The sequence below is a fragment of the Burkholderia territorii genome (genome assembly GCF_902833055.1).
Classification (GTDB): domain Bacteria; phylum Pseudomonadota; class Gammaproteobacteria; order Burkholderiales; family Burkholderiaceae; genus Burkholderia; species Burkholderia territorii.
Genome location: NZ_CADFEJ010000025.1, coordinates 1 through 57671, shown reverse-complemented (window position 1 = coordinate 57671; position 57671 = coordinate 1). Strand labels below are relative to the sequence as shown.

Here is a 57671-nt window from a genome sequence, read left to right as displayed (position 1 = left end):
CGCGCAAGCCACGCGCCCGACCGCCCTCTTCTGCAGCAACGACCTGCTCGCGATGGTCGTGATGCGCGGCCTGCGTCGAGCAGGCTTCTCGATTCCCGACGACCTGTCGGTGCTCGGCTTCGACGGCATCGCGATCGGCGAGCTGCTCGCGCCGCCGCTTGCGAGCGTCGCGACGCCGAACCAGGACATCGGCCGCCATGCATGGCGGCGTCTCGTCGAATGCATTGGCGGTGCGACGATCGAGCGCACGTCGCTGATCCTGCCGCATACGGTACGCGACGGCGCGACGGTCGCGTCGCCGGCCGCCGACCTTCAGCTGCACCAAGCCTGAACACGCGCCGCGCCACCGCGCGCGGCGCGGCGACATACCCTCACCCCGCCCGGAGACCCACCGTGTCCTTTCGCCTGACCTCGCTGCTGCGCGTGCTCGCCGCACCCGTCGCCTGCGCCGCGCTCGTCGCGCTCGCCCCCGCTGCCCACGCCGACGAAACCGCGATCTGCTACAACTGCCCGCCCGAATGGGCGGACTGGGCCGCGCAGATCGCGGCAATCAAGCAGAAGACCGGCATCCGCGTGCCGTTCGACAACAAGAACTCCGGCCAGGCGATCGCGCAGCTGATCGCGGAGCAGAAGAGCCCGGTCGCCGACGTCGTCTATCTCGGCGTGTCGTCGGCATTCCAGGCAAAGGACAAGGACGTGATCGCGCCGTACAAGCCCACGCACTGGAACGACATCCCGGCGAACCTGAAGGATCCGCAAGGCTACTGGTTCGCGATCCACTCGGGCACGCTCGGCTTCTTCGTGAACAAGGATGCGCTCGACGGCAAGCCCGTCCCGCGTTCGTGGGCGGACCTGCTGAAGCCCGAATACAAGGGCATGGTCGGCTATCTCGATCCGTCCAGCGCGTTCGTCGGCTACGCGGGCGCGGTCGCCGTCAACCAGGCGCTCGGCGGCAGCCTCGACAACTTCAAGCCGGCGCTCGACTGGTTCCGCAAGCTGAAGGCGAACGCGCCGATCGTGCCGAAGCAGACCGCGTATGCACGCGTGCTGTCCGGCGAGATTCCGATTCTGCTCGACTACGACTTCGATGCGTATCGCGCGAAGTACAAGGATCACGCGAACGTCGAGTTCGTGATTCCGAAGGAAGGCACGATCGCGGTGCCGTACGTGATGAGCCTCGTCAAGGGCGCGCCGCACGATGCGAACGGCCGGAAGGTGCTCGACTTCGTGCTGTCCGACGAAGGCCAGAAGCTGTGGGCCAACGCATACCTGCGCCCGGTGCGTGCGCAGACGCTCGGCGCGGACGTCGCCGCGAAGTTCCTGCCGGCGAGCGAATATGCGCGCGCGAAATCGGTCGACTTCGGCAAGATGGCGGCCGGTCAGCAGGCGTTCGGCCAACAATACCTGCAGGTGATGCAGTAAGCGCCGGACTCACGCCATGCTCGACCTGACTTTCCCGCTGCGCTGGCGCGTCGCGCTCGTCGCGCCGGCGCTGGCGGTGTTCGCCGCGTTCTGGCTGCTGCCGATGGCGGCACTCGTGCACGTATCGGCCGACGGCGCGTTCTTCACGCAGTACGCGGCACTGCTCGGCAACGCGCGCTACATGAAGAGCCTCGGCGAAACGGTCGCGTTGTCGGCCGGCGTCACGCTCGCGACGCTCGCGCTGTCGACGATCTCGGGCCTGCTGCTCGCACGTCGCGAATTCGCCGGCAAGCGCGTGCTGCTCGCGCTGCTCACCTTTCCGCTCGCGTTCCCGGGCGTCGTGGTCGGCTTCATGGTGATCATGCTCGCCGGCCGGCAAGGGCTGATCGGAATGCTGTCCGCGAAGCTGACCGGCGACAAGTGGGTGTTCGCGTATTCGGTTGCCGGGCTGTTCGTCGGCTACCTGTACTTCTCGATCCCGCGCGTGATCGTCACGGTGATCGCGGCCGCGTCGAAGCTCGACGCGTCGCTCGAGGAAGCGGCGCGCTCGCTCGGCGCGTCGCCGTGGCGCATCTTCGCCGACATCGTGCTGCCGGCGCTCGCGCCGGGCCTGATCGCCGCCGGCGCGATCTGCTTCGCGACCGCGATGGGCGCGTTCGGCACCGCCTTCACGCTCGCCACCGACCTGAACGTGCTGCCGATGACGATCTACACCGAATTCACGCTGAACGCGAACATCGCGACGGCCGCCGGCCTGTCGATCGTGCTCGGCATCGTCACGTGGGCCGTGCTCGCGCTCGCGCGCCGGTTCACCGGCCACACCGCCGCCGCCGCGGCCTGAGGATTCCTTCATGCAATCGCTTTCCGGTTCGTCCGCGCCGTCGCCGGCGCCTGCCCCATCGCACGCGACCGGCGCCGCGCGCCGCGCACCGCGCGTGTCGGGCGCGCGTGCGATCGCCGCGCTGCAATGGGGCGTCACCCTGCTGCTGTGCGCGTTCCTGATCGTGCCCGTCGTGATGTCGGTGCTCGCGGGCCTCACCGTCAACTATTTCCGCGGACTGTCGAGCGGCCTCACGCTGCGCTGGCTCGAACAGGTGTGGCAGCAATACCAGGGATCGGTCGTGCTGTCGCTCGGCGTCGCGTTCGCGACGCTCGCGATCGTGCTCGTCGTCGGCGTGCCGGCCGGCTATGCGCTCGCGCGCAGCAAGAATCGCGTCGCCCGTGTGATCGAGGAAGCGCTCGTGCTGCCGGTCGCGCTGCCGGGCCTCGCGTCCGCGCTCGCGCTGCTGGTGGTGTACGGCGGCTTCACCGCGTTCCGGATGAGCCTCTGGTTCATCGTCGTCGGCCACGTCGTGTTCACGCTGCCGTTCATGGTGCGCGCGGTCGCGGCCGTCGCCGCGGGTGCCGACCTGCGCACGCTCGAGGAAGGCGCGGCGAGCCTCGGCGCGTCGTTCGTCACGCGCTTCGTCACGATCGTGCTGCCGAACCTGCGCCCCGGCATCGTCGCGGGCGCGCTCGCGGTACTCACGCTGTCGATCGGCGAATTCAACCTCACGTGGATGCTGCACACGCCCGATACGAAGACGCTGCCCGTCGGACTCGCCGACACCTACGCATCGCTGCGCCTCGAAGTCGGCAGCGCGTACACGATCGTGTTCCTGCTGATGACGCTGCCGCTTCTCGTCGCGATGCAGTGGCTGGGCGTCGATCCGTCCGGCACGCGCGCGCTGAAGCGTCGCCCGCGCTGACCCTGCGTTGACCTTCCCGCTCCCATGAAACTCGAATCCACTTCCATCACCCTGACCCGCTGCGCGAAGACGTTCCGCGGCACGCGCGTGCTCGAGCCGCTCGACCTGTCGATCGGCGCGGGCGAGACGCTCGTGCTGCTCGGCCCGTCGGGCTGCGGCAAGACGACGACGCTGCGCCTGATCGCCGGCCTCGACACGCCGGACGCCGGCGGCACGATCCTGTTCGGCGGCGACGACGTGACCGCGCTGCCGATCGAGCGCCGCCAGGTCGGCATGGTGTTCCAGAACTACGCGCTGTTCCCGAACCTGACGGTGCGCGGCAACGTCGGCTACGGGCTGAAGATCCGCAAGACGGAGCCGCGCGCGCTGCGCGCGCGCGTCGACGAATTGCTCGCGATGATGCGGCTCGACGCGCATGCGGACAAGCCGGTCGATCAGCTGTCGGGCGGCCAGCGCCAGCGTGTCGCGCTCGCGCGCGCGCTCGCGGTGCGCCCGCGCGTGCTGCTGCTCGACGAGCCGTTGACCGCGCTCGATGCGAAGCTGCGCGACGTGCTGCGTCGCGACATGAATGCGCTGCTGCGCGAGCTCGGCGTGACGACCGTCTACGTCACGCACGACCAGGCCGAGGCGATGGAGCTCGGCGACCGGATCGTCGTGATGGGTGCGGGCCGCATCGAGCAGATCGGCACGCCGCGCGACATCTATTACCGGCCGGCGAACCGCACGGTCGCGCAGTTCATCGGCACGCTGAACCGGCTTGCGGGACAATGGCGCGATGGCGCGCTCGTGACGACGGGAGGCTCGATCGTCACGCCGCACGCCGCCGACGAGTGGTTCTTCCGCCCGGAGGATGCACAGCTCGCCGATCCCGCGCATGCGCCGCTGCGCGGCGCGATCGGCGCGTGCGCATTCCTCGGCGAGCGCACGCGGCTCACGATCGAGCACGCCGCGCCCGACGCGCTCGTGATCGACGTGCCGGGACGCATCGAGCTCGCACGCGGCACGGCGGTCGGGCTCGCGATCGCGGCGGAAGGCCTGATCGCACTCGCCGCGTGACAACGCCCCACGATAATCAGATATTCCGAGGAACAACGATGCTGCTTGCTCAAATCAGCGATCTTCACATCAAGCGTCCGGGCCAGCTCGCGTACCGGCGCGTCGACACCGCGGCCGCGCTCGCGCGCTGCATCGCGAAGCTGAACGCGCTGGTGCCGCGCCCCGACGCGGTGCTCGTCACGGGCGACCTGACCGACTTCGGTCACGACGACGAATACCGCCATTTGCGCGACCTGCTCGCGCCGCTCGAGATTCCGTATTACCTGATGGTCGGCAACCACGACGATCGTGCGGGGCTGCGCCGCGCGTTCGCCGATCGCGCCGAATTGCAGGACGGCGAATTCGTGCAGTACGCACTCGACGTCGGCGCCGTGCGCGTGCTCGCGCTCGATTCGCAGGTGCCCGGCGCGAGCCACGGCGATCTGTGCGACGCGCGACTCGCGTGGCTCGCCGCGCAGCTCGACGCCGCGCGCGACCGGCCCGTGATCGTCGCGCTGCACCATCCGCCGTTCGCATCCGGAATCGGACACATGGACGCGCTGCGCCTCGCGCCCGCCGCCGCCGCGAAACTCGATGCGCTGCTGCGCGGCCATCCGAATATCGAACGCGTGCTGTGCGGCCACGTGCACCGGACGATGTTCACGCGCTTCGGCGGCACGCTTGCGTCGGCCGTGCCGGCGCCCGCGCACCAGGTCGCGTTCGACTTGCGGCCGGACGCGCCTTCCGCGTTCCGGCTCGAGCCGCCGGCGTTCGCGATGCACGTCCATACGCCGGAAGCGGGCGTGGTGTCCCATCACGTGTACGTGGACGAAGGCGACGGGCCTTATCCGTTCTATGAACCGAGCGGCGAACTGGTGGACTAAACGCGCGCGTCGCGCGCGATGACGGGCGGGTGCGGGCGGTCGCCGCTGCAGACCGTTGGATGGCGGCGGATCGGCGGCCCGCGGCGCGCGGCCCTGCTGCCCGGTCGTGGCGGCCCGGCCGGCAGGATTCGCCGTGCTCCGGTATGATCGGCACCCTCGATCGGCACCCGGCGCCTGCGCAACCGATGCAGGGCCGCCCGCCCAACTCCGTTCCATTGCCGCCATGTCCGCCGCCTCCACCGACCGTCCGACCGACGCCGCCTCGCCCCACTACTCGCGCAGCCTGCTGTTGCTGCTCGCGACGATCGCGGGCGTGTCGGTCGCGAACATCTATTACAACCAGCCGCTGCTCGACAGCTTCCGCTCGGCCTTTCCCGACGGCGCGTCATGGATCGGCGCGGTGCCGACCGCGACGCAGCTCGGCTATGCGGCCGGCATGTTCCTGCTCGCGCCGCTGGGCGACCGTTTCGATCGTCGCGGGCTGATCCTGATGCAGATTGCGGGCCTGTCGCTCGCGCTGATCGTGGCCGCGACGGCGCCGTCGCTGGCCGTACTCGCCGGCGCGAGCCTCGCGATCGGCGTGCTCGCGACGATCGCGCAACAGGCAGTGCCGTTCGCGGCCGAAATCGCGCCGCCGGCCGAGCGCGGGCATGCGGTCGGTACCGTGATGAGCGGCCTGCTGCTCGGCATCCTGCTGGCGCGCACGGCGGCCGGCTTCGTCGCCGAATATTTCGGCTGGCGGGCGGTGTTCGGTGCCTCGGTCGCGGCGCTCGTCGCACTGGCCGCGGTGATCGTGCTGCGGCTGCCGCGCAGCTCGCCGACGTCGACGCTGTCGTACGGCAAGCTGCTCGGCTCGATGTGGCACCTCGCGGTCGAACTGCGCGGGCTGCGCGAGGCATCGCTGACGGGCGCCGCGCTCTTCGCCGCGTTCAGCGCGTTCTGGCCGGTGCTTACGCTGCTGCTTGCCGGCGCGCCGTTCCACCTCGGCCCGCAGGCCGCGGGGCTCTTCGGGATCGTCGGCGCGGCCGGTGCGCTGGCAGCGCCATACGCGGGCCGTTTCGCGGACAAGCGCGGCCCGATCGCGATCATCTCGCTCGCGATCGGGCTGCTCGCGGTGTCGTTCGTGATTTTCGCACTGTCGGGGACGAGCCTCGTCGGGCTCGTGATCGGCGTGATCGTGCTGGACGTCGGCGTGCAGGCCGCGCAGATCTCGAACCAGTCGCGCATCTACGCGTTGAAGCCCGAAGCACGCAGCCGCGTGAACACCGTCTACATGGTGTGCTACTTCATCGGCGGCGCGCTCGGCTCGTCGGCCGGCGTCGCCGCGTGGCACGCGTTCGGCTGGCTCGGCATGTGCGCGGCGGGCCTGCTGTTTACCGCGCTCGCCGGCTGGTTCCACCACCGCGGCGCACGGCACGGCTGAACGCCGGCCCTCGCGGGCATCACGCGTCGGCGCGAGACGCGGCCGGTTCGTCGGCGGGCGGAAGCGTGAATGCCGGCGCGGGATCCATGACGGCCGCCGGATCCACGACGGCGCCCGGTGCCGGCACCGCAAGCGGCACCGCGGAAGGCGTTAGGATCGGCGCCGCGTCCGGCGTCGCGGCCTGTTCCGGTGCCGGTGCCGCCGCCGCAACCGTTGATGATTCGACGGCCACGGTTGCCGCAACCGATGACGCATCGGCGGCCGCGCGCGCCGCGGGCCGGCGCGCCGGATCGAACACGAACGACAGCCCGACACTGCCGAGGATCGCGATCGTCGCGATCACGGTCGCCGTCGTCACGGGCTCGCCCAGCATCAGCGCGCCGAGCGCGACCGCGACGATCGGGTTCACGTACATGCAGCTGCTCGCGATGATCGGGCTCGTATGGCGAATCAGGTAGCCGTAGGCGACATACGCGGCCATCGTGCAGAACACCATCAGGTACAGGAACGCGAACACCGGACCGACCGCGACCTGCTCGATGCGCTCGCCCATCAGCCACGCGGCCATCGTGGACATCAGCCCGCCGAGGCCGATCTGCAGCGACGTCGACAGGAACAGGTCGGACGGCAGCTTGAGCCGCGTCGCGAGATGCGCGCCGCCAGCCCAGAACAGCGCGCCGGCAAGCACGCAGATCGTGCCGAGCGCCGAGTTCGCGGCGGCCGCGCCACCCGAATTCAGCACGACGATACCGACCATCCCGAGCGCGACGGCCGCCCACTCGCCCTTCGTCACCGGACGCCCGGCGACCGCCGCGATCACGGTCGCGAACAGCGGCACCGTCGCGACCATCACGGCGGCCGAGCCGCTGCTGACCGTGCGCATCCCGAGCGCGATCGTGCCGGACGAAAGCGCAACCAGCATCGTGCCGACGATCGCCGAGTTGCGGATTTCCAGCAGCGTCGGCCATTCGGGCTTGCGACGCAGCGCGAAGATGAACAGGCCGATCCCGCCGAGCAGGTTGCGCAGCCCGGACAGCAGCAACGGCGGGAACGACTGCAGCGCGAAATGCAGGCCGCTGTAGGTCGAACCCCAGACGAAATAGATGAATACCAGGGCCAGTGCGACACGGCCGCCGCGGCTTTGCGGCAGGCGGATCCGGATCGGCAGGCGGGCGAGGAAATCGAGAAGGCGATCGAGCGGTGTCATCGTTCAGCCCGCCTGCACGGCGTGCCGCGTGCCCCGCTGCAAGACGCCGGCGATGCCGGCAAACGCCCCTGACGGGACGAGGAAGGCGGAGACGAACGTGCGGAACGACATGGCAGTGCGAACGGCGACGAAGAGAACCGGCAAGCGGCGGCAGAGGGTCGAAAAACGTGCGCGGACCGCTTTGGCCGCGCACGCTCGGCATTATGGCATCAAGGATTCGAAAGCATCGCCAGACCTGTCTGAAAGGATATCGACTGACGTTTCGGCGCGACATTTTTCGGGATCCGGACCAACGCGATCAGGGCCGGACACGCGCAGCGCGGGCGCCGCGGACATCACCGGCGGTCCTTCCGCGCCCATCGCGATCGATCCATCGGCCTGACGGCCAGTCATGCGCTGCGAGCGTTGCTTCGCGCTTATGGTGACGGTCGGCCTGCCCGTCCGGGCGGACATTTCATTCGTTCAACCCGCGCACTGCGCATACAAAATTTTGTATAATCCCACCATCCTTCCGCCGAAGCCGGTGGTCTTCGTCGGCAGCGCACTGGACGCGCTGCGCGGCTTTCCGATGCCCGCGCGCCGCGAAGCCGGTCACCAGATCGACCAGGTGCAGCGTGGCCTGGCACCTGACGACTGGAAGCCGATGCGCACCATCGGTGCCGGCGTGCGGGAAATTCGCTTGCGCGATGCGAGCGGCGCATTCCGGATCATCTACGTCGCGACCTTCGTCGACGCGATCTACGTGCTGCACTGCTTTCGCAAGCAATCGGCGCGCCCCTGCAAGACCGATATCGAACTGGCCACCCGGCGCTATCGCGCGCTGGCGATCGAGAGGAAACGATGAGTAACGAACGCTATACGAATGTCTGGGACGCCATCGAGAGCCAGCCGGCCGAGGCCGAGAACATGAAGCTGCGCTCCGCGCTGATGATCGCGCTCAAGCAGCGCATCGCACAGCTCGAACTCAGCCAGGCCGAGGCCGCGAAGCGGCTGGGCGTCACGCAGCCGCGCGTGTCCGATCTGCTGCGCGGCAAGATCAATCTGTTCGGGCTCGACGCGCTCGTGAACATGGCGGCGGCGGTCGGCCTGCGCGTCGATCTGCAGGTAAGCGAATCCGCGTGACGCAGCCGTGAAGCACGGCGGGCGCGGGCGCACCCCGCCGCTCACGATCCGCCGAACCAGTTGTATCCCTGATCGACCCAGTAGCCGCCCGGAAAGGTATCGGTCACGAAGATTTCCATGATGTGCTTCGGATTCTTGTAGCCGAGCTTGGTCGGCATCCGCAGCTTCATCGGAAAGCCGAACTCCGGCGGCAGGCGGCGGCCGTCGTAGTCGAATGCGAGCAGCGTTTGCGGATGCAGCGCGGTCGGCATGTCGATGCTCTCGTAGTAATCGTCCGCGCATTTGAAGCCGACGTATTTCGCATGCGTATCGGCGCCGACGCGCGCCAGGAACGCGCCGAACGGCGTGCCGCCCCAGCGGCCGATCGCGCTCCACCCTTCCACGCAGATGTGCCGCGTGATCTGCTCCGCGTGCGGCAGCGCATACAGCTCGTCGAGCGTCCACACTCGCTTGCCCGTCACCCGGCCAGACAGCACGAGCCGGTACGTCGATGCGTCGACGTGCGGCACGTCGTCGATGCCGTAATACGCGTTGAACGGGAACGGCCGCGTGATGTCGGCCTCCGTATAGGTCGGCGCGAGCCGCTCGCCGCTGAACAGCCACGCCTGCACGCGATCGTTCATGCGCGACACCTTCTCGAGGAATGCGTTGACCGACGCGTCGTCCTGCAGCGTGCAGCCGGTCAGCATCGTCAGGCCGCCGAGCGTCAGCACGCGCCGGTTGAACAGGCGCCGCGACGGCATCTCGAGTTCGCGGCGCACGTCGAGCTCGAGCGACTTGCGGTCGAGCGTCCAGCCCGGCCGACCACGGTTGTTTCCGGATTCCGACATGATGAATTCCTTCGCCCGCGGCATGCGGGTCAGCGGCCGCGCAGCATCGCGAGCAGCGAGCGCGGCACCAGCAGCGCCATCGCGACGTGTACGACGAAAAACGCAACGAGCAGCGACATCGCCCAGAAGTGCACGACACGCGCGTTGTCGTAGCCGCCGAACAGCTCGCGCAGCAGCGGAAACTGCACCGATTTCCAGATCGTGAGCCCCGACAGCACCAGCACGATCAGATCGACGATCGCGGTCAGGTACGCGGCCCGCTGCACCGCGTTGTAGACGCTCAGGTCGTCGTGCGACAACCGGCCGCCCAGTGCCGCGCGCACGTCGCGCCATATCGATGCCGGCGAGACAGGCAGCATCTTGCGCGCGAGGCGCCCCGTCGCGATCGACATCGCGAGGTAGAACAGCCCGTTGCCGACCAGCAGCCACATCGCCGCGAAATGCCATTGGAGCGCGCCGCCCAGCCAGCCGCCGAGCGTGATGCCGTGCGCGAACGTGAACGGCGGATAGATCGGCGACGCATCGTAGATGCGCCAGCCGGACAGTGCCATCAGAATCGCCGCGAGCGCGTTGAGCCAGTGGCTCACGCGCACCCACAGCGGATGAATCGTGCGCGCGGGCGGCGTGGCAGCCGCGTGCCCGGCAGCGGGAACGGTTTGCATGATGAAGACTCCCGGAACGTAGCGGCGGTGCGCGACGCGCGCGCGGCCTCGTGTGCCGCCTGCGCGGGCCGCGCGCCACCGCGTGGGTCAGTTCGACGGCGCCATCTTGTCGCCCGACGTCGACTTGCCCATCGCGTCGTGCGACATCGCGTCCTTCTTCATCGCGTGCTTCTTCATCGCGTCTTTCTTCATCGCACCGTCCTTCGCCATCGCGTCGTGGCCCATTGCGTCCTTCGACATCGATGAGCCCTCCTTCGACATCGCGTCGTTCTGCGCATATGCACCCGTTGCGACCATGGCGAAACCGGCGACACAGGCTGCGATCAGTACTTTTTTCATGACATCTCTCCGAAACATGGGTTTGAGGAGCCGAATAGAAGGAGGACGTCGCGGGATATGACAGTCGTTTCGAGAATTTTTTTTCAGGGACCGTCGAAACCGCTGCATTGCTGCACCGCGCCGTCATTGTCAGCGGGGCCGCAGGGCCGCGCGGCGGTGCAATTGAGCGCGGCTTGCGCGGCGGGCGCTCGCCCCGCATTGCTGCAAGCGCACCGCGGCCACCGGTCCGCCACCGGTTGAAACCGCCGCGAAGCCAGTGTATCGTGTGCGCTGCTAACGCGGGGGTCCTGCAATGCGTTCGGTCAAACAACCGGCATTGCGGGTGAGAAATACCCTTTGAACCTGATCTGGATAATGCCAGCGCAGGGAAGCGTACGGATTTCACCGCCATCCTTCTGACGAAATCCGCCGCCTCACCAAGCCTCGTCTCCTGCTTAGCTCGAGCCCCACATTCGTCAAGGGCTCCGGGCAAGCGCCGTGGCGCCTGTCCGGCGCTCACACAGGAGATTGCATGAACGCCAATCCGAAATTTCTGTCCGCGGACGCGCACGTCGACGCCGCCGCCGTCGCCCCGCTGCCCAATTCGCGAAAGGTTTATGTAACCGGCTCGCAGCCCGACATCCGCGTGCCGATGCGCGAGATCACGCAGTCCGACACGCCGACCGGCTTCGGCGGCGAAAAGAACCCGCCGATCTACGTGTACGACACGTCGGGCCCGTACACCGATCCGGACGCGAAGATCGACATCCGCGCGGGCCTGCCGGCACTGCGCCAGCGCTGGATCGAAGCGCGCGGCGACACCGAGGTGCTCGACGGCCTGTCGAGCCTGTACGGCCGCGAGCGAGCCGCCGACCCGGCCACCGCCGACCTGCGTTTCCCGGGCCTGCACCGCAACCCGCGCCGCGCGCAGGCCGGCAAGAACGTCACGCAGATGCACTACGCGCGCCAGGGCATCATCACGCCGGAAATGGAATACATCGCGATCCGCGAGAACCAGCGCCGCGCCGAGTACATCGAGAGCCTGAAGTCGAGCGGCCCGAACGGCGCGAAGCTCGCCGCGATGATGGGCCGCCAGCATCCGGGCCAGGCATTCGGCGCCGCGGCCTTCGGCGCGAACGCACTCGCCGAGATCACGCCCGAGTTCGTGCGCGACGAAGTCGCGCGCGGCCGCGCGATCATTCCCGCGAACATCAACCACCCGGAATCCGAGCCGATGATCATCGGCCGCAACTTCCTGGTGAAGATCAACGCGAACATCGGCAACTCGGCCGTCACGTCGTCGATCGGCGAGGAAGTCGACAAGATGACGTGGGCGATCCGCTGGGGCGGCGACACGGTGATGGACCTGTCGACCGGCAAGCACATCCATGAAACGCGCGAGTGGATCATCCGCAACAGCCCGGTGCCGATCGGCACGGTGCCGATCTACCAGGCGCTCGAAAAGGTCAACGGCAAGGCCGAGGACCTCACCTGGGAAATCTTCCGCGACACGCTGATCGAGCAGGCCGAGCAAGGCGTCGACTACTTCACGATCCACGCGGGCGTGCGCCTGCAGTACGTGCCGCTCACCGCTAACCGGATGACGGGCATCGTGTCGCGCGGCGGCTCGATCATGGCGAAGTGGTGCCTCGCGCATCACAAGGAAAGCTTCCTGTACGAACACTTCGAAGAGATCTGCGAGATCATGAAGGCGTACGACGTGAGCTTCTCGCTCGGCGACGGCCTGCGTCCCGGCTCGATCTACGACGCGAACGACGAGGCGCAGCTCGGCGAACTGAAGACGCTCGGCGAGCTCACGCAGATCGCGTGGAAGCACGACGTGCAGGTGATGATCGAAGGCCCCGGCCACGTGCCGATGCAGCTGATCAAGGAGAACATGGATCTCCAGCTCGATTGGTGCAAGGAAGCGCCGTTCTACACGCTCGGGCCGCTGACCACCGACATCGCGCCCGGCTACGACCACATCACGTCGGGCATCGGCGCCGCGATGATCGGCTGGTTCGGCACCGCGATGCTGTGCTACGTGACGCCGAAGGAGCACCTCGGGCTGCCGAACAAGGACGACGTGAAGGAAGGCATCATCACGTACAAGCTCGCCGCGCATGCGGCCGACCTGGCCAAGGGCCACCCCGGCGCGCAGGTGCGCGACAACGCGCTGTCGAAGGCGCGTTTCGAGTTCCGCTGGGAAGACCAGTTCAACATCGGTCTCGACCCCGACAAGGCGCGCGAATTCCACGACGAGACGCTGCCGAAGGATTCGGCGAAGGTCGCGCACTTCTGCTCGATGTGCGGCCCGCACTTCTGCTCGATGAAGATCACGCAGGACGTGCGCGAGTTCGCGGCGCAACAGGGCGTGTCGGAAACCGAGGCGCTGAAGAAGGGAATGGAAGTGAAGGCGGTCGAGTTCGTGAAGACCGGCGCCGAGATCTATCACCGTCAGTAAGCCGGCAAGCGAACGCGGCGGCCCGCACGGGCCGCTTCGCTTCGTGGAGCACGGCACGAAGCCCGCCATCAGGCGGGCTTTTTTCTGCGCTGCGCGCTCGCATGCGGTGTACCCGCCGGCGCAAGCGAAACAATTGATTACGAAACCGCCCGAGCCTTAACAAGTCCTTACAACCGCCGCTCGGAACGCGCGTAGATTGAATTCATGCGCGGCCGTCAGGCGGTCGCGCGACCTCCGTTCACTACCACAAGGACAACGATCATGAACCATTCGATTCGGCGTTTTGGGGTATGCGCGCTGCTCGTCGCGACGGTGGCCAGTCTCTCGGCCTGCGATTCGATGACACGACGCCAGCGCGATACCGCGATCGGTGCCGGTGTCGGCGGCGTCGCCGGCGCGGCGATCGGCGGCAACGCGCTGTCGACGCTGGGCGGTGCGGCAGCAGGCGGCATCATCGGCAACCAGGTCGGCAAATAAGCCGGCCGGCTTACCCGGCTGCCGCGCGACGCGCGGCAAGCGCCGGCCTGACGGCGTTTCCGCGACGCGGAAGCGCCGTTTTTCACATCCGGCGCCGCAACATCCCGTAGCGGCCCGGAAATGATCCGTTACCGTTTAGCGCACCTTGTCATCGCCGCGCGGCCTAAGCTTAAGCATCTGCCGATTGCCGGCCCCGCCGGAGAGACATCATGAACAGGACCTTCGTCGCCGCGGCGTTCGCGTGCACGACGCTCGCCGGCTGTTACTACCCTTACGGCTACTATCCGTCCGGTTACTACGCGGCGGCGCCGGTGCAGCCTGCGCCGGTATACGTCGATCCGGGCCCCGCGTACTACTACCCGGCCCCTGCGTATGCGCCGGCCTGGGGCGGCTACTGGGGCCCGGCGGTGTCGCTCAATTTCGGCTTCGGCGGACACGGCGGCTGGCACCATCATTGAGCCGCCGGCTGCCCGGCCGGGCCACGTCGCCGACGGGCCGACTTCCCGGTTCTTGTCATTTCATCCGATCGTGAAACGACGGCGCGGGAACACATGTAAGATTCTTCGCATCCCGTCCCCTCGCCGCCACGCTCGATGTCGCCCAAAAACGCCTTTCTGCTGACCGTCCTCGCCGCCCTGTGGGGCGCGTCGTTCCTGTTCATCCGGATCGGCGTCGCCGACTTCGGTGTCGCGCCGTTGATGGCGCTGCGCGTGGGCATCGGCGCGCTGTTTCTCGCAGGCTTCGCGCTGACGCGCTTCAAGCCCGCGGAGCTCGGCGCACAGCTGCGGCGTCGCGCGTGGCCGCTGTTCGTCGTCGGCGCGCTGAACTCGGGCATCCCGTTCTGCCTGTTCGCGTTCGCCGAACTGACGCTGTCTGCCGGCGTGACGTCGGTGATCAACGCGACGACGCCGCTGTGGGGCGCGCTCGTCGCGTATCTGTGGCTGAAGGACAAGCTGTCGCTGCCGCGCGCGCTCGGCCTCGTGATCGGCTTTGCGGGCGTCCTCACGCTCGTGTGGGACCAGATCGCGAACGCGCACGGCAGCACCGGCGCCAGCGCGACCGCGCTCGCCGCCGTCGCCGCGCTCGGCGCGACGCTGCTGTACGGCATCGCGGCAAACTACACGAAACGCACGTTGAGCGGCGTCGACCCGCTCGTCAATGCGACCGGCAGCATGATAGGCTCGACCGTGCTGCTGCTGCCGTTCGCGATCGCGACGTGGCCCGCGGCAGCCGTCGGCATGCACGCCTGGGGTGCCGTGCTCGCGCTCGGCATCGCCTGCACGGGCATCGCGTATTTCATCTTCTTCCATCTGATCGCGCATGTGGGCCCGGCCCGCGCGATTACCGTGACGTTCGTGATCCCGGTATTCGGCCTGCTGTGGGGCGCGCTGTTCCTCGGCGAACACGTATCGCTCGTGATGATCGAAGGTTGCGCGATCGTGCTCGTCGGCACCGCGCTGGCGACCGGCGTGATCAAGCGGATTCCCGGGCTCCGCCCGCGCGGCGGCGAAGCGGCCTGAACGGCGGATGCGGCCGGTGCCCCGCCGGTGCGGATTTCCCGCGCCGCACCGGCCGCCGATCCTCGAGCGCCGCATGTCGCCTGTGCGCGACGGCGCGCGTCGAGTTTCGCGTGACGCAATGCAGCCGCGCGGCTTTCCGGCCCGTCCGTATTTCTTGCGCGCGATGCGCGCTGCACGCGCGGCGCTGTCGCCGCATACGCGAGCAGCGAGCCGCGCGTGTCGTGTTCCCGGCCGCACAGCCGCGTCCAGCCGTCGGTGTAGCGTTTGCGTCTGGAGTTACCCTGATACGCGCGCGGCACCATTGCCGTTACACTCGCAATATCCATCCGCAGAAGGCGGTTACGATGCACCACGATCTTTCGCGTCCACCTGCGCGTGCGACGGCTTCTGCGTGGCGCGTACGATGCTGCCCCCCGATCGCCCCCGGGCATCGCTGACATGAAGCCCTCCCGCGATCTCTCGCTCGACTCCCTGCTCGAACGCCTCACGCCGACGCCCAGCGGCTGGACCGCCACGTACCGCGAGACGACGCTGCGCAGCGTGTTTCAACCCGTGCTGTCGATCACGCACAAGCGCGTGGTCGGCTATGAAGCGTTGCTGCGCGTCGTGGACGAGAACGGCACACTGGTTTCGCCGGTCGCGCTGTTCGACAGGACACGTGCCGCTGCCGAAGCGTTGCTGCTCGACCGGCTCGCCCGCTGCCTGCATACGGCCAACTTCGTCGCGCAAGGCATCGGCGACGGCTGGCTGTTCCTGAACGTGACGCCGCGCGTGCTCGATTCGGGCCTTGTGCAGCGCGAATTCGTCGAAGCGCTGTGCCGTCATTTCGCGCTGCCGCCGAACCGCATCGTGCTGGAAGTCGTCGAGCAACCCGCGCGCGACGAAGCGGCGCTCGCCCGCACGATCGACATGATCCAGCACCGGGACTTCCTGATCGCGATCGACGATTTCGGCACCGGGTTCTCGAATTTCGACCGTGTATGGCGCACACGTCCCGATATCGTGAAGCTCGATCGGTCGCTGGTCGAACGCGCGAACGCGTCGGCCGACGACCGTCGCATCATGCACCACCTGGTATCGATGCTCCACCAGGCCGGCGCGATGGTGCTCGCCGAAGGCGTCGAAAGCGACGACGCGCTGCAGACGCTGATGGAGGCCGACATCGATTTCGTCCAGGGTTTCCAGTTCGGCCAGCCCGACGCCTCGATCGCGCACGCGAGTGCCGCGGCGCCCGCGATGCTCGACGCCGCGTGGCAACGCTTCATCGCCCGCCGGCATGCGCCGGCGATCGCCGAGCAGCCCGGCTTCGACGCGATCGAGCGGCTCGTGCTCGCCGGCGCGGCCGCATTTTCCGCGAGCGGCAATCTGCAGGACGCCGCTCAGCGCGTATTCGCGGTGCCGGCCGCGCGCCGGGTGTTCGTCACGGACGAGATCGGCGAACAGTTCCTGCCGTCGATCGGCGCGCGTCCCGAGGACGGCCAGACGAGCGGCACGCGGCTTTCGCCGCTGTTTCCGGAGACGCACAGCAACTGGTCGCGGCGCCCGTACTTCCAGCGCGCGATCGCGGCACCGGGGCGCGTCGCGCTGATGGGCCCGCACTTCTCGCTGACCGAAGGCCGCGATTGCTACACGGCAGCCGTCGCGATTCGCGCGCAAAGCCGCCTCGTCGTGTTCTGCGTCGACTTCGTGCTCGACAGCGCGGGCACCGTGATGCGTTAGCCGACGCCGCGGCACGGCTGCGCCGCGATGGCGGCCCATCGACCGGTTCCGGCGTCAGTCGATCACCTTGCCTCTTCCGGACTTCACCATGCTGCGGCGCGACTTGTGTTCGAGCCGCCGCTCCTTCGATGCGCGTGTCGGCCGTGTCGCGACCCGCGCCCGCGGCGTGAACGCGACGCTGCCGATCAACGCATCGAGCCGCGCGAGTGCCGCCTCGCGGTTTTTCTCCTGGGTGCGGTATTCCTGCGACTTGATCACGACGATGCCGTCGCGCGTGATGCGCTGGTCGGACAGCGCGAGCAGCCGTTCCTTGATGACGGGCGGCAGCGACGACGCCCGAATGTCGAAACGCAGGTGAATCGCGCTCGACACCTTGTTGACGTTCTGGCCGCCGGCGCCCTGCGCGCGCACGGCGGTCCATTCGACTTCGGCCGGATCGAGCGTGTAGCGGATCATCATCGCGACGTCTCCTTGCGGCGCCGCGCGAGCGCCTCGTCGACGCGGGCGGCAAGGCCCGAATCGCGTTGCGTACGTGTCGCGACCGCCTGGGCCAGCACACGCCGCGGGCCGATCACCTGCACGCGCGTGCGTGCGCGCGTAACGGCGGTGTAGACGAGTTCACGCGTGAGCACCCGGCCGAACGACGCCGGCAGCACGAGCGCGGCCTCGTCGAATTCGGAGCCCTGCGACTTGTGGACGGTCAGCGCGAATGCCGTTTCGTGCGGCGGCAGCGCCGCGGGCGACACCGCGCGCGCGGTGCCGTCCGCGCGGCGGAACCATACGCGCAGCACGCCGTGCGCGTCCGGCAGCGCGATGCCGATGTCGCCGTTGAACAGGCCGAGTGCATAGTCGTTGCGCGTCACCATGATCGGCCGACCGGTGAACCAGTGTGCGCCGACCGCGAGCGGCACGCGCGCGGCATGCCGCAAATGCGACGCCACCAGCGCATTGACGTGTTCGGCACCGCGCGATCCCGTGCGCGTCGCGCACAGGATCCGGAAGCGGTTGAGCGCATCGAACAAGGGCAACGGATCGGGCTCCGGCTCGGACAGCGCGGCGCGCAGCGCATCGAGGTACGCGCCGAACCGGCGCGCAAGCCGCTCGACCGTCGACGCCGCAAGCGTCTCGCCCGCATCGTCGTGAAACGACGCGGCAGCGGCATCGTCGGCCGGCAACGCATCGAGCGCGCCTTGCACGTCGCCACGGCGGATCGCGAGCGACAGGCGGCCGATCGGCGAATCGAGGCCGAAACGGTAATTGCGCTCGAGCCACACGACGCAGTCGGCGAGCGGTGCGGGCGCGGGCGGCGCGGCGGCGATGTCATCGGCTCGCGTGGCGTCGATCGGCGCGACCGCCGGAGCGGACGGATCGAGCGGCGCGAGCTCGATCGCATCGAGCCACGCGAGGTCGTCGGCCTCGATCCACGCGGGATCGGCGGCCGCGAACGCGTTATCGAGATTCGCCGGTTCAGGCGACGACGAAGCGGCCGGGGAAACCGCTTCTTCCTGCGGGCCGTCGTCAAACAGTGACGCCTGGCGTGCATCGACGTTGCGCCGCGCCGACGGCTTGCGCGCAGCACTCGCCGACAACGGCGCAGGTGCCGGGGCCGGCGCTCGAGCCGCGACGGCAACCGCCGCCTCGCCGTCCGGCACCGGCAAAGCGGCAACGAAAGCCGCTTCGTCGATCCCGAGCGCATCCGCGATGCGCTTGCGCGCGGCGGCGGTAAACGTCGGTCGCGCGCTGAGTTCGGCAAACACGGCGCCGGCTTCGACCGCGGCAAGCTGATCCTTGTCGCCGAGCAGCACGAGCCGCGCGCCCGGCGCGAGCGCGTCGAGCAGATGGGCGGCGAGCGCGACGTCGATCATCGACGCCTCGTCGACCACGATCAGGTCGTACGGCAACGGATTGTCGCGATGATGGCGAAAGCCCGCGGCACCGCCACCGCCCAGCAGGCGATGCAGCGTGTACGACGTGTCGGGCAGGCGCGCGGCAAGTTCCGGCGGCAGGTCGCCCGCCCGCGCATGCAGCGCTTCCTGCATCCGTTGCGCGGCCTTGCCCGTCGGTGCGGCCAGCGCGATGCGCAACCCCGGATGCGCGTCGAGCAGACAAGCCAGCACGCCGACGACGGTCGTCGTCTTGCCGGTGCCGGGGCCGCCGCTGACGATCGTCACGCGTCCCGTCAGCGCCACGATCGCCGCGACGCGTTGCCAGTCCACCTCGCCCGTCGCCGGCCCGAAGTAACGCGCGAGACTGTCGCGCAACCGGTCGGGCGACAGCGCGTCGCCCGGCGCGGAGACGCCTGCCTGTGCGACGAGTGCATCGGCGAGCCGTCGCTCGTAGTCGAAATAGCGCGACAGATAAAGATGGTCGTGCCGATCGACGATCAGCGGCCGCTCGTCGCCGCGCGCGAGCATGCCGAATGCCACCACACCGCTCGCGGCAAGTGCCGCGCGCACGTCGTCGACCGGTTCCTCGTAGCGCTGCGCGAGCGCGCCGAGCGACACGCACACGTGGCCGCCCGCGGTCGCCCGGCTCGTTGCGAAAGCGGCACGCGCGGCCCAGCGCGCGGCCGCGGCGGGCGCACCCGCGCGGCGCGACAGGTCGCCGATGCGTCGCGCGAACCCTTCCGCCAGCGCGATGCCGAAATCAGCCGGCTCGGGCAAGCGCGCGACGAGGCCGCCGGTGAATTCGAGCGTATCGTCGGCCACGTTCATGCGCGGCCCCCTTCCATCATCCGGTCGAGCGCGTCGACGAGTTCGCGCGCGGGCCGCCGCGCGTGCACGCCGGCCGGCTCGCCGGCGCTGCGCCAGTGCGGCCGCACGCCGCGCACGAACAGGTACAGGTAGCCCGCGACATGCGTGTCGTAGTCGTAGTCGGGCAGCCGGCCGCGCAAATAGCGATGCAGCGCGACCGTATAGAGCAGCGCCTGCAGGTGATATGCATGATCGGCCATCGCGACGTCGAGCGCGCGAGGGCCGTAGGCGTCCGGCGTATTGCCGAGATGGTTCGACTTCCAATCCACGATCCAGAAGCGGCCGTCGTGTTCGACGATCATGTCGATGAAACCCTTGATGAAACCGGCGAGCGTGCCCGCGTCCAGTGCAACGTCCGGATAGCCGTGCGCGACCAGCAGCCGGCGCAGCGCGCCGAGCTCGAGCGCAGGCGCCGGAAACAGGAAACCCATTTCGTCGAGCCGACGGGCGGGATCGAGATCCGCAAGCCGCATGCCCGGCACGAGCTCCGTGCGCACGACATCGTCGACGAGCCGCGCCATCATCGCGGGCAGGCGCTTCGCGAGTTCCGGCTCTGCCTCGACCGGCCGGTCATGCAGCGCGCCGAGTGCCGCCTGATGCCACGAATCGGGCGCGTCGAATCGGCTGAGCTCGAACAGGCGGTGCAGACACTCGCCCGCTGCCGCACCGCGCGGGAACATGAGGATGTCGTCGTCCGGCGGCTCGACCGCGACGGCGTCGCCCACGCCAGGCGCACCGTCCGGCAGCTCGGCGGCAAGCGCGTCGTGATCGGGCCGCAGCTCGTCGTCCGGCACGGCCGCGACGCCCGCCTCCTCGCGCGCCATCGATGCGGTCAGCGAACTGAAGCTCGCTATCCGCCACGCGTCGCGCAGCACGCGCGTCGCATGGCGAGCAGCGAGGGTCTGCGATGCATCGTGGCCAGCCACCAGCCGCTCGCGGCGCACCGGCATCGGCAACGGTGCGACGCTCACGGGCCCGCCCGCGAGCGCTTGCCAAGCAGCATCGAGCACCGCTTCGTCGGGCGGCTCGTCGAGCCACGCGTCGAACGACTGGCCGGCCCCGGCCACGAGCCAGTTCAGCACGCTGCGCCGCGCCTCGCGGGTCGAGCGCGACGACAGATATGGCCCTGCGACGAGATAGCACCGGTAGACCGCACGCGTGAGCGCCACGTAGACGAGCCGCGCGCGTTCCGCCGCCTGCTCGCGCAACGCCTGGCGCGCGGCATGTTCGGCAGCTTCGTCGTCGCACCCGTAATGGAGGACGGCGTCGCCTGCATCGTCGTGATATTCGCGCGCGTCGGGCAGCGCCGATGCGGGCGCCTCGCGCAGCGCGCCGTCGTTCAGGAACGGACAGAACACGACCGCGTATTCGAGGCCCTTCGACTTGTGCACGGTCACGATCTGCACGAGGTTGCGATCGGATTCGAGACGCAGTTGCGCTTCCTCGCCGCCGCCGTCGAGCCGTTGCGCGGCGAGCCAGCGCAGCGTCGGCGCGATGCCCGGCTGCGCGGACGCACGCGCCTGCGTCAGTTCGGCCAGATGGTTGATGTCGGTCACGCGCCGTTCGCCGTCCGCACCGGCCATCAGCCGCTCGGCAATCCGCAGCTCCCGCGTGAACGTACGCCACATCACCGCGAAGCCGCGCTCGCGCCACAACAGCCGATAGCGCGAGAAGCGCTCGACCCAGCTCATCGCGTCCGCAGTGTCGGCAGCTGCGCGCAACGCATCGCCGTCGCCCTGCTCCATCCGCCACAGCGCCTGCGCGTCGAGGCCGAACCAGTCGGCGGCGAGCGCCGCACGCAGGCGTCGCAGATCGCCCGGCGCATCGATCGCCGCGAGCACGCGCTCGAGCTGCTCGGCATCGCCGGTCGAAAATACGGACGCCTGCGCAAGCTCGACACTGCCGATGCCCCACGTGGCCAGCACGCGTTTCACGAGGCTCCCTTGCCGGTGCGTCTGCACCAGCACCGCGATATCGCCCGGCGACAGCGGCGTATCGCCGAGCCGCACATGGCCTTCGCGCGCACCGCGCATCAGCCGCGCGATCTCGGCCGCACACGCTTGCGCGGCCTGGGCTTGAGCATCGCGCTTGAGCAGCGTGCCGTCGCCGCCCGGTAGCGCCCAGATCCGAAAATCGCCGTCCGGCCCCTGATCGGATTCGTCGACGAACGGTGCGCGCACGCGCGTGCCGGCCCGTACCGCGTAATAGTCGAGCCCGTCGAGCACGAATGCGCGCGGGTTCGACATGAAGAAGCGGTTGCACGCATCGACGATCGCCGGCGTCGAGCGCTGGTTCACCGCGAGCGTGTAGCACGCGCTCGCGCTTGCCCGCGCGGCGAGATATGTATGCAGGTCCGCCGCGCGGAAACTGTAAATCGCCTGTTTCGGATCGCCGACGAGAAAGAGCGGCCCGCCCGGCGCGAAAATCCGGTCGAAGATCGCGAACTGCAGCGGGTCCGTGTCCTGGAATTCGTCGATCAGCGCAGCCGGATAGCGTGCGCGCAGCGTCTGGGCAAGCCACGGATGCGCATGCAGCGCGTGATGGAGATTGGCGAGCAGATCGTCGAACGACACGACGCGCCGCGTACGCTTGCGTTCGGCCAGCTCGCCCGGCGCGGTGTCGAGCCAGTCGGCGACCAGCGCGAGCCAGCGTGCGCGCTGCGTGGCCTCGACGGCGGCCACCGCTCCTTCAAGCGCGTCGGCCACATCGAAGAACGGGTGTTCCGGCGTCGCGCCGCCCTTTTTCGTCGCCTTCGCGAGCGCGGTGCGCGTGAGCTTGAGCGCCGCCTTCGGTAGCGCGGCCGCGGCGTTGCCTTGCGCGAAATGCGCGGACCACGCTTCGAGCGCGTCGGCGAGCGCGTCCGGCTTGTGCGAGCGCTGATTGAGCACGGGCTGCGCAGTGCGCAGCAACGCGTCGATCGCATCCCGCTCGTCGGCCCACATCCGCGCGGCCTCCGCGAAGCATTCGGCGGCAGCGGCCTCCGCCGCTGCGTCCGGTTCGCCGACGCCGTCCCAGCGCAGCGCGGCGAGCGGCTTCTTCAGCCGCCGTGCGAGCTGCGCGTCGAGCGCGGCCGGGCCCGCGCCCGCATCGACGAGCCACGTCGCGAAACCCGGCCAGCGCGCGGCGATCGGCTCGACGCGCGTGCGCCAGAAGTCGGCCGCGAGCTCGAAGCGCAGTGCCGCATCGTCGGCCTGCATGTCGAATGCGAACGGCATCGCGGCCGCGAACGGCGCTTCCTGCAGCGCACGCTGGCAGAACGCGTGGATCGTGTGGATCGCCGCCTGGTCGAATGCGCGCAGCGCACGCCGGATTCGCTTCGCGGCGGTGTCGGGGTCGAGCGCGCCGCCTTCGCCGAGCGTGGTCTCGAGCAGGCGCGCAACGAACGGATCGCCGCCGTCGTCACCGGTATCGAGTGCGTGTGCGAGTTGCGCGAGCCGGCCGCGGATCCGCTCGTGCAGCTCCGCCGTTGCGGCCTTCGTGAAGGTCACGACGAGGATTTCGTCCGCGCCGAGATCCTTCTCCAGCAGCAGGCGCACGTAAAGCGCGCAAATATTCCACGTCTTGCCGGTACCGGCCGACGCCTCGATCTGGTTGACGCCGTCAAGCGGGCATGCGAACACGTCGAGTTCGAACGCCGCCTGCGGCTGGGATGCGGCGCTCATGCGACCTCCTTCAGGTGTTCCAGCATCGGCTCGAACACCAGCCGCGCGAGTGTGCCGAACGGCTCGTCGAGCGACGGATGCGCGCCGCGCCACGCGATCGCGATCGCCGGATCGTCGGCTTCGCTCACCACGCGCTCGTTGATCCAGACGCTCGCGGCCTTCGCCTCGCCGTCGGAAACGCGCGCCCACGCACTGCGCGGGAAGAATCGCAGCGGCATGCGCCGCCCCGCGCGGAACAGCGCGGCGAGCGGCGCCAGGCGATCGAGCGGTGCCGCGACCGGCGTGAGTTCGAATGCGCCGCCGCTGCCGAACCAGAGCGTGCGGCGCGGGCCGTCGGGCGCCACCGCGCAGTAGACGAGGTGTGCGAGCCACGCGGACAGGTAATCGCGCGCGCTCGGCCGTGCATAGCGATAGATGATCTGGCCCGCCGGCGTCAACCGGTTCAGCGTGCCGTGCAGCTCGAGCGGCGCATGCACCGCATCGCGCGACAGCATCGCATCGTCGGCACCGAACAGCGCCTGCTCGGTGTCGGGCCATGCCGGTGCGATCGCGAGCGTAAACGCCCGCCGTTCCATGCCGTCGGTCAGCGCACGGCGCACGTTCGACGCAAGCTGCGCCATCGAGCCGAGCGCCTGGTCGCGCCAGACGGCACCCGTCGCGCCGCCCGGCAGTTCCGGGCTGGCATCCGCGATGCGCAGCGCGTGATCGTGCACGCCGCCTTCATCCGATTCGATCAGAAGCGGCAGCACGCGCTCGGCGAGCGCGTCGCTGCCCGCGAAGTCGAGCGCGAACGGCTCCGTGTCGAGCAGTTCGGCCTGCGCGTCGGCAAGCACGATGCCGAGCCGTGCGCGCAGCAACGCGCGAGCCGGATGCCGCCAGAACCGTTCGAATTCGCTGAACGCGACGGGTTCGACCGGCTCGGCCGGCAACGGCTGCGCGAAGAACGGCTGCTCGCGCGTCGCATCGCGCGCGCCGTCGGCTGCCAGCAGCGATGCGAGCGTCGCGCGCTCGGCGTCGTACGAAACCAGATCGCTGCCAGGCCGGAAATACTCGGCCGCGAACGGTTGCAGCGGGTGTTCGACGATGAAGGCGCGCCGTGCGGCATCGACCGCATCCGGCGCGGCGTCCTCGCCGGCCGTGACGAGCGCGAGATGGTCGAGCAGTTCGTCGACGAGCGCCGCCGGCGGCAATGGCGCGTTGTCGCGAATGCTGCGCCCCGTATAGGCGATCAGCAGCCGGTCGCGCGCGGCGAGCAGCAGGTCGAGGAACAGGTTGCGTTCGTCGTCGCGGCGCTGGCGGTCGCCGAGCTTCGGCAGCACGGCCATCAGGTCGAACTCGTCCGCGCGAGCCAGGCTCGGCAGCACGCCGTCGTCCATGCCGAGCAGACACACGACGCGGTATGGCAGCCCGCGCAGGCTCGTCAGCGACGAGAACGTGACGCCGCCCCACGGCACCCCGCCGCGCGCCGGATCGTCGAGCGCGGCTGCCAGGCCCGCGCGTACGACGGCCGCGGGCAAGGCCTCGTCGGGCGCGCCCTCCGTCATCGCGGCGAGCATCGCGTCGAGCGCGTCGCGCACGCCCGCGAGCGCATCGGCATACGCGGCACCGGAGTCGAAGAATCGCGCGAGCGTATCGGCGAACAGTTCGCTCCATGCGCGCGGCGTGTGCGCGTCGGCGAGCCGTCGCGAGAAGCCGTCGAGATCGTCCGTGAAGCGCGCGAGCCGGCCGAGCAGTTCCGCCTCGCTGCCGGTCGCCGCCTCGATCGGCAGCCACGCGCCGACCGGCGCGGCACCTTCGGGCATCGCATAGCCGAGGAAGAGTCGCGCGAGCGCATCGGAAAACGTATGGCGCGGCGCGGGCACCGCCGCATCGTCGCTCACCGTCGGCGACAGCCCGCGCCGCGCGCCGGCGGCCGCGAGCCAGGTCTGGACCGTCTCGAGCGCGGTTGCGTCGATGCCGTAACGGGCCGCCACCGCGTCGACGCGCAGCCATTCGACCAGCTCGGGCGCGCCGACCTGCCGTTCCGGCAACGCGAGCCATTCGAGCAGCACGCGCGCGACCGGGTTCGCCTGCGACGGCGGCAGGCCGGTGATCCGATAAGGCACGCGCGCGCCGCCGGCGCCCGCCGTGCCGAACACGGCATCGATCAATGGCCCGGCCGCCGCGAGATCGGCAACCGCCACGAGCACATCAGACGGCTGCAGCGTCGCGTCCGCATCGAACCACGCGAGCAGACGATCGTGCAGCACCTCGAGCTGGCGCGCGAGGCTATGGCACACGTGCACCTCGATCCCGCGCTCGGCCGGCGCTTCGCCGAGCTCGGCCTCCGGTTGCAGTTCGAGGATCGCGTTCTGCACACGCGCGAGCCAGGTCGGCGCAGGATTCTCGACGAAACGCGACGCATCGCCCGACGCGGCGCTTTCAGTCAGTTCGTGCAGCATGTGCAACTGCGCCTGCGTCTGCCGCCCCCACTCCGCGAGCAGCGGATGGCCGACTTCCTGATAGTCGAGCCGGCCGGCCGCGTCGAGCGCCTCGGCGTGCGCGGCGGTGACGATGTCGAACCAGAATTCCCGGCATGGGTTGAGCGCATAGACGCGCACGTCGATCCAGCGCGACAGCTCGCGCAGCAGCGCGACGTGCAGCGGCGGCATCGTCGGCAGCGCGAACACGCTCACCGATTCCGGCCAGTCGGCACGCGCGACGGTTTCGAGATCGAGGTTGCGCGCCTCCACCAGGAAGCGATGCGCGGGCGGCGGGCCGCTGTCGCTCAGTTCCGCGAGCAGCGCGCGCCACAGCGCGGCCTGCCAGTGCTCGTCGTCACGTGCGGCATCGCTGATTCCGCGCGGCGCGGCGTCGCCCGCGAGCACCGACTCGCCGGCTTGCCACGCGGCGAGCCATTCGGGTCGATAGGTCAGGTAATGATCGAGCACGGACGCGACACGCTGCGCGAGCTCGTAGCGCATCGCGTCGTCGGACGCGGACAGATACGCGGCCAGCCGCGGCGACGCGAGCCACGGCGCGCCGCTGCCGCCTTGCGCGAACAGCCGGTAGCAGCGCCACACGAGGCGATCGGGCGCGAACGGCGAGCGCGCCGGCACCGTCAGCACGCGGCCGATCTGCGCCCACAGCCACTGCGCGAGATACGTGAACTCGACGTTCGCGCACACGCCGTGGCGCGCGGCGATGTCGAGTTCCAGACGGCGGCGCAGCGCCGCGCTCGGCACGATGACCTGTTGCGGCGCCCACGGGCCGTTGCGGGCCGGGAACGCGGCCAGGTCGTCGAGCAGCGCGTCGGCCAGCGTTTCGTGACGGTTCGAATAGAAGAGATGGAGCATGCGGCGGGTGTCGGAGCCTCGCGCCGGACAGGCCGGGCGAACAGGAGCACCAAGGATAGCAAAAGGGCCGTCGCGGCGGACCTCGTCCGAATGGCCAGGTTTTGCGGACCGCGAAATACGATAGACTCGTCGCCAGTCAATACGCCGCCCCGGGCGTCTTCGTCTGTCATTCAGCTCATCGATGCGCTATTCGGTCGAAATCAGAAAGTTTTTCTACAGCCAGTACTTTTTCGGCGGCCTGCGGATCGCGGTCGGCGTATCGCTGCCGGCCGTGCTGTGCCTGATCGTGTTTCACAACCGGGAGCTCGGCTTCACGATCTCGACCGGTGCGCTCGGCGCGTGCGTCGTCGACATGCCGGGCCCGCTGAAGTACAAGCACAACGAAATGCTTGCGTGCAGCGTGATCGGTTTCCTGGCCGCGCTCGCGACCGGCCTCGCCACGCCGAACATCTTCGCGCTGTGGCTCACGATCGTGCCGCTCACGTTCGTGCTGTCGCTGATCGTCGTCTACGGCAACCGCTGGCCGCAGATCAGCTTCGCGACGCTGTTCATGATGGTAATGACGCTCGAGGAGAAGTTCACGCCGCTGCAGGCATTCGTCAATGCCGGCTGGATTCTCGCGGGCGGCCTCTGGTACACGTACTGGGCGACGCTCGTGTCGCAATGGCAGGCGCGCCGGATCGAACAGCAGGCGCTCGCCGAAAGCCTGTTCGCGTGCGCCGACTACCTGCTCGCGCGTGCGCAGTTCTACGATCTCGATGCCGATCTCGACGAGTGCTATCGCAATCTCGTCGCGAAGCAGATCACCGCGGTCGAAACCCAGGAAACGGCACGGGACATCGTGCTGCGCAATTTGCCGAAGCTGCGCCGCGGCAAGCTCGACCCCGGCCGCACGACGATGTACAACCTGTTCATCAACAGCGTCGATCTGCACGAGCTGTTCGTCGGCGCGCACACCGACTACCCGCTCGTGCGCAACACCTTCGGCGGCTCCGACCTAATCATTTTCTATCGCGACCTGATTCGCAAGGCGGCCCGCGACCTCGAGGAAATCGGCCTGGCGGTGCTCGAGAATCGCGCGCCGCATTCGCGGATCAGCGTAAAGGCCGAGCTGCGCGCGATCGAGTACGAGATCGAGCTGATGCGCAAGAAGAACTTCCCGGCCACCAACGCGGAAGCCTACGCCGCCGTGCTCGCGACGTTCCGGCGCATCTGGAGCGCGACGCGCCTGATCGACCGGATGCGCCGCAACCTGTCTGGCCATGCCGACCCGCAGCAGACCGAACTGAAGATCGACAAGGCGCTCACGCGCTTCCTGCAGCGGCGCCGGATGTCGCCGCTGCTGATCTTCTCGAACCTGAACATGCGCTCGCCGAGCTTTCGCCATGCGCTGCGCGTGACGATCGCGGTCGCGGTCGGCTTCTGGCTCGGCCGGCTGCTGCCGCTGACGAACGCCTACTGGATCGTGATGACGACCATCATCATCCTGAAGCCCGGCTACTCGCTCACCAAGCAGCGCAACGCGCAGCGTATCGTCGGCACGCTGATCGGCTGCGCGGCGAGCATTGCGCTGATCTACACGGTCAAGGAGCCGCACCTGCTGATCGCCATCATGTTCGGGTCGATGGTGATGAGCTACAGCCTGCTGCTGTTCAACTACGCGGCGAGCGTCGTGTTCACGTCGTCCTACGTGCTGCTGATGTTCCACCTGCTCGCGCCCGGCAGCATGCGCATCATCGGCGAGCGCGCGATCGACACGGTGGTCGGCTGCATGATCGCGATCGCAGCGAGCCGCCTGTTCCCGTACTGGGAATACCGGCTGATGGGCAAGCTCGTCACCGACATGCTGACCTCGACCCGCAAGTATTTCGAGGCCGTGTGGCGCGCCGGGCGCGGCGTGTCGCCACCGCCGGTGCCGGCCGCCGACGGCGCGGCGGTGGTGCCGGTCGTCGCCGCGGCGATCGAGACGCCGGCCACCGCCCTCGACGACGACTACCGCTACCGCCTCGCGCGCAAGGACGTGCACATCGCGTTCGCCAATCTCGGCCAGGCGTTCCAGCGGATGATGATCGAGCCGAAGGCGCACCAGCGCTTCGTGCCGGAGCTGAACGACCTGCTCGTGCAGACGCACGTGCTCGGCGCACAGATCACCGCCGCCGCGCCGCTGATCCGAAGCGCGTGCGCGGCCGACGCGAACCTCGTCCACGACGATGCGCTGCGCCGCGGCCTGTCGGCCGTGCTCGAGAATCTCGAGAAGGCGGAAGCCGGCGAGCCGCCGCCGGCCGATCATCTCGACGCGACGAAGCAGATCACCCGCGACCTCGACGCGATGGTCGTGTCCGCGGAAAAATCCGACGCGGTGGGCGCCGAGCTCACGCACGATCTGAAGGTGCTCGCGCACCAGTGCAAGCAGATGCTCGCGTCGTCGCTGCTGATTCGCAAGGACGCAAGCGTCATTCGCCTGCCTGCATGACGCGATGAAGTCATTCCGCCACCGGCTGCCCGCGCAAGCGGGCCGGCCGGCAGCGCTCGCTGCCCCGCAACATCCTCCCCAAGCATGATCCGCACGCCCGATACGCCACCCGCGCCTGCCACGCGGTGGCCCCACCTCCGATTGCGCCGGTTGCGCCACTCAGGGAATACCCGATTCCGGTCACATGGCCCGGCTTGTTATCATTCCGTCACATTCAAGTTGTATAGACAACTTGAGCCAACCGGGCCGGCTCTGCTCGCCCGGTCCGTCGCATAACGATATCGGAGACTCGATGAAGAACTTGCAGCGCCATCTGAGCGCGCGGCACATCCGCTTTCTCGCGCTGGGCTCGGCGATCGGCACCGGCCTGTTCTACGGCTCGGCGTCCGCGATCCAGCTTGCGGGCCCGGCGGTGATCCTGGCCTATATCCTGGGCGGCGCGGCTGTCTACATGGTGATGCGCGCGCTTGGCGAGATGGCCGTGCGCGAGCCCGTCGCCGGCTCGTTCGGTCACTACGCGACCGAGAACCTCGGCCCGTTCGCGGGCTTCGTCACCGGCTGGACCTACACGCTCGAAATGGTGATCGTCGCCATCGCCGACATCACCGCGTTCGGCATCTACATGGGCTTCTGGTTTCCCGACGTCCCGCAATGGATCTGGGTGCTCGGCGTCGTCGCGGTCATCTGCGGGCTGAACCTGTGCCATGTGAAGGTGTTCGGCGAGCTCGAGTTCTGGCTGTCGATCATCAAGGTCGGCGCGATCGTCGCGATGATCGGCGGCGGCGTCGCGATCCTGCTGACCGGCATGCACTTCGGCCATTCGGCCGACGTGCCGACGTTCGCCAACCTGTGGAACCATGGCGGCTTCTTCCCGAACGGGATCGGCGGGCTGGTCGCGTCGCTGTCGGTCGTGATCTTCGCGTACGGCGGCATCGAGGTGATCGGGATGAGCGCCGGCGAGGCGAAGGATCCGGAGCGCGTGATTCCGCGCGCGATCAACGCGGTGCCCGCACGCATCCTGTTGTTCTACGTGCTGACGATGATCGTGCTGATGTCGATCAGCCCGTGGACCGGCGTCGGCAGCGACGGCAGCCCGTTCGTGCAGATCTTCTCGGCACTCGGTGTGAAGTCGGCGGCGACGATTCTCAACCTCGTGGTAATCAGCGCGGCGATCTCGGCGATCAACAGCGACATCTTCGGCGCGGGCCGGATGATGTTCGGGATGGCGCGGCAGGGCCAGGCACCGCGCGTGCTGATGACGACATCGCGGCACGGCGTGCCGTGGGTCACGGTGCTCGTGATGGCCGGCGCGCTGCTGGTCGGCGTGCTGCTCAACTACCTGATGCCGAAGGACGTATTCCTGGTGGTCGCGGCGATCGCGACGTTCGCGACCGTGTGGGTGTGGCTGATGATCCTGCTGTCGCAGGTCGCGATGCGCCGTCGCCTGTCGCGCGCGGAAGTCGCGGCGCTGAAGTTCAAGGTGCCGCTGTGGCCCGTCGCACCCGCGCTGACGATCGCGTTCATGACTTTCGTGATCGTGATGCTCGGCTGGTTCGAGGACACGCGCGTCGCGCTCTACGTCGGCGCGGCATGGCTCGCGCTGCTCGCGGTCGTGTTCTACGCACGCATCCGCCCGAAGTTTGCGCCTGCGTCACGTTGACGCATAGCTGCCCCATCCACGCGGAGCGCCGGCTTCGGCGCCCGCGTCCGTGCCGGCGCGACGCCCTGCGCCGCCCACCGCTTCCATTCTTCCTGCCGTTCCCGAGCATCGCCGGCGGCCCGATCGGGCCGCGCGGCGATCGCGCGCGTGCACGCGTGCGTCAGTGCGACGCGGCGCTCGCGGCCTCGGCCGGATGGGCTTCGTCGTACGCGCGCTTCTGCGAGATCGCGTTGTACAGGATCGTCCCGATCACGAGCAGCACGGCGACGACGATCAGGATGCTCACGTTGCGGACAGGGTTCTTCTTGCGCTGATCGTTCATGGTCGGTGCCGCTCCGTCGAATTCGTTGAAGCCGGCATTCTACGCGCTTGCGTCCGCGCTGCGGCGCGCCGGCAGCGCCCTCCTCTCGCCTTCGTCCTCGCGTCGCGCAACCTTTCATTTGATAATCATTCCCATTCCGATTTAGAATCCGAAATCTTTCGCTTTGTAATGTTTCGGGTTGCTCGGGCGGCAGGCACGCCCCGGAACGCTTCTTCGTCCGCCTGCCTCATCGGAGTCTCCATGTCGAATCCGCGCACCCGCCTGCTGCCGCTCGCCGGCGCCCTTGCCCTTGCCGCCGCCGCATTCGCGCCGCTGGCCCACGCGGCCGAGGAAGTGAGCCTGTACACCACTCGCGAACCGAAGCTGATCCAGCCGCTGATCGACGCGTTCACGAAACAGAGCGGCATCAAGGTCAACACGGTGTTCGTGAAGGATGGCCTGCTCGAGCGCGTGAAGGCGGAAGGCATGCAGTCGCCGGCCGATGTGCTGATGACGGTCGACATCGGCAACCTGCTCGACCTTGTCGACGGCGGGCTCGCGCAACCGGTGCGCTCGAAGGTGCTCGACGATGCGATTCCCGCGAACCTGCGCGGCGCGCAGGGCGACTGGTACGCGCTGTCGCTGCGCGATCGCGTGCTGTACGTGGAGAAAGACTTGAAGGTCGACGCGTTCCGCTACGAGGATCTCGCCGATCCGAAATGGAAGGGCAAGGTCTGCATCCGCTCGGGGCAGCATCCGTACAACACGGCTCTCGTCGCGGCGATGATCGCGCACGACGGCGAAGCCGCGACCGAAAAGTGGCTGCGCGGCGTGAAGGCGAACCTCGCCCGCAAGGCGACGGGCGGCGACCGCGACGTCGCGCGCGACATTCTCGGCGGCATCTGCGACGTCGGTCTTGCCAATGCGTACTACGTCGGCCACATGAAGAACGCGGAGCCGGGCACCGATGCGCGCAAGTGGGGCGACGCGATCAAGGTCGTGCGGCCGACGTTCGCGAACGCGACGAGCGGAGGCACGCACGTGAACATCAGCGGCGCGACGGTCGCGAAGCACGCGCCGCACAAGGCCAACGCGGTGAAGCTGCTCGAATACCTCGTGTCGCCCGAAGCGCAGGCGCTGTATGCGCAGGCGAACTACGAATATCCGGTGCGCGCGAACGTGAAGCTCGACCCGGTGATCGCGAGCTTCGGCCCGTTGAAGGTCGACTCGCTGCCGCTGACCGACATCGCGAAGCACCGCAAGGCGGCCAGCCAGCTCGTCGACAAGGTCGGCTTTGACAACTGATGCATCGATCGTCCGCGCGCCAGGCCGGCCGCGCCATGCGCGCGCGGGCGCGCTCTGGCTCGGCGCGGCCGTCGCGATCGCGGCGGTGGTCGCGGCGCCGCTAGCCGTGCTGGTCGCCGCGTCGTTCGGCGCGGATCTCGCGCACTGGAAGCATCTCGCCGAATTCGTGCTGCCGCAGGCACTCGTCAACACGCTGCTGTTGCTCGCGGGCGTCGGCGCGATCGTCACCGTGCTCGGCACGGGCTGCGCGTGGCTCGTCACCGCGTACGATTTTCCCGGCCGCCGGATGCTGACCTGGGCGCTGCTGCTGCCGCTTGCGGTGCCCACCTATATCGTCGCGTTCGCATACCTCGACCTGCTCCATCCGATCGGCCCGGTGCAGGGCGCGATCCGCTGGCTGCTCGGCTTCGACAGCCCGCGCCAGTTCCGGCTGCCCGACCTGCGTTCGCTACCCGGTGCGATCTTCGTGCTCGGCTTCGTGCTGTATCCGTACGTGTACCTGAGCACGCGCGCGATGTTCGTCACGCAGTCCGCGAGCCTGCTCGAAGCCGCGCGCACCCTCGGCGCGGGACGCGTCGCGACGTTCTGGCGTGTCGTCGTGCCGCTCGCGCGGCCCGCGATCGCGGTCGGCGTGAGCCTTGCGCTGCTCGAAACGCTGAACGACATCGGCGCATCGGAATTCCTCGGTGTGCAGACGCTGACCGTGTCGGTCTACACGACCTGGATCACGCGCTCCGATCTCGCCGGCGCCGCGCAGATCGCGCTCGCGATGCTCGCGATCGTCGTCGGCATGATCGTGCTCGAACGCTACGGGCGCCGACGCCAGCGCTACGCGCACGGCCGGCGCATGCGTCCGATCGCACCGCGCAAGCTGACGGGAAAGGCGGCGTGGAGCGCCGCCATGCTCGGCTGGTTGCCGGTGCTGCTCGGCTTCGGCGCGCCGGCCGCGTACCTCGCGGTCGAAACCGGCAAGCGGCTGCATCTCGTCGGCGGCGTATCCGCTCAATTGATGACCGGGCTCGCGAACACGCTGACCATCGCCGCCGCCGCAACCGTCGCGACGCTCGCATGCGGGCTCGTCGTCGCGTGGGCGGCGCGCGCGCGGCGCGACAGCGCGCGTGCCGGCCCGGCTCGCGTGTGCGCGCGAATCGCGAGCCTCGGCTATGCAGTGCCGGGCACCGTGCTCGCGATCGGCCTGCTGGTCCCGTTCGCGGCGGCCGACCGGCTGCTCGGCGCGGCGTTCGGCCGCGACGGCCTGCTGCTGATGGGCTCGGCGACCGCACTTGTGATCGCGTACACCGTGCGTTTTCTCGCGATCTCGGCCGGCAGCATCGAAGCCGGTCTCGCGCGCATTCCGCCGTCGCTCGAGCATGCCGCGCGCTCGCTCGGCGAGACGGCCGGCGGCACGCTGCGCCGCGTGCACCTGCCGCTGCTGCGGCCCGCGCTCACGACGAGCGCGCTGCTCGTCTTCGTCGATGCGATGAAGGAGCTGCCCGCAACGCTGCTGCTGCGCCCGCTGAATTTCGACACGCTCGCGACGTGGCTCTACGCGGAGGCCGCGCGCGGAACCTATGAGGAAGGCGCGGTCGCCGCGCTCGCGATCGTGCTGGCCGGGCTCGTGCCCGTGATCCTGCTCGCGCGCACCCGTCACAAGATCGGAACCTGACATCGTGAACCTGCTCGCACTCGACGACCTCTGCATCGCCTATGACACGCCGCACGGCCGCCGCACGGTGGTCGACGGGCTGAGCCTCGCACTGCCGCGCGGCGACATCGGCTGCCTGCTCGGCGCATCGGGCTGCGGCAAGACCACCGTGCTGCGCGCGATCGCGGGCTTCGAGCCCGTGCGCATGGGACGCATCGTGCTGGACGGCACGCCCGTCGCGGCGCCGTCGCTCGACGTGCCGCCCGAGCGGCGGCGCATCGGGATGATGTTCCAGGACTACGCGCTGTTCCCGCACCTGAGCGCGGCCGACAACGTCGCGTTCGGGCTGCGACGGTTGCCGAAGGCCGAGCGACGCGCGCGCGTCGCGGACATGCTCGAACTCGTCGGGCTCGCCGCTTCCGGCAGCGCGTATCCGCACGAGTTGTCGGGCGGCCAGCAGCAGCGCGTCGCCCTCGCCCGCGCGCTCGCGCCGTCGCCGGAGCTGCTGCTGCTCGACGAGCCGTTCTCGAATCTCGACGTCGATACACGCGAGCGTCTCGCGTTCGAGCTGCGCGACATCCTGAAGCGCACGGGTCACACCGCGATCCTCGTCACGCACAACCAGGCGGAAGCGTTCGCGATCGCCGACCGGATCGGCGTGATGAACGAAGGCCGACTCGCGCAATGGGACACGCCCTACGCGCTGCACCACCATCCGGCCAGCCCGTTCGTCGCGGAGTTCGTGCGCCGCGACGCGCTGGCGGACGAACGCGCCCGCGCGCTGTCGCGCGGCCGCTGACCGGGCGACGACGGCGCGTATCACCGGCGCGCATGCGCGGCACCGCTGCGCGCCGACGCGATCCGTTGCCGTCCCTTGCGCTATGCCGGCTCGGACAGGTCACGCACCGGCAGCGCGGTCGAATACTTGATCTGCTCCATCGCGAACGACGAGCTTACGTCGAACAGCGGCACCGCGCGGATCAGCTGCTTGTATACGCGATCGTAATCGTCGATGCCGGCCACCACGACCCGCAGCAGATAGTCGGTCTCGCCGCTCATCCGGTAGACCTCGACGACTTCCGGCATGTCGCGCACCGCCTGCGTGAAGCGCTGCGCCCATTCCTCCGTGTGCTGGTTCGTGCGGATCGCGACGAACACCGTCGTGCCGACACCGAGCTTGCGCGGATCGCACAGCGCGACCTGCGCGCGGATCGCGCCGGTTTCCTTGAGCCGCTGCACGCGCTTCCAGCACGGCGTCTGCGACAGGTTCACGCGCTGCGCGAGCTCGGCAATCGGCAATGTGGCATCTGCCTGCAACAGCTCCAGCAGCTTGCGATCGATGGCATCCATTTGCCAGGTCCCTCGTAGATAGAAATTTTTTCTATGCATCCTGCATGACGGGGAACAATATGGAAACCGCCGCGCGGCGTCGACCGGGATAAATACCAATCGGCCGGGAAGAAACCGCGCCACGCGCGCGCCCGGTGCGCGGCGATCCATCGATCATCGGCATACCAAACGAAACAGGCGATTCCACCGGTCGAGGTGGAATCGCCTGAAGTCGCGGCAGCTGCGCTGCCGGCTGGCCGCTCACGGCGAAGTGCGGCACCCGCACGCCGCCTTGCCGTGAGATCGCTCAATACGCGACCGTCGCGATCTCGCGCACGAAGCCGTGTTGCTCGAGCGCATCGACGAACGCGACCGCGTAGTCTTCCGCCGAGATCCTGCTGTTGCCCTCCGCGTCCACGATCAGCTTGCCCGCGCCCGTGCGGAACGTGCCCGTACGCTCGCCCGGCGCGATCAGGGCCGCCGGCGCGAAGAACGTCCAGTCGAGATCGGTGACCGTCTTCAGATAATCGAGCGCATCGCGGTGCGCGAGCGCGACCGCCTTGTACGCGTCCGGGAAACCTTCGGTGTCGACCAGCTGCTTGCCCGGCGCGACTTCGAGCGAACCGGCGCCGCCCACCACCACGAGCCGCTTCAAGCCCGCCTTCCGCGTGCTTTCGACCAGCGCCTTCGCCGCGGCGACGATCTTCGCGGGTTCGTCCTGCTTCTGGCTGTACGCGCTCGCGACCACGTCATGGCCCGGCAGCGCGGCCGCGATGCTGGCCGCGTCGAACAGGTCCGCCGCCTTCGCGGTGATGCCGTCGCCGGCCGCGCCCGGGTGGCGCGACAGCGCGGTCACGCGATGGCCGCGGCGCACGGCCTCCGCGGCGATGCGCGAGCCGATCATCCCGGTAGCGCCGAACAGGGCGATGTTCAAGGTACGTTGCGTCATGTCGATTTCTCCAGAAATAAAAAGTAACTACAGCGATTACATATAAGACCGAAAAAAACGGAGCAATGCTCCGTCGCGCCGGTTGCCGCGCGTGCGCGCCACCCGGCCGCTTGCCCTGCTTCATCCGTTGCCCGGGATCAGCCGCCCGTGCTGCCCGCCGGCCGGCTGCGTTGCTCCGATTCGAGCACGTCGGCCGTGACGTCAGCGAGCGTGCGCGTGGCAAGCGAGGCTTCCATCGCGCGCTGCGCGTCGCCGATATAGTCGATCAGCACGCCCTGGATATGCCGCCCGACGAGACACGCGGGATTCGGGGCCTCGCGATGCAGCGCGAACAGCTGCGCATCGTCGACCGCGCGATACACGTCGAGCAAGGTGATCTCGCGGGGCTCGCGCGCCAGCAGCGCACCGCCGCCCGCACCGAGCTGCGACGTGGTCAGCCCCGCGGCCGCCAGCATCGACAGCAGACGGCGAATCAGCGCCGGATTCGTGTTCACGCTACCCGCGATGATGTCGGACGACAGCGGCGCACCTTCCTGCATCGACAGCAAGGCAAGCACATGAACGGCAAACGCGAACCGGCTGCTGGTATTCATTCCCTACTCACTCGGTGACGCCGGCCCGGACGGCAGCCGGCGACAATGTGTAACCACTATAATTACATTTCGCGGATTCCGCAAGTGCCCGGTGCGCTTACTCGCCGCTGGCCGGCTTCGCACCCGGCGCGTTCTGCTGGCTCCACTGCTGGAGCTTCTTGCCGGCCTCCGCCATTTTCGCGCCCGCTTCCGAGGCCGCGTGTGCGACGACGGCGGACGCGGCCGCATCGATCTGCGCCTGCGCGGCCGATGCGAGACCGCTCGCGGACAGCGGCGGCACGGCCGAGGCCGCGCTCGCGAGGCCGGCCTTCGCGGCATTGATCTGCTGGTTGACGGTGCTCGCCACCTGGTCGAGCGCCTTGGCCGCGCTGTTCGCGGCATCGGCCGCCGCGCTCGCGGCCGTATCGGGTTGCGGGGCCGGCGTGCCGGACTTCTCGCAGCCTGCGAGCAACAGCACCGCACCGGCGGCCGCGGCCGCCAGCACCGAACCGCGCACGCGGCGTGCCGGCCAGGTCTTCATCTTCATCAGCGATCTCCGGCCGTGCGCTGCACGGCCTGCATGGTTGAACCAGCACCGATGATACCGCCTGTCGAACCGGGCCAATGACCACTCTCGATTAAAAATGCCTTTCAATTTCAGATTTGTCTGATTCAATCGCCGGCTTGCCGCCGCTAAAGTGGGCGGACTTCGATCCGCTCCGTCCGCTCCCCGTTCGTTCATGGCTTTCCTCATCGACTGGTTCATCGCGCTGGCCGCCGCGCTCGCCGCCACACTGTTCCTGAGCCTTCGCTCACCGGCCGCATCGCGCCTGCGGGCGGCCGGGCGCTCGCGCCGTCTGGCGTGCGCTCGCCTGCTCGCCCAGGCGGTCATCGGTTTCTGGACGGCCGCGCTGATCGTCACGCAAGGCATCCTGGGCCCCGACGGCGACGGCCAGTCGCACGCGGGCTTCGCCGCGCTCGCATTTGCCGCGCTCGGGCTCACCACCGTGGCCATCTACTGGTGCGCGTGCGCGCTGCGGCTGCGGCGCTGGCGCTTGCTGTTCTCCCACCGCTGACGCGCCAGACCGGTGCATCGCGACGCACCACGTCGCGCATCACGCGCACCAGTTGCGCACGTATCGCACCATGTGCGTGCAACCGGGACGGCTTCACGTCTTGTCCCGCCTGCCCCGCTACCGTGCACGCATCGCCGGCGTCGCGCACCGCGCGGCCTTCCGCACCACTTGTACGCATCCGTTCACCAACTTGGCTCGATATTTGCATTCCTTGCCCGTTTTTTGCGCAAGGAAGCCACGGCATGGATGGTCTGAAATCCGGCGTCGACACACTGTTCCTGTTGATCGGCGCCGTCATGGTGCTCGCGATGCACGCGGGCTTTGCATTTCTCGAGCTCGGCACGGTTCGCAAGAAGAACCAGGTCAACGCACTCGTGAAGATCCTGGTCGACTTCTCGGTGTCGACGCTCGCGTACTTCTTGATCGGCTACACGATCGCGTACGGCGTCGAGTTCTTCGACGACATCGGCACGCTGTCGCAGCACAGCGGCTATGCACTCGTGCGCTTCTTCTTCCTGCTGACGTTCGCGGCGGCGATTCCCGCGATCGTGTCCGGCGGGATCGCCGAGCGCGCGAAATTCAATCCGCAGCTCGTCGCGACGCTGATCATCGTCGGCTTCATCTATCCGTTCTTCGAAGGGATCGCATGGAACGAGCGCTTCGGCGTGCAGGGCTGGCTCACGCAGGCATTCGGCGCGCCGTTCCACGATTTCGCGGGCTCGGTCGTCGTGCACGCGTTCGGCGGCTGGGTCGCGCTGCCGGCCGTGCTGCTGCTCGGCGCACGCCACGGCCGCTATGCGAAGGACGGCCGGATCGCCGCGCACCCGCCGTCGAACATCCCGTTCCTCGCACTCGGCGCGTGGGTGCTCGCGGTCGGCTGGTTCGGCTTCAACGTGATGAGTGCGCAGACGCTCGACAAGATCAGCGGCCTCGTCGCCGTGAACTCGCTGATGGCGATGGTCGGCGGCACGCTCGCCGCGTGGATGGCCGGCCGCAATGACCCGGGCTTCACGTACAACGGCCCGCTCGCGGGGCTCGTCGCGGTCTGCGCGGGCTCGGACGTGATGCACCCGATCGGTGCGCTCGTCACCGGGGCGGCCGCCGGCGCGTTGTTCGTCGCGATGTTCACGTGCGTGCAGAACAAGTGGCGCATCGACGACGTGCTCGGCGTGTGGCCGCTACACGGGATGTGCGGCGCGCTCGGCGGCATCGCGGCCGGCGTGTTCGGGCAACCGGCCATCGGCGGCCTCGGCGGCGTGTCGTTCGTGTCGCAGCTCATCGGCACGCTCGGCGGCATCGCGATCGCCACCGCCGGCGGCACGCTCGTGTACGGCGTGCTGAAGGCGACCGTCGGCCTGCGCCTCGAGCGCGAAGCCGAATTCGACGGTGCCGACCTGTCGATCCACCGCATCTCGGCGACGCCCGAACGCGACTGAGTGTGACCAAGCGCCACTGAGCGCGAACGCGCGTCCGGCCGGCGTCCGGCAGCCCGCCTGCCGGACGCCCGGCGCATCATTACGTTTTCAATTCAAAAAACTTTCATCTAGCGTCCCTAAACTTCGGTCCAGTTTTCATCTCGCCTTCGCCATGCTTGCTGATCCCCTGCGTCGCGACAGGCCATTCTTCCAACATTCGAAACTGGACTCCACATGCCCGCGTTGCCCAATGCTTCCCGTCGTCAGGCCCTGAAGATCCTCGCCGGCGCGCCCATGCTGCCCCTCTCCGGCCTCGCGCTGCCGGCCCTGCTGACGGGCTGCGGCGGCGACGACAATCCGGCGGCGACGCCGGCCGCCGCCGCGTACACGTCGGCGGCGTTCTCGGCCATGGCCGCGCCCACGCTCGACAACGCGGCCGCGATGGCCACGACGACGGTCGGCTCGACGCTGTCGGTGTCGTTCTCGGACGGCTCGTCGCGCAACTTCAAGCTCGCGTACCGCCCGTTCTTCGTGACGGGCGACATGGTGCCGGACGGCAACGGCGGCACGACGCTCGCGGGCGGCTACTACGACATCAACAACCAGCCGATCATCGATCGCTCGGTGGCGGGCAAGGAGCGCCAGTTCTATTCGGACTGCCCGGACGGCAGCTCGCTGCTGACGCTGAAGAACGCGAACGTGGCCGGCGTGAAGGGCAACACGGTGTTCGCGGTCGTGCAGTTCGAGTACACGACGCGCGACCAGGCGAGCGCGTCGCAGTACGGCCAGCTGCCGTCGCCGATCGCGGTGATCACGCTCGACCAGGATCCGGCGAGCGGCGCGCTGAAGGTCGTCAAGTATCACAACGTCGATACGTCGAAGGCGCACGGCCTGTGGATCACGTGCGGCGCGAGCCTGTCGCCGTGGGGCACGCACCTGTCGAGCGAGGAATACGAGCCGGACGCGACGAAGGCCGCGACCGACGCGCAGTTCAAGGCATTCAGCAAGAACACGTTCGGCGACGAGACGAAGGCGAATCCCTATCACTACGGCCATCTGCCCGAGATCACGGTGAACCCGGACGGCACCGGCTCGGTGAAGAAGCATTACTGCCTCGGCCGCATCTCGCACGAGCTGATCCAGGTAATGCCGGACCAGCGCACGGTGATGATGGGCGACGATGCGACCAACGGCGGCCTGTTCATGTTCGTCGCGGACAAGGCGGCCGACCTGTCGGCCGGCACGCTGTACGTCGCGAAGTGGACGCAGACGTCGTCGGTCGGCGCAGGCAGCGCGACGCTCACGTGGATCCGGATCGGCCACGCGACGAGCAGCGAGATCGAGACGCTCGCGAACACGCTGAAGGCGTCGGACATCATGGACCTGACGACGACCGACCCGAACGACGCGAGCTACACGAAGATCCACTTCGGCGGCAAGTTCAACTGGATCCGCGTGAAGCCCGGGATGGAAAAGGCGGCCGCGTTCCTGGAGACGCACCGCTATGCGGCGCTGATCGGCGGCAGCATGGCGTTCACGAAGCTCGAAGGCACGACCGTCAACGCAAAGGACAAGATCGTCTACACGGCGATGTCGCGGATCGAGACGTCGATGGTCAAGGGCAACGCGGTGTCGCGCGACGTCGCGGTGGACAAGAAGATCGCCGCGGGCGCCGTCTATGCGCTGAACCTGAAGGCCGGCCAGCGCGACACGTCGGGCGGTGCGATCGACAGCGAATGGGTGCCGGTCGACATGAGCGCGCCGGCCGCGCTCGTCGGCGAGGACCTCGCCGCGGCCGATTCGCTCGGCAACCTCGCGAACCCGGACAAGATCGCGAACCCGGACAACCTGAAGTTCTCCGAGAAGCTGCGCACGCTCTTCATCGGCGAAGACTCGGGCATGCACGTGAACAACTTCCTGTGGGCGTACAACATCGACACGAAAACGCTCGTGCGCGTGCTGTCGTGCCCGGCCGGCGCCGAGTCGACGGGCCTGCACGCGGTCGACGAGATCAACGGCTGGACCTACATCATGAGCAACTTCCAGCACGCGGGCGACTGGGAGTCGCCGCTGCACGACAAGGTCAAGCCGACGCTCGATCCGCTCGTGCGCGCGAACTACAAGGACCGCTTCGGCGCGAGCGTCGGCTACCTGACGGCCGAGCCGACCAGCATCAAGCTCGCGAAGGGCTGAGCCCCCGGCCCGGCGTCGTCGGCCGGGCACCGCTTTCTTCTTCACGTTTCATTCGTCGGCGCTCCACGCCGTTTTACGCGCGATGCCCATTGCGGGCATCGCGCTTTTTTTCGTGCGGCCGCCGCGTCAATGCACGCCGACCGGGCGCTGGCCGGGCAGCGCGCCACCCGGAAAGCCGGACAGGCTCGCCGCACTGGCCGGCATCGCCGGGGCAGCCGCCGGTACGTCGGCGACCGGCGCGGACAGCCCCGGTGCGAGATACACGAACTTCCATTGCCGATAAGTCTCGGCGCCTTCGAAATCCCGGTATCGATCCGGAAATCCGGCGCGCTTGACCGTCGCGCCGTCCGAGCTGCTGTACACGCCGTAGAAACGGTCGGCCCGCCACAGGAACGACCAGTCGTTCTTGCCGCTGACCGGATCCGGATACGCGCGGCGCAGGTGATGCATGGGCTTCGCGAAACGGGTGTCTTCCAGCAGATCGTCGACCGTTTGCGGATACGCGCGCGTGAGCCGGTAATAGCTGACGATGGCCTTCCGGTACTGGTCGCCGACGAACAGCAGTTGCCGCTCCTGCTCGCGGCGGCGCTGCAGCGACCAGACATCCAGCGCGCCGGACAGCGCGATCGACATCAGCATCAGCGCGATCAGCAGCGCAAGCAGCACGAGCCCGCGCTGCCGCCCGCCGCGGCGCCGGGCATGCGGCGCGCGCACGACGCGGCGCCCGGCCGCGCTCATTTCGGCGCTCCGGGCGCATCCGTCGCCACGATGCCCGGCGGCACGCCTTGCGCGCTGCTCGCCGGCGCGACGTCGTACACGCCCGGCTTGGTCTCGTCCGGCGATGCAAGCGTCGCCCATTTGTCGTCGCCGTTCACGGGATCGACCGGCACCGCGCGCAAATAGTGCTTCGCGACCAGTTCGTCGAGCGTCTCGGGATACTGCCCGTTGTCGCCGTAATACTGGTCGATCGCATTGCGCATCACCGCGAGGTTCTGCCGCCTCACCTGCTCCTTGCCATGCTCGATGCTGTGCATGTAGCGTGGCACGGCCAACGTCAGAAGCAGGCCGACGATGGCCATCACGACCACGATTTCGATCAGCGTAAAGCCGCGGGTGCTGCGGATGCGAGCGGATTTCATGATGAACCGTCACCACTGTTTGTACGGAATGCCGTTGATGCCGATACGCGCCGATTTCGACGTGACGTCGAACACGTCCTTGCCCGGATCGATGCCGCCGGGCGGCCCGTCGGCCGCCTGATCGGGCGGCGTGCCGTATGCACGCACGTCCCAGGTGTCTGCGTCCGGCGTATCGGGGTCTCCGGTGAAGAACGGATCGCGCGGCACCCGGCGCAGGAACATCACCAGGCCGCCCTTCGGATCGCGGGCGTCTTTCACGCCCGTCACGAGCACGGTCAGCGACGGCGGATAGCCGGACGATTCGGCCTCCTTCTCGATCTTTCCCTCATCGCTCGCCTCCTTGTAAGCATCGAGCGCCGTGCGGATTTCGCGCAACGCGGCGCTCAACTCCTGCTCCTTCTGCCGCTGCACGAGCAGTTCGGAGAACGGCATGATCGCGAGCGCGAGGATCGCCACGAGCGCGAGCGTGACGACCATCTCGATCAACGTGAAACCGCGCAGGCCGATGCGGCCGGACCGAGGCGCTGCGTTGCGCGCGGCCACAGCTCACTTCCCGACCGGGCGAAGCGGGTTTTCGCTCGGAATGTCGCCCTCGGGCATCTGCAGCGTCGCGGGCGGGGCCGCCGGCGCGGCTGCCGGTGCGTTGGCCGTCGCGGCAGCCTGCTCGGCCGGCGCAGGCGACGCAACCGGCGTCACCGTGGTGCCCGGCGCGGGTGCGACTTCATTGCCCGCCGGTGCGCCCGGCGCGGTCGCGCCGCCGGCCGGCTGCTCCGCCGCCGCTGCCCCGCCCGCCGCGCCTGCCCCGGCGGCCGGCGCGGACAACGCCGGCTGAGGCCGCGAGAACCGCCCGCCGTACGGGTCGGGCGGCGGCGTCGTGCGCGGGGCGGCCGGCAGCTGCCCGAACGCGCCGCTCGCCGGCGACGGCTGCGCACGGTTCGCCGCGGCCTCCAGCGGCGACGGCGCCGCGCCACCCGAGGTGCCGCCGCCGACGCTGCCCGGAACGGGCTTCGCCTCAGGTGCCGTGGGTGCCGCCTCCGCGCTCAGCGTCACGGGATCGAGCCGCAACTGGTCGGCGTGCACGTTGACGTCGGTGCCCGACCACACTTCCTGCGTGTCCGCATCGGCCGCCACTTGCGGCCGGACGATATGCGGCGTGATCTGCAGCACGATCTCGGTCTTCTTGTGATCGCCGCCGTGATCCGAAAACAGCCGGCCGAGCACCGGCAACTGCCCGAGACCCGGCACCTTGTTCGCGTTGCGGCGGTCCTCGTCCGAAATCAGGCCGCCCATGATCTGCGTTTCGCCGTCGCGAAGCCGCAGGCTGGTCGACGCACTGCGCGTGCCGATCTGATAGGCGAGCGAGCTCAGCCCCTGCGAGTTGCCGCTCGAGATCGTGTTCGTGATGTTGCTGACTTCGAGATTCAGCTTGATGCCGACGTCGCCGTCGCGATAGACCTGCGGCTCGACCTCGAGCTTGATGCCCACGTCGAGGTACTGGATCATCTGCGTAAACGACGGGCCGCTGGTGCTCGGCGTGCTCGAACTCGAAATCACCGGCACCTTGTCGCCGATCATGATGCGCGCCTTCTCCTTGTTGCGCGCGCGGATGCGCGGGCTCGCAAGCAGGTTCGCGTCGGTATCGGTGAGCTTGAAGTCCGCGGTGGCCGACAGCCCGCTGACGTTCAGCGCATTGACGGGCAGATGGTGCAGCACGCCCCACGTATCGGCGGAGCTCGGTGTCGACACCGTAAACGAGTTCGGCCAGTTGATGCCGAGCTGCGACATCCGGTCATGCGAGACCTCCAGCACCTCGACCTCGAGCATCACCTCCGGTTCGGGCAAGTCCTGCGCGGAAATCATCTCCTCGGCGACCTTGATCATGTCCGGCGTGCCGCGGATCGTCACCGTGTTCGCGCGCTCGTCGATCACGGCCTCCTTCACCTTCAACAGGCTCTTCAGCAGCGACTGGATCTGCTTCGCGTCGACGTTCGACAACTGGAACGTGCGCACCTTGAGCTCCTGGTATTCGAGCTCCTTGGCAGGCGTCGCCGGGTAGATGAACAGCGTATTCGCGTTCATCTGCTTCTTGTCGAGCTGGTTCTGCAACAGGATCATGTCGACCGTGTCCTGCAGCGATGCGTTCTGCACGAAGATCGTCGTTTTCAGGTCGGCGCGCACGTCGCGATCGAAAATGACGTTCAGCCCGGACGTCCGCGACAACGCCTCGAATACCATCCGCACGTTCGCGTCGCGGAACTGCAGCGACACCGGGGTGCGCATGATCGACGACGACGCGAGCTTGTCGTCGCGCTCCGCGTGCTGCTGGCGTCGCTTTTCGTCGAGTTCGGCCTGCATCCGCGTCGCCATCGCATTGGCCGGGTCCTCGACCAGCACGCGATGCACGCGTTCGGCCGCCTGCGCATACGAGCCTCGCTTCATCATGCGATCGGTTTCTTGCAGAATCGCAAGATGCTTGCGGTCCTGGTCGATCATCGCGCCGATGCGCCGCGCGCGCTCGCTGGCCGGATCGAGCTGCTTCGCCATGTAGACCGAGCGCGCCGCGTCGTCGAATTCGTTCTGCTGGCGAAACGTGTCGGCGTTGTCGAGCAGCTGGTCGACCGCGTCGTTGCGCTCGTGGATGGCGTCGATCTTCACCTGCGCGTTGGTGGGGTCGTCGTGAAGATTCGGCACATGTGCACAGCCGCCGCAGGCAAGCAACGCCGCGGCAATCGCCAGCGCGCGTTTCGTCGCGCACCGGTGCGGCAATGCCTGTCGCGCGTCGACCGGGGCGGCGGACCAACGGCGTGTCGACCGGCCGCCCTCCCCGGTGCGGCGCGCATTCCGTGTACGTAGCGTTTCCATTTACTTTCCTTCTACTGGAATGGGCACCATCTGGGGCTGGTTCAACGGCAGATAGGTGAGCATCACATTCGACTCGGTCACCAAATCGACGCGATACTGACCATCGATCACATCGCCCGGCGACACGATCAGCAACTGATCGCCGTTGCCGAGAAACACCTGCGGCTTCGCCGCCTTGGGATCCTGCTGGCCGAGATAGACGAACGGCACCGGCGGCGCGGTCGGCGGCGCCGGCCGCGTCTCGGGCGGCGGCGGCACGACGGGCGGCGGCGGCAGCCACGACGACGCGGTGAACGGATCGTGCGCCGCGTCGACCGACACGGGCGCACGCAATGCGGCGAGCCGCTCCCGCGGTGTCGGCGGCGCATCGTGCGCCACTGGCACCGACGCGGGCGCGGACGCCGGCCGCGCACCGGCACGATGAACGATGCCCGGTGCGGCAGCCGGTGCCGGCTGCTGCATCGCCGCCACCAGCACGCGATATCCGGTACCGGCGAAGACCAGGCAACCGAGCACGAACGCAAGCCGCGTACGTGAAGCGGGCTTCATGACGGCGCAGATCATGGCTGGGCGCTCCGATAAACGAGTTCGAAACGCACCCGTGCATCGAGAATGCTGCTGCCCACTGCCGGGCGCTCGACGTGGATTTCCTGCAGCGCCGCGTTCGGTACGTGATTCAGCACCGACGCGAGAAAATGCCGGATCGCGCCGTACTCGTCCTTCACCGGCAGCAGCACCTGATAGCGCGAGAAGCGTGCGCCCGACTCGGTCGTCATCTGATACTCGGCGGACCCGAGTGCCAGATGGCTGTCGCGGGCCCGTTCGAAGATCGATGCGATGTCGTCCGCGCTTTGCGAGGCGGGCGGAAAAAGCGCGGGCAGCGCGTCGAGCGCCACCGCATCCGCCGCCGTGCCGCGCACCTCGGCGGGATGATGCCCGCGCGCGGCGCGCACGACGCCGGACGGCGCGAGCATCGCGCGCGTATCGGACTCGACGCCCGCGATCGCCGCATACGTGATACCCGCGGCGCCAAGCATCAGGACCCCGGCGAGCCCCGGCACACCGAATGCGCGCCGCCACTCGAAGCGAAGCGTGAGCAGGCGGTCCGCGAAACGATCGGCTTTCATGATTTTCTCCAGACGGCCGTGATCTGGAAACGCACCGGCTTGCCCGCCACGTTCTCCTCGACCAGATGACCGTTGAGCGTCGCCTCGCGCAACACGACGCTCGTCTGCAAGTACTTCAGGTACGCGATCATCGCGTCCGGATCCTTCGCTTCGGCCGTGATGCGAATCTGGCCCTGCGCCGGGTTCTGGTCGATGCCGATCAGCGCGACGTCGTGGCCGGGGTAGTCCTCGACGATCGAGAAGAGCGTCTGCCACGGCACGGTCAGTTCGCGCAGCACGGCCTGGCTCTGCTTTTCCGCGAGCCGCGCGGCCGCGCTCGGCGGCGGCTTCGCGACGTGCTGCTGCGCGAACACGCGATGCTGGACGACCGCCAGGCTCTCCCTGACGCGCTCGTTTTCCGCATACGCGTGCCAGAGCCGGACGGCGCACATGCCCCACAGCAACGCGGCGACGCCGAGCAGGATCGCCCCGCTCGTGCCGATGCGCGCACGGCGCCGGCAAAAATCGATGTCGAGCGTGCGGATCATGACGCGTACTCCAGCAACCGGCGCGCGGGCGAGCCGTCGAGCGCCGTGCGGCCCGGCAGGACGGCCGCGGCGAAGCGCGCATCGAACGGCCCGGCGTCCAGCTCGGCGCCCGACAGATAGACCGTGCACGCGTCGCACTTCAGTCCCGTGCGCATCGCCGAGCGCTCGAACAGTTGCTCGGCGAGCTCGGCAAGCCGCGACGCGTCGCCGGCCTCGCCCGGAAAGAGGCGCTGCGTGTCGTACGCGGCCCACTCGCCGCGCTCGATCATGACGGCCTGCAACAGCGCTTCGCCGACGACGAGCAGCATCGCGTCGCCGTCCGGCTTCACCGCGAACCGGTTGAGCGTCTCGGGGAGTGCCGCGCGCAGGCAGCGGATCCGCACGTCGCCGGATGCGCCCGTGCCCAGAATGCCGTCGTACAGCGTGCGCGGCAACGCGCTGGCGAAGAGCGCGCGGCCGCCCTGCCGCACGTCGACGCGCGCGACCAGCGACTCGGGGGCGACGCCGCACGTGTCGGCGAAATGCGCAAGCGCTATTTCCTCGAGCTCGCGTGCGTGCAGCGCGCGGAAGTCTCCGCGCAGGATCGCATGACAGCACCAGAAATCGTCGAGCACGACGTGCGCGCCGTGCGCCGGTGCCCGCTTCACGCCGCCAGCGGCGCCGCGCGTCGCAGCGAGCGCGGCCTGCAGCGCATCGAGCATCGCCGTCTCGCTGCCGAACTGCTCGTCGGGAATGACGATGCTCAGCGGATCGGCGACGAACGCGCGGCGGCCCGGCCGCCACGGCGCGCGCGACCGGATGCCGGCGACGATCTCGCGCGTGCCGACGCCGACGGCAACACGTTCATTCGACCATGGTGACACGATTGATCTCCTCGAGCGTCGTTTCACCGCGCCTCACCAGGTCGATCGCCGACGCCCGCAACGTCGTCATCCCGTAGCGCAGCGCCGCGGCCTTGATCTGCCCGAGCGGCGCGCGCTCGGACAGCAGCTGCCGCAGTTCGTCGTTCATGCGTAGCGCCTCCGCGATCGCCTGTCGGCCGCGATAGCCGCTGCCGCGGCACATCGCACACCCGGTGCCGCGGCGAAACAGATAGCTGCCTGCCGTATCCGGATCGATGCCCGAGCGGGCGAGCGCATCCGCATCCACCGGGTCGTCGTCGAGACAGTCCGGGCAGCACTGGCGCAACAGCCGCTGCGCGATGACCCCGTTCAGCGCCGATACGAAGCTGTACGGATCGACCTCCATGTTCGTGAACCGGCCGATCACGTCGAACACGTTGTTCGCATGCACGGTGGTGAACACCTGATGGCCGGTCAGTGCGGCCTGCACGGCGATCTGTGCCGTTTCGGGATCGCGGATTTCGCCGACCATGATCTTGTCCGGGTCGTGCCGCAGGATCGAGCGCAGGCCGCGCGCGAACGTCAGGCCCTTCGCCTCGTTGACCGGAATCTGCAGGATCTCGCCGAGCTGGTACTCGACCGGATCCTCGATCGTCACGATCTTCTCGAGACCGTTGTTGATTTCGGTGAGGATTGCGTAAAGTGTCGTGGTCTTGCCGCTGCCGGTCGGGCCCGTGACGAGCAGCATCCCGTACGGCATCGACGCGACCGACCGCATGAAGCGCGTGTCGGCCGGCTGGAACCCCAGTGCCTCGAGCGTCAGCCCGCCCGACGCCTGGGACAGCTGATAGCGGTCGAGAATGCGCAACACCGCGTCCTCGCCGAACTGATTCGGCATGATCGACACGCGAAAATCGATTTCGCGTCCCGCGTACATCGCCTTGAAGCGCCCGTCCTGCGGTATGCGGCGCTCGGCGATATCGAGCTCCGAGATCACCTTCACGCGCGACAGCACCTGGTCGGCGACGTCGCGGCCGTCCACCCGTCCCACCACCGTCAACACGCCGTCGACGCGGCACTTGATCATCAGGCCGGTCGCCCTGCATTCGAGATGGATGTCGCTCGCCAGCATCTTGAGCGCATCGTAGATCGTCGAATTGAGCAGGCGCACCACCGGGCTGTCGTCGCTGCTGATGCCCTGCAGCGTCAACGCGAGCGACGCCGGATCGGGCGCGCACTGGACCGGATCGTCGAACGCGAGCGAATCCATCGCGCGGATGTCCTTCTCGCGCACCGCAAGATACGCGCTCAGGTCGCCGGCGCTCGCCAGCGCCCATCGGTACGGCAGCGCCGGATGCGCACGCATCCGGTGTTCGACCCAGCCGCGCGTGCGGGCATCGAGCGGATCGGCGATCGCGAACACCAACGCGCCGCCGTCGGGATCGCGCAGGCACACGCAAAGACGCGCCATCGCCTCGACGAACGGCACGAGCTCGAAATCCGGCTCCAGCCGGTTCAGCTCGCGTATGCCGATCGCCTTCATCCGGAACTGCGTCGCGAGCCGCTCGCGCATTTCGTCGGCGCCCAGCGCCGTGTGCGCCGTCAACGCCTCGAGTGCGCGGATGCCGGACCCGTGGCGCTCGCCGAGTGTGCGAAGCAGGTCGCGCAGTCCGGCATCCGCGTCGGGACCGGGATCGGGTTCGAGGGGAGAAGTGACGGTGTCCACGCGCGTCTCCAGGACGGTCTACTGAATGCTCGACGCGATCTCGAAGATCGGCATGTACATCAGCACGACGATGCCGCCGATCACCACGCCGATCACGATCATCATCGCGGGTTCGATCAGTCGCGAAATCAGGTCGATCGTGCGTGACACCTGCGCTTCCTGGAACGCGGCGATCCGGTCGAGGACGGGCCCGAGCCCGCCGGTCTTTTCGGCCACCGTCAGCAGGCGATAGCCGATCGCGTCCGCGAGGCCGGCCTGTTGAAACGCTTCGGACACCTTCGCGCCGTTGCGGATCTGCTGCAGCGCGGCGGCAAGCGCAGCCTGGTCCGCGCGGCCGACGAGACCGCGCGCGAGGTCGAACGCGCGAATGGCGGGAATGCCGCCGTCGACCAGCATCGCGGTCGTGCGATAGAACTGCGATTGACGAAACACGCGGAAGTGTTGCCCGATGCCGGGCAGCGCCAGCAGACGGTCGGCAAGCCAGTTGCGCAGCGCCGGCCGCCGCAGCGCGACGCCCACGGCTACCGCGAGTGCAGCGAGGCCGCACGCGAGCCCGGCGCCGTGCGCGTGCACCATGCTGCCCCACGCCATCAGCAGTCGCGACATCAGCGGCAGTTCGCGTCCGCTGTGTTCGAGCAGCGTCGCGAAGCGCGGCACCACGAAACCGAGCAGGAACAGCACGACGGCCGCGCCGACGAACAGCAGCACCGTCGGATAGATCGCCGCCGACACGACCCGTGCGCGCAGCTCGCGCAGCGTCGCGCTGTTGACCGAATAACGCGTGAGGCTGTCGGCCAGGCCGCCGGTCTGCTCGCTGGCCTTCACGCACGCCACCAGCACCGGCGGAAAGATCGGGCTCGCGTGTTCGAGCGCCATCGACAGCGACTGCCCTTCCTCGAGATGCCGCAGCAGATCGCGATACACCTGTGCGGACGCTTCGCGCCGTGAGCTGCCGCCGAGCGTGCGCAATGCGTCGACGAGGCCGACGCCCGCATCCAGCAGCGCGGCCAGCTCGCGCGCGAACATGTCGACGTCGAAGCGCGCACGGGGCATGCCGAACCGGTTCGCGCCGCGCCGCTGCCGCGCGGCGTCCGCGCTGACCGACACGACGCGCAGGCCGCGCGCGCGAGCGAGCGACGCGGCGTTCGCCGGCGAATCGCTGTCGATCCGCAGCGTCTGCACCGAGCCGCCCGTATCGAATACCCGCAGCACGAATTTCACGTCGACTCTCCTTGCGGTCCGCTCACGTCGTGAACAGCACCCGCGCCTCTACCATGAAGAAATCGTCACGTTCTCGCCGGTACCGCCGCCGCGTCCGTCCTTGCCGAGCGAAAACAGGTCGTAGTCGCCGTGCTCGCCCGGCGAGCGATACTGATAAGGGCGATCCCACGGATCCACCGGAACGGACTTCTGCAGATACGGGCCGCTCCACCGCGATGCGTTTTGCGGCTTGTTCACGAGCGCATCGAGGCCTTCCTCGGTGGTCGGATACGAACCGACGTCGAGCCGGTATTGATCCAGCGCCTGGCCCAGCGACACGATCTGCGCGCGCGCGATCTTCACGTTCGACTTGCCGACCTGTTCGAAGTACCGTGGCGCGACGAGCCCCGCCAGCAAACCGATGATGACCATCACGACGAGCAGTTCGAGCAACGTGAAGCCGCGGCTCGCGAACGCGCGGCACACGCTTCGTCCGTCGCGCTGCCGCCGGCCCGGCCCGCCGGCCGGTATCGAGGACGATTCATGGCTCACGGCTTACCTCCCTGTATCGACCCGCGGCGTCGGCGTTGCCGAGGCCGTTGACTGCATTCTTGTTCACGCGGGAACGCGCCAGAAGTAGGGAGTGCCGTCCATCCCAATGGGTAAATCCCCCCCAGTTGAACCATGCGCGGATTGGGGGAAATTACACACGGTCGTCGTCGTTCAGCGCGAGCACGCCGATGTCGATCGCGAAGTGAACCAGGCCCGTCAGATTGGCAATACCGAGCTTGCGCATGAGATTGGCACGGTGCTTGTCCACGGTCTTCGGACTGACTTTCAGGCACTCGCCGACCTGCCGGCTCGTGTGCCCCTCCACGACCAGACGCAACACCGTGCGCTCGCGATTGGTCAGCGCGCTCCACAAGCGCGCGTTGTGCGCGTTCGGGTCGCGCGACCCGTGCAGGCCGGCACGGGCGCGATACGCGTCGAGGCTGACGACGCACTTGCCCTGCATCACGAAGCGCATCTCGCGCACCAGATCGGCGAACGGCGAGTCCTTGACCACGTAGCCGTCCGCACCGGCGGCGAAGGCATCGCCCACGTCGTTTTCGCTGTGATGAACCGTGAGGACGATGATCCGCGCATGCGGCACGTTGCGCTTGATCGTCGCGATCGCTTCGAAGCCGCTGCCGCCCGGCATCGACAGATCCATCAGGATCAGGTCGGGCCGGGTCTTCTCGGCGAGATGACAGGCCTCGACCCCGCCGCTCGCCGCGCCGACGATGCAATAGTCGGCCAGCTCGGAAACCAGATGACTCAGGCCGACGCGCAACAGATGCTGGTCCTCGACGACCAGCACGCGATGCTTGTTGTCCAATTTCGACGCTCCCTCGCGAAGACATGGCCCCTAGTTCGACGCGACGACGTCGCGATAGGCGGCGAGCAGCTCGGTGGGCGTCGCGAAACCGTCGATCCGCAGCCACGGCTGACCCGGCGCGGCACGCACGAACGTCACCGGCGTGTGGTTCATCTTGTCGCCGCGATACACGTTGAACGCGCGCTGCGCGGCCACGCTCGCATCGACGGTCCCGGTGTAGTGCTGCCATTCGGGGCCGGCGCCGAAGCGTGCCGCGTAGCTCCTGAGCCGCTCGGGCGTGTCCGCCTCCGGATCGATCGAGATCGACATGATGTGGACCTTGTCGCGGTCGGCGCCGAGTTCGCCCTGCAACTGCTCGAGCGTCTGGCTGATCATCGGGCAGATGGTCGTGCAGCTGGTGTAGACGAACGTCAGAATCACGGGCCTGCCGTCGTCGAGCTCCTTGACCAGCGAAACGGTCCGGCCGTCGTCGCGCACGAGCTGCACCGCCGGCGCCGCATACTGGACCATCGTGTGCACGGTGCCCGGCATCACCGCGTGATGCATGTGCATGCCGGCGGGTTCCGTCGCACTCTCGGTCTCGGGCATGCCGGCCTTGCCGGTCGCGTTATCGGCAGGCGCTGTCGGTGCGGGCTGGGCGGGCGCGTCGGTCGCGGGCGCCATCGCGGGTGCGGCAGCGGGCTCCTCGGCAGCGGCGGTCGCCGGCTCCATCGCATGATCCATTTCATGCTCGGCCGCCTGCGCCGGCGCGCTGCCGGCGGCGCTGTCATCGACGCTCTGCGTCACGTTTTCGGCAGGATGGTCGGCACCGTTGTGCATGTCCTTTCCCATCAGACTCTCGATGGCATCCGGCGCCGTGTTCTCCGTGGCGCTCGCGTTCGCCGCCGCGCTTTCGGCGGCCGCGCCGCCCGCATCGTCCATCGTGCCGCCATCGGACGCACACCAGGCCGGCGCCGCGACAAGCGCGACACCCGCGACCACGAATGCGCCCATCGTCGATCTGGCGATCCTGTTCATACGAGCCTCCATGACACGATTCAGGCAACAGACGATTCCGTGCCTCACGAATGCAGTGTCATGAATTTGCTCGCGAAGGTCATGGGATGACGCCCCCCAAAGGCCGGTAGGACATGCCCGCCCTGCACGATCTCCCGATGCGGGCGGCAGGTATTTCCCTATGAAGAACCCGCGAAATCCCCATGTTGCGGCCCGCGTCGGTCACGTCCTAGAATGACCGCAACCTTACGGTTTCCTGAAAACTGCGCGTCGGGAGCCGCCTCGGGAGCCACCATGACTGAACGCCAGCCCGAAGGACCACGGATCAGGCTGCTCGATCTGATCGATGCGATGCGCAGGCTGCGCAGTGCGCTTCGTCACGACGATCCGCGCGCGGCCGTCGTCACCGATGCGCGTGGCGCGGCGCTCGCCATTCTCGACGATGACGGCACCTTCGTATCGGTCAATCGCAGCGCCGCTGCGCTGTTCGGCTATACGAGCGCCGAGCTCGCGGGCCGGCAGCTGCTCGACATGGCGTCCGACGACGCGCGCGGCGCGCTGGCACACGAACTGTCCGCACACGCCGCGCTTCAGCCGCGTTCATTCACGGCGATGCTCAGCGGGCGCACCGGTCATCCCGCGCAATTCGTCATACATCAGCAGGCAGTGCCCGGTACTTCGCTGTCGCTGACGCTGTTCGAGGAACCGCCGGCGCCGGAGCCCGTTCGACGCGGCGCCGCGGCGAACGATGCGGGCGTGCACGCGTACCACACGTATCTGCTGATGGGCCAGCAGAAGGAACGCCATCGGCTCGCCGCGGAATTGCACGACGGGCTCGGCCAGGCGCTGACGCTCATCAAGCTGATGAATGAGGACGCGCTGATGCGGCTTCGTCGTGGCGAGATCGCCGACGCGACGAATCTGCTCGACGTCGGCGTGCTGCGGATCCGCGAGACGATCGCCGAAGTGCGCCAGATTTGCGGCGAACTGAACCCGCCGATGCTCGACCGGCTCGGCCTGCCGGCCTCGCTCGCGTCGCTGTGCCGCCGCATCGAGCGCGACGCGGGCCCGCTGTCGGTCGCATTCGACTGCGACGTCGACGACGACGACATTCCCGAGCACCTGAAGGCGGACATGTTCCGCGTCGCGCAGGAGGCACTGCACAACGTCGTCAAACATGCGCAGGCCACCGAAATCGTGCTCGGCCTGCGGCGCGATGCGGGCGGGTTGCTGCTGACGATCGACGACAACGGCGTCGGTTACGAGCGCCATCCGCTTGCGACGGACGACGCGCGCGCGGCGGGACTCGGCCTGATCGGCATGCAGCACCGCGTCGAGTCGCACGGCGGCACGTTCGCGATCCTGTCGTCCGCCACGGCCGGCACGCGCGTCTCGGCGACCTGGCCGCTCTGACACCGGCTGCGCTCAGCGCTTCGCACCGCCGGCGGGATAGCCGTCCAGCGGAGCGACGGCGTCGGGCGCGTGCATGCCGTCGCCGGCCGTGCTGGCCTGCACGTCCTCGACGTTCGGCTCCGCGCATTTCGCCGCGAGCGTGGTCAAGAGACCCATGTTCATCGCGACAAGCACCAGTTCCGTCAGATTCGCGAGATGGAGCTTGTGCATCATGCTCGCCCGGTACTTCTCGATCGTCTTCGGGCTCAGGCTCAGGTACAGACCGACCTGTCGGTTCGTGCGCCCTTCCGCGATCAGCTTCAGTACGCTGCGTTCGCGCGCGGTCAGGACGTCCCACGCCTTCTTGGGCGCGGGCGTCTCGCGGCCGGTCACGAACGAGTCGACCATGTAGCCATACACGTCCGCGCTCAGGTGCCGCTTTCCCTGCATGACCATGCGCATCGCAAGCAGCAATTCGTCGAACGAAACGTCCTTGAGCACGTAGCCGTCGACACCTGCGCGCAGCGCCTCGCGCACGTATTCTTCGTTCTGATGCACGGTGAGTACGACGATCCGGATCGTCGGTGTGCGCCGCTTGATCGTTGCACTCGCATCGATACCGTTCATCCCGCGCATCGACAGATCCATCAGGACCAGGTCCGGCGCGAGCGTCATCGCCAGGTGACATGCTTCCTTGCCGTCCCGCGCTTCGCCGACGACTTCGTAATCGCCTTGAGCGGAAAGCATCGACCGTAGCCCGTTTCTCAGCAGATCGTGATCCTCTGCGATCATTACGCGATATTGTGTGTTCACGACTTCCCCCAAGTTTTCCCGCGCTTGCACCACGCCGGTTCTCGACGCCTCGTTTGCACGGTGCCGGACGATTTTTTCGCTGTTGTGCGCTGTCCGGTCTGGCGGCCCCGTCTCGCGAGCGACGGGCCACGCCCGTGCTGCGAGCAAGGATCGCGCCACCGCGCGACGCGCGAGCGCACGCGCCGGACAAGCGCCTGAGAAAACGTGTGAAAGCGGCTGGAATGTTGCAGGCATGAATCGATTCGACGTCGCGTGGCGCATTGGTAGGACTACGGATGGCGGGACTATCCGAACGCTTCCGCCCCGCGCGGAACGATTCATTCCGCAACGACGGCCGCATTGAGCAGAAAACAACTTTTCCGCGTAAGGATCGTCAACTTCGCCCGGTTACCGAGCACTACCGACGATTACTTGTGTAACAGTTTTGCAGCGCGGCATCCGGGTATCTCTTCACGCATCGAAGTGTAGGAGGTCGCCCCATTGTCGAGCCGATGCACCGGCCACGACAATGCAGGTGCAGGAGGCCAGACAGATGCACCGCCGCCCTTCATCCGGACTGGGAACAGCGCTCGTTGCCGCATGCGTGGGAATCGGCTCGGCATGGTCGTGCGCGGCCCATGCGCAGATCTACGGCACGGTGGCCAGCAATGGCGTAATCGTCCTGACCAACGAACCCGGCACGGCCAATCTGAAAGTGATCGTTGCGGCCGCCGATCCGGCCGCATCGGCCCGGTCGACCGCGAAGCATGCCGCGTCGAAATCGGCGGTCGCGGCGTCGTTCGCCGACGTGATCGCCGAGGCAAGCCGCGCATTCAATGTTCCGCCCGAGCTCCTTCGCGCGGTGATCGACGTCGAATCGGGCTACAACCCGAAGGCGGTCTCCGACAAAGGCGCACTCGGACTCATGCAGTTGATGCCGGACACGGCACGCCGCTTCTCGGGCGGCGACATGTTCGACCCGCGCGACAACGTGCTGACCGGCGCGCGGTATCTTCGCTTTCTGCTCAACCTGTTCAAGGAAAACGTCGAGCTCACGCTCGCTGCCTACAATGCCGGCGAGAACGCCGTGATTCGGGCCGGTTATCGCATCCCGTCGTCGCCGCAGACGCGTGACTACGTGCCGCGCGTACTTGCGCGCTACAAGCGGCTCCTCGCCGCGAATTGACGCCCATGCGCCGCGTGACGCCGTCGGCGACGCGCGTGCGATTCGCCGCCGACACTGTCGGGCGATGACGTGCAGCCGCGCACGGCGGCCGGCATCACGCCGGCCGACGCGTCGACGAAACGATCAGGGAAATGCCGGGATGGCCGGATCCTCGCCCTGCAGGTGCGCATCCGAATGGCGAAGCCTGATCGCGTCTTCGATCTCGTGAACGCGGTCGGTCGGAACGTCGATCATCATCAGTAATTCGCCGTGCTCGATGCCGTCCTCGAAACGCTTCAGGCGCGTGCTCGGCACGTCCACGCCGATCATCGTCGCGACCCACGCGCCGAAGGCCGCGCCGAACAGCGTGATCGCCACCACGATGCCGCCGCCGATCGGCAAGCCGTCGGGCGGGAACAGCAGCACGAGCAGCCCGAGCAACATGCCCGTCCCGAAGCCGACCGCCGTGCCGCGCGCGAGCGACGGCAGCATGTCGCTGCGCTGCGCGAGCGTGGCCGCCGGCAGCCCGTCGCGCATCACGTCATGATTGGCGAGGCAATGGATATGTCGCCACTCGATTCGCATCGACAACAGTTCGCCGACGATCGACTGCGCGCATTGCGCCGTCGGCAGCAGAAAATAGACCCTTCTCATGGCAGTTCCTCCTACGTCACCGCGCAATGCGGCGATACCCGCTTCAGACATTCTCGTTCGGTGCGTATCCGGCTTGTAGTGGTAATGCCCGCCGAAGTGCATGGGTGGAACACGGTAGGAGACCGCGCGGTTTTAGAGCTGCCCGTAGCTGTGCAGCCCCGACAGGAACATGTTGACGCCGAGGAACGCGAACGTCGTCACGAGCAGGCCCGTGAGCGCCCACCACGCGGCGACCGCGCCGCGCAGCCCCTTCATCAGGCGCATGTGCAGCCAGGCCGCGTAGTTGAGCCACACGATCAGCGCCCAGGTTTCCTTCGGATCCCAGCTCCAGTAGCCGCCCCAGGCTTCGGCCGCCCACAGTGCGCCGAGGAT

Annotated in this window: 53 protein-coding genes and 1 riboswitch (1 of these 54 running past the window's edge); of the genes, 24 read left to right on the top strand and 29 right to left on the bottom strand. The window is 68.3% G+C overall.

The genetic code is table 11. The annotated features are described in order from the left end of the window. The 7 genes from HW466_RS27785 to HW466_RS27755 form a co-directional block, all read left to right on the top strand. Window positions 1–331 carry the 3' portion of a LacI family DNA-binding transcriptional regulator gene (locus HW466_RS27785; protein ID WP_059449406.1) on the top strand. The gene continues 695 nt to the left of window position 1, outside the view, so only the last 331 of its 1026 coding nucleotides appear in the window; the start codon falls outside the window, past its left edge; its stop codon occupies window positions 329–331. 62 nt (window positions 332–393) lie between these two features. Next, a complete protein-coding gene (locus HW466_RS27780) occupies window positions 394–1422 on the top strand; it encodes an ABC transporter substrate-binding protein (protein ID WP_151005146.1) in 1029 nt (342 codons plus the stop codon). A gap of 16 nt (window positions 1423–1438) precedes the next feature. Next, complete coding sequence (locus HW466_RS27775) at window positions 1439–2263, top strand: ABC transporter permease (RefSeq protein ID WP_059449408.1); 825 nt, start codon at window positions 1439–1441, stop codon at window positions 2261–2263. A 10-nt stretch (window positions 2264–2273) separates the two neighbouring features. Beyond that, a complete protein-coding gene (locus tag HW466_RS27770; RefSeq protein WP_059506006.1) occupies window positions 2274–3170 on the top strand; it encodes an ABC transporter permease in 897 nt (298 codons plus the stop codon). Between the two features lie 24 nt (window positions 3171–3194). Continuing rightward, on the top strand, window positions 3195–4226 hold the full coding sequence (locus HW466_RS27765) for an ABC transporter ATP-binding protein (RefSeq protein ID WP_059545992.1): 1032 nt from the start codon (window positions 3195–3197) through the stop codon (window positions 4224–4226). 38 nt (window positions 4227–4264) lie between these two features. Then, on the top strand, window positions 4265–5089 hold the full coding sequence (locus HW466_RS27760) for a phosphodiesterase (protein WP_174905960.1): 825 nt from the start codon (window positions 4265–4267) through the stop codon (window positions 5087–5089). A 223-nt stretch (window positions 5090–5312) separates the two neighbouring features. Next, window positions 5313–6512: an MFS transporter gene (locus HW466_RS27755; protein WP_151007150.1), complete on the top strand. Its 1200-nt coding sequence runs from the start codon at window positions 5313–5315 to the stop codon at window positions 6510–6512. A 19-nt stretch (window positions 6513–6531) separates the two neighbouring features. On the opposite strand, the gene HW466_RS27750 is transcribed toward HW466_RS27755, so the two are convergent. Beyond that, entirely contained in the window at window positions 6532–7719 is a 1188-nt protein-coding gene (locus HW466_RS27750; protein WP_174905961.1) for an EamA family transporter, read from the bottom strand. Between the two features lie 490 nt (window positions 7720–8209). Between HW466_RS27750 and HW466_RS27745 the strand changes: the two genes are divergently transcribed. Beyond that, window positions 8210–8563, top strand: a complete 354-nt coding sequence (locus HW466_RS27745) for a type II toxin-antitoxin system RelE/ParE family toxin (protein WP_060348615.1) — start codon at window positions 8210–8212, stop codon at window positions 8561–8563. Continuing rightward, entirely contained in the window at window positions 8560–8841 is a 282-nt protein-coding gene (locus tag HW466_RS27740) for a helix-turn-helix domain-containing protein (protein WP_059449414.1), read from the top strand. The genes HW466_RS27745 and HW466_RS27740 overlap by 4 nt, the downstream gene beginning before the upstream one ends. Window positions 8842–8882: 41 nt before the next feature. Here the strand turns inward: HW466_RS27740 and HW466_RS27735 are convergent, their stop codons facing one another. The 3 genes from HW466_RS27735 to HW466_RS27725 form a co-directional block, all read right to left on the bottom strand. After that, entirely contained in the window at window positions 8883–9671 is a 789-nt protein-coding gene (locus HW466_RS27735; protein ID WP_059506201.1) for a molybdopterin-dependent oxidoreductase, read from the bottom strand. Between the two features lie 29 nt (window positions 9672–9700). Continuing rightward, complete coding sequence (locus HW466_RS27730; protein ID WP_059769841.1) at window positions 9701–10333, bottom strand: cytochrome b/b6 domain-containing protein; 633 nt, start codon at window positions 10331–10333, stop codon at window positions 9701–9703. Between the two features lie 87 nt (window positions 10334–10420). Continuing rightward, window positions 10421–10672, bottom strand: a complete 252-nt coding sequence (locus tag HW466_RS27725; RefSeq protein WP_059449417.1) for a pentapeptide MXKDX repeat protein — start codon at window positions 10670–10672, stop codon at window positions 10421–10423. A 270-nt stretch (window positions 10673–10942) separates the two neighbouring features. Then, window positions 10943–11059: riboswitch (TPP riboswitch) on the top strand. A 124-nt stretch (window positions 11060–11183) separates the two neighbouring features. Between HW466_RS27725 and thiC the strand changes: the two genes are divergently transcribed. From thiC to HW466_RS27700, 5 genes are all read left to right on the top strand, one after another. Then, entirely contained in the window at window positions 11184–13115 is a 1932-nt protein-coding gene (thiC, locus tag HW466_RS27720) for a phosphomethylpyrimidine synthase ThiC (protein ID WP_059449418.1), read from the top strand. Window positions 13116–13376: 261 nt separating this feature from the next. After that, window positions 13377–13592: a glycine zipper 2TM domain-containing protein gene (locus HW466_RS27715; RefSeq protein ID WP_059449419.1), complete on the top strand. Its 216-nt coding sequence runs from the start codon at window positions 13377–13379 to the stop codon at window positions 13590–13592. Window positions 13593–13801: 209 nt separating this feature from the next. After that, window positions 13802–14050: a hypothetical protein gene (locus tag HW466_RS27710; protein WP_151005185.1), complete on the top strand. Its 249-nt coding sequence runs from the start codon at window positions 13802–13804 to the stop codon at window positions 14048–14050. Window positions 14051–14185: 135 nt separating this feature from the next. After that, window positions 14186–15112, top strand: coding sequence for a DMT family transporter (locus HW466_RS27705; protein ID WP_059769844.1), 927 nt, complete (start codon window positions 14186–14188; stop codon window positions 15110–15112). Window positions 15113–15550: 438 nt separating this feature from the next. Then, a complete protein-coding gene (locus tag HW466_RS27700; protein ID WP_059789960.1) occupies window positions 15551–16831 on the top strand; it encodes an EAL domain-containing protein in 1281 nt (426 codons plus the stop codon). 54 nt (window positions 16832–16885) lie between these two features. Here HW466_RS27700 and arfB read toward each other — a convergent pair whose 3' ends face one another. The 4 genes from arfB to recC are packed head-to-tail and all read right to left on the bottom strand — an operon-like array spanning window position 16886 to window position 26581. Continuing rightward, entirely contained in the window at window positions 16886–17290 is a 405-nt protein-coding gene (gene arfB, locus HW466_RS27695) for an alternative ribosome rescue aminoacyl-tRNA hydrolase ArfB (protein WP_059449423.1), read from the bottom strand. Further along, a complete protein-coding gene (locus tag HW466_RS27690) occupies window positions 17287–19545 on the bottom strand; it encodes an AAA family ATPase (RefSeq protein ID WP_174905962.1) in 2259 nt (752 codons plus the stop codon). Before HW466_RS27690 ends, arfB begins: the two co-directional genes overlap by 4 nt. After that, entirely contained in the window at window positions 19542–23246 is a 3705-nt protein-coding gene (gene recB, locus HW466_RS27685; protein WP_174905963.1) for an exodeoxyribonuclease V subunit beta, read from the bottom strand. Before recB ends, HW466_RS27690 begins: the two co-directional genes overlap by 4 nt. After that, window positions 23243–26581, bottom strand: a complete 3339-nt coding sequence (gene recC / locus HW466_RS27680) for an exodeoxyribonuclease V subunit gamma (RefSeq protein WP_174905964.1) — start codon at window positions 26579–26581, stop codon at window positions 23243–23245. Before recC ends, recB begins: the two co-directional genes overlap by 4 nt. A gap of 181 nt (window positions 26582–26762) precedes the next feature. Here recC and HW466_RS27675 point away from each other — a divergent pair, with 181 nt between their 5' ends. Together HW466_RS27675 and HW466_RS27670 are read left to right on the top strand one after the other, a co-directional pair. Beyond that, on the top strand, window positions 26763–29054 hold the full coding sequence (locus tag HW466_RS27675; protein WP_059449427.1) for an FUSC family protein: 2292 nt from the start codon (window positions 26763–26765) through the stop codon (window positions 29052–29054). A 292-nt stretch (window positions 29055–29346) separates the two neighbouring features. Further along, window positions 29347–30714 carry an amino acid permease gene (locus HW466_RS27670; RefSeq protein WP_059449428.1) on the top strand — a complete coding sequence of 456 codons (1368 nt, stop codon included), beginning with the start codon at window positions 29347–29349 and terminating at the stop codon, window positions 30712–30714. Window positions 30715–30874: 160 nt separating this feature from the next. On the opposite strand, the gene HW466_RS27665 is transcribed toward HW466_RS27670, so the two are convergent. Beyond that, on the bottom strand, window positions 30875–31036 hold the full coding sequence (locus HW466_RS27665; protein ID WP_009688068.1) for a hypothetical protein: 162 nt from the start codon (window positions 31034–31036) through the stop codon (window positions 30875–30877). Window positions 31037–31276: 240 nt separating this feature from the next. Between HW466_RS27665 and HW466_RS27660 the strand changes: the two genes are divergently transcribed. From HW466_RS27660 to HW466_RS27650, 3 genes are read left to right on the top strand one after another with little or no spacing between them, the layout of a single operon-like run. Continuing rightward, window positions 31277–32320: a Fe(3+) ABC transporter substrate-binding protein gene (locus HW466_RS27660; protein ID WP_151006397.1), complete on the top strand. Its 1044-nt coding sequence runs from the start codon at window positions 31277–31279 to the stop codon at window positions 32318–32320. Further along, window positions 32310–33986 (top strand): ABC transporter permease, encoded by a 1677-nt coding sequence (locus HW466_RS27655; RefSeq protein WP_174905965.1) that lies wholly within the window; start codon window positions 32310–32312, stop codon window positions 33984–33986. Before HW466_RS27660 ends, HW466_RS27655 begins: the two co-directional genes overlap by 11 nt. Before the next feature lie 4 nt (window positions 33987–33990). After that, window positions 33991–34764 carry an ABC transporter ATP-binding protein gene (locus tag HW466_RS27650; RefSeq protein WP_151007205.1) on the top strand — a complete coding sequence of 258 codons (774 nt, stop codon included), beginning with the start codon at window positions 33991–33993 and terminating at the stop codon, window positions 34762–34764. Between the two features lie 80 nt (window positions 34765–34844). Here HW466_RS27650 and HW466_RS27645 read toward each other — a convergent pair whose 3' ends face one another. The 4 genes from HW466_RS27645 to HW466_RS27630 all read right to left on the bottom strand — a co-directional run bounded on the left by HW466_RS27645 (window position 34845) and on the right by HW466_RS27630 (window position 37362). After that, the gene (locus HW466_RS27645) at window positions 34845–35315 is read right to left on the bottom strand and encodes an Lrp/AsnC family transcriptional regulator (protein ID WP_006754321.1); all 471 of its coding nucleotides are present in this window, start codon (window positions 35313–35315) and stop codon (window positions 34845–34847) included. Between the two features lie 286 nt (window positions 35316–35601). After that, window positions 35602–36243: an NAD(P)-dependent oxidoreductase gene (locus tag HW466_RS27640; RefSeq protein WP_059769858.1), complete on the bottom strand. Its 642-nt coding sequence runs from the start codon at window positions 36241–36243 to the stop codon at window positions 35602–35604. A 137-nt stretch (window positions 36244–36380) separates the two neighbouring features. Then, a complete protein-coding gene (locus HW466_RS27635) occupies window positions 36381–36836 on the bottom strand; it encodes an Rrf2 family transcriptional regulator (RefSeq protein WP_059769860.1) in 456 nt (151 codons plus the stop codon). 97 nt (window positions 36837–36933) lie between these two features. Next, complete coding sequence (locus HW466_RS27630; RefSeq protein ID WP_059449433.1) at window positions 36934–37362, bottom strand: BCAL1086 family glycoprotein; 429 nt, start codon at window positions 37360–37362, stop codon at window positions 36934–36936. A 193-nt stretch (window positions 37363–37555) separates the two neighbouring features. Between HW466_RS27630 and HW466_RS27625 the strand changes: the two genes are divergently transcribed. From HW466_RS27625 to HW466_RS27615, 3 genes are all read left to right on the top strand, one after another. Continuing rightward, entirely contained in the window at window positions 37556–37891 is a 336-nt protein-coding gene (locus HW466_RS27625; protein ID WP_059797905.1) for a hypothetical protein, read from the top strand. Window positions 37892–38133: 242 nt separating this feature from the next. Continuing rightward, window positions 38134–39327 carry an ammonium transporter gene (locus HW466_RS27620; RefSeq protein ID WP_151006822.1) on the top strand — a complete coding sequence of 398 codons (1194 nt, stop codon included), beginning with the start codon at window positions 38134–38136 and terminating at the stop codon, window positions 39325–39327. A 213-nt stretch (window positions 39328–39540) separates the two neighbouring features. Then, window positions 39541–41499 (top strand): PhoX family protein, encoded by a 1959-nt coding sequence (locus HW466_RS27615; RefSeq protein WP_174905966.1) that lies wholly within the window; start codon window positions 39541–39543, stop codon window positions 41497–41499. A 126-nt stretch (window positions 41500–41625) separates the two neighbouring features. Here the strand turns inward: HW466_RS27615 and HW466_RS27610 are convergent, their stop codons facing one another. The 13 genes from HW466_RS27610 to HW466_RS32010 form a co-directional block, all read right to left on the bottom strand. After that, the gene (locus HW466_RS27610; RefSeq protein WP_174905967.1) at window positions 41626–42237 is read right to left on the bottom strand and encodes a type II secretion system protein; all 612 of its coding nucleotides are present in this window, start codon (window positions 42235–42237) and stop codon (window positions 41626–41628) included. After that, a complete protein-coding gene (locus tag HW466_RS27605; protein ID WP_059789978.1) occupies window positions 42234–42638 on the bottom strand; it encodes a type II secretion system protein in 405 nt (134 codons plus the stop codon). Before HW466_RS27605 ends, HW466_RS27610 begins: the two co-directional genes overlap by 4 nt. A gap of 9 nt (window positions 42639–42647) precedes the next feature. Further along, entirely contained in the window at window positions 42648–43181 is a 534-nt protein-coding gene (locus tag HW466_RS27600; RefSeq protein ID WP_151007235.1) for a type II secretion system protein, read from the bottom strand. Window positions 43182–43184: 3 nt separating this feature from the next. Further along, window positions 43185–45500 (bottom strand): type IV pilus secretin PilQ, encoded by a 2316-nt coding sequence (locus HW466_RS27595; RefSeq protein WP_176316119.1) that lies wholly within the window; start codon window positions 45498–45500, stop codon window positions 43185–43187. Continuing rightward, window positions 45501–46064: a hypothetical protein gene (locus HW466_RS27590; protein ID WP_174905841.1), complete on the bottom strand. Its 564-nt coding sequence runs from the start codon at window positions 46062–46064 to the stop codon at window positions 45501–45503. It lies immediately after the preceding gene. Continuing rightward, complete coding sequence (locus HW466_RS27585; protein ID WP_174905842.1) at window positions 46061–46627, bottom strand: hypothetical protein; 567 nt, start codon at window positions 46625–46627, stop codon at window positions 46061–46063. Before HW466_RS27585 ends, HW466_RS27590 begins: the two co-directional genes overlap by 4 nt. After that, window positions 46624–47154 carry a hypothetical protein gene (locus HW466_RS27580; protein WP_151007327.1) on the bottom strand — a complete coding sequence of 177 codons (531 nt, stop codon included), beginning with the start codon at window positions 47152–47154 and terminating at the stop codon, window positions 46624–46626. The genes HW466_RS27585 and HW466_RS27580 overlap by 4 nt, the downstream gene beginning before the upstream one ends. Next, complete coding sequence (locus tag HW466_RS27575; RefSeq protein WP_174905843.1) at window positions 47151–48017, bottom strand: hypothetical protein; 867 nt, start codon at window positions 48015–48017, stop codon at window positions 47151–47153. The genes HW466_RS27580 and HW466_RS27575 overlap by 4 nt, the downstream gene beginning before the upstream one ends. Further along, a complete protein-coding gene (locus HW466_RS27570; protein ID WP_151006832.1) occupies window positions 47998–49722 on the bottom strand; it encodes a GspE/PulE family protein in 1725 nt (574 codons plus the stop codon). Before HW466_RS27570 ends, HW466_RS27575 begins: the two co-directional genes overlap by 20 nt. Window positions 49723–49740: 18 nt before the next feature. Next, window positions 49741–50943, bottom strand: a complete 1203-nt coding sequence (locus HW466_RS27565) for a type II secretion system F family protein (RefSeq protein ID WP_060121497.1) — start codon at window positions 50941–50943, stop codon at window positions 49741–49743. A gap of 48 nt (window positions 50944–50991) precedes the next feature. Beyond that, on the bottom strand, window positions 50992–51408 hold the full coding sequence (gene gspG, locus HW466_RS27560; protein WP_059545947.1) for a type II secretion system major pseudopilin GspG: 417 nt from the start codon (window positions 51406–51408) through the stop codon (window positions 50992–50994). Window positions 51409–51625: 217 nt separating this feature from the next. Further along, on the bottom strand, window positions 51626–52300 hold the full coding sequence (locus tag HW466_RS27555; RefSeq protein ID WP_151006900.1) for a response regulator: 675 nt from the start codon (window positions 52298–52300) through the stop codon (window positions 51626–51628). A 30-nt stretch (window positions 52301–52330) separates the two neighbouring features. Then, complete coding sequence (locus HW466_RS32010) at window positions 52331–52888, bottom strand: SCO family protein (protein ID WP_151006902.1); 558 nt, start codon at window positions 52886–52888, stop codon at window positions 52331–52333. A gap of 702 nt (window positions 52889–53590) precedes the next feature. On the opposite strand from HW466_RS32010, the gene HW466_RS27545 reads away from it, so the two are divergent. Further along, on the top strand, window positions 53591–54709 hold the full coding sequence (locus HW466_RS27545; RefSeq protein WP_151003625.1) for a sensor histidine kinase: 1119 nt from the start codon (window positions 53591–53593) through the stop codon (window positions 54707–54709). Between the two features lie 12 nt (window positions 54710–54721). Here HW466_RS27545 and HW466_RS27540 read toward each other — a convergent pair whose 3' ends face one another. Beyond that, window positions 54722–55501 carry a response regulator gene (locus tag HW466_RS27540; RefSeq protein WP_151003627.1) on the bottom strand — a complete coding sequence of 260 codons (780 nt, stop codon included), beginning with the start codon at window positions 55499–55501 and terminating at the stop codon, window positions 54722–54724. Between the two features lie 532 nt (window positions 55502–56033). On the opposite strand from HW466_RS27540, the gene HW466_RS27535 reads away from it, so the two are divergent. Beyond that, window positions 56034–56666 carry a lytic transglycosylase domain-containing protein gene (locus HW466_RS27535; RefSeq protein WP_174905854.1) on the top strand — a complete coding sequence of 211 codons (633 nt, stop codon included), beginning with the start codon at window positions 56034–56036 and terminating at the stop codon, window positions 56664–56666. A 123-nt stretch (window positions 56667–56789) separates the two neighbouring features. Here HW466_RS27535 and HW466_RS27530 read toward each other — a convergent pair whose 3' ends face one another. Both HW466_RS27530 and ccsA read right to left on the bottom strand, forming a co-directional pair. Further along, window positions 56790–57299 (bottom strand): hypothetical protein, encoded by a 510-nt coding sequence (locus HW466_RS27530; RefSeq protein WP_060348635.1) that lies wholly within the window; start codon window positions 57297–57299, stop codon window positions 56790–56792. 132 nt (window positions 57300–57431) lie between these two features. Beyond that, window positions 57432–57671 (bottom strand): cytochrome c biogenesis protein CcsA (gene ccsA, locus HW466_RS27525; RefSeq protein WP_176316118.1); only part of this gene is annotated, 240 nt, incomplete at its 5' end.

Coding starts and splice junctions, on each gene's coding strand:
- HW466_RS27625 (WP_059797905.1), top strand. CDS start 37,556: ATGGCTTTCCTCATCGACTGGTTCATCGCGCTGGCCGCCGCGCTCGCC.
- HW466_RS27585 (WP_174905842.1), bottom strand. CDS start 46,627: ATGAAAGCCGATCGTTTCGCGGACCGCCTGCTCACGCTTCGCTTCGAG.
- HW466_RS27775 (WP_059449408.1), top strand. CDS start 1,439: ATGCTCGACCTGACTTTCCCGCTGCGCTGGCGCGTCGCGCTCGTCGCG.
- HW466_RS27735 (WP_059506201.1), bottom strand. CDS start 9,671: ATGTCGGAATCCGGAAACAACCGTGGTCGGCCGGGCTGGACGCTCGAC.
- HW466_RS27595 (WP_176316119.1), bottom strand. CDS start 45,500: ATGGAAACGCTACGTACACGGAATGCGCGCCGCACCGGGGAGGGCGGC.
- HW466_RS27725 (WP_059449417.1), bottom strand. CDS start 10,672: ATGAAAAAAGTACTGATCGCAGCCTGTGTCGCCGGTTTCGCCATGGTC.
- HW466_RS27710 (WP_151005185.1), top strand. CDS start 13,802: ATGAACAGGACCTTCGTCGCCGCGGCGTTCGCGTGCACGACGCTCGCC.
- HW466_RS27630 (WP_059449433.1), bottom strand. CDS start 37,362: ATGAAGATGAAGACCTGGCCGGCACGCCGCGTGCGCGGTTCGGTGCTG.
- HW466_RS27770 (WP_059506006.1), top strand. CDS start 2,274: ATGCAATCGCTTTCCGGTTCGTCCGCGCCGTCGCCGGCGCCTGCCCCA.
- HW466_RS27640 (WP_059769858.1), bottom strand. CDS start 36,243: ATGACGCAACGTACCTTGAACATCGCCCTGTTCGGCGCTACCGGGATG.
- HW466_RS27535 (WP_174905854.1), top strand. CDS start 56,034: ATGCACCGCCGCCCTTCATCCGGACTGGGAACAGCGCTCGTTGCCGCA.
- HW466_RS27590 (WP_174905841.1), bottom strand. CDS start 46,064: ATGATCTGCGCCGTCATGAAGCCCGCTTCACGTACGCGGCTTGCGTTC.
- HW466_RS27750 (WP_174905961.1), bottom strand. CDS start 7,719: ATGACACCGCTCGATCGCCTTCTCGATTTCCTCGCCCGCCTGCCGATC.
- HW466_RS27700 (WP_059789960.1), top strand. CDS start 15,551: ATGAAGCCCTCCCGCGATCTCTCGCTCGACTCCCTGCTCGAACGCCTC.
- HW466_RS27580 (WP_151007327.1), bottom strand. CDS start 47,154: ATGATCCGCACGCTCGACATCGATTTTTGCCGGCGCCGTGCGCGCATC.
- recB (WP_174905963.1), bottom strand. CDS start 23,246: ATGAGCGCCGCATCCCAGCCGCAGGCGGCGTTCGAACTCGACGTGTTC.
- HW466_RS27755 (WP_151007150.1), top strand. CDS start 5,313: ATGTCCGCCGCCTCCACCGACCGTCCGACCGACGCCGCCTCGCCCCAC.
- HW466_RS27610 (WP_174905967.1), bottom strand. CDS start 42,237: ATGAGCGCGGCCGGGCGCCGCGTCGTGCGCGCGCCGCATGCCCGGCGC.
- HW466_RS27765 (WP_059545992.1), top strand. CDS start 3,195: ATGAAACTCGAATCCACTTCCATCACCCTGACCCGCTGCGCGAAGACG.
- HW466_RS27675 (WP_059449427.1), top strand. CDS start 26,763: ATGCGCTATTCGGTCGAAATCAGAAAGTTTTTCTACAGCCAGTACTTT.
- HW466_RS27670 (WP_059449428.1), top strand. CDS start 29,347: ATGAAGAACTTGCAGCGCCATCTGAGCGCGCGGCACATCCGCTTTCTC.
- HW466_RS27605 (WP_059789978.1), bottom strand. CDS start 42,638: ATGAAATCCGCTCGCATCCGCAGCACCCGCGGCTTTACGCTGATCGAA.
- HW466_RS27620 (WP_151006822.1), top strand. CDS start 38,134: ATGGATGGTCTGAAATCCGGCGTCGACACACTGTTCCTGTTGATCGGC.
- recC (WP_174905964.1), bottom strand. CDS start 26,581: ATGCTCCATCTCTTCTATTCGAACCGTCACGAAACGCTGGCCGACGCG.
- HW466_RS27665 (WP_009688068.1), bottom strand. CDS start 31,036: ATGAACGATCAGCGCAAGAAGAACCCTGTCCGCAACGTGAGCATCCTG.
- HW466_RS27730 (WP_059769841.1), bottom strand. CDS start 10,333: ATGCAAACCGTTCCCGCTGCCGGGCACGCGGCTGCCACGCCGCCCGCG.
- HW466_RS27615 (WP_174905966.1), top strand. CDS start 39,541: ATGCCCGCGTTGCCCAATGCTTCCCGTCGTCAGGCCCTGAAGATCCTC.
- HW466_RS27715 (WP_059449419.1), top strand. CDS start 13,377: ATGAACCATTCGATTCGGCGTTTTGGGGTATGCGCGCTGCTCGTCGCG.
- HW466_RS27545 (WP_151003625.1), top strand. CDS start 53,591: ATGACTGAACGCCAGCCCGAAGGACCACGGATCAGGCTGCTCGATCTG.
- thiC (WP_059449418.1), top strand. CDS start 11,184: ATGAACGCCAATCCGAAATTTCTGTCCGCGGACGCGCACGTCGACGCC.
- arfB (WP_059449423.1), bottom strand. CDS start 17,290: ATGATGATCCGCTACACGCTCGATCCGGCCGAAGTCGAATGGACCGCC.
- HW466_RS27530 (WP_060348635.1), bottom strand. CDS start 57,299: ATGAGAAGGGTCTATTTTCTGCTGCCGACGGCGCAATGCGCGCAGTCG.
- HW466_RS27705 (WP_059769844.1), top strand. CDS start 14,186: ATGTCGCCCAAAAACGCCTTTCTGCTGACCGTCCTCGCCGCCCTGTGG.
- HW466_RS27645 (WP_006754321.1), bottom strand. CDS start 35,315: ATGGATGCCATCGATCGCAAGCTGCTGGAGCTGTTGCAGGCAGATGCC.
- HW466_RS27635 (WP_059769860.1), bottom strand. CDS start 36,836: ATGAATACCAGCAGCCGGTTCGCGTTTGCCGTTCATGTGCTTGCCTTG.
- HW466_RS27660 (WP_151006397.1), top strand. CDS start 31,277: ATGTCGAATCCGCGCACCCGCCTGCTGCCGCTCGCCGGCGCCCTTGCC.
- HW466_RS32010 (WP_151006902.1), bottom strand. CDS start 52,888: ATGCCCGAGACCGAGAGTGCGACGGAACCCGCCGGCATGCACATGCAT.
- HW466_RS27740 (WP_059449414.1), top strand. CDS start 8,560: ATGAGTAACGAACGCTATACGAATGTCTGGGACGCCATCGAGAGCCAG.
- HW466_RS27760 (WP_174905960.1), top strand. CDS start 4,265: ATGCTGCTTGCTCAAATCAGCGATCTTCACATCAAGCGTCCGGGCCAG.
- HW466_RS27690 (WP_174905962.1), bottom strand. CDS start 19,545: ATGAACGTGGCCGACGATACGCTCGAATTCACCGGCGGCCTCGTCGCG.